This window comes from Acidovorax sp. 106 (assembly GCF_003663825.1).
Taxonomy (GTDB): domain Bacteria; phylum Pseudomonadota; class Gammaproteobacteria; order Burkholderiales; family Burkholderiaceae_C; genus Acidovorax.
In genome coordinates this window covers 4211830-4268921 of the sequence record NZ_RCCC01000001.1, presented here as the reverse complement: position 1 = coordinate 4268921, position 57092 = coordinate 4211830, and the positions used below count along the sequence as shown (strand labels likewise).

The 57092-nt window shown below is 62.3% G+C and carries 47 protein-coding genes, 2 tRNA genes and 4 pseudogenes (2 of these 53 only partly in view); 19 read left to right on the top strand and 34 right to left on the bottom strand.

Annotation, left to right across the window (positions count from 1 at the left end; genetic code table 11):
• Window positions 1-849: the 5' portion of a sigma-54 dependent transcriptional regulator gene (locus C8C98_RS18750; protein ID WP_121455504.1), read on the bottom strand. The gene continues 636 nt to the left of window position 1, outside the view; only the first 849 of its 1485 coding nucleotides appear in the window; its start codon is at window positions 847-849; its stop codon lies off the left edge, out of view.
• Window positions 846-2717 carry a sensor histidine kinase gene (locus tag C8C98_RS18745; protein WP_121455503.1) on the bottom strand — a complete coding sequence of 624 codons (1872 nt, stop codon included), beginning with the start codon at window positions 2715-2717 and terminating at the stop codon, window positions 846-848. The genes C8C98_RS18750 and C8C98_RS18745 overlap by 4 nt, the downstream gene beginning before the upstream one ends.
• A gap of 196 nt (window positions 2718-2913) precedes the next feature.
• Here C8C98_RS18745 and C8C98_RS18740 point away from each other — a divergent pair, with 196 nt between their 5' ends.
• From C8C98_RS18740 to C8C98_RS18730, 3 genes are all read left to right on the top strand, one after another.
• Complete coding sequence (locus tag C8C98_RS18740) at window positions 2914-3603, top strand: DUF4166 domain-containing protein (RefSeq protein ID WP_121455502.1); 690 nt, start codon at window positions 2914-2916, stop codon at window positions 3601-3603.
• 46 nt (window positions 3604-3649) lie between these two features.
• Window positions 3650-5143 (top strand): TIGR01777 family oxidoreductase, encoded by a 1494-nt coding sequence (locus C8C98_RS18735; protein WP_233574601.1) that lies wholly within the window; start codon window positions 3650-3652, stop codon window positions 5141-5143.
• Between the two features lie 287 nt (window positions 5144-5430).
• Entirely contained in the window at window positions 5431-6195 is a 765-nt protein-coding gene (locus C8C98_RS18730; protein ID WP_121455501.1) for a CBS domain-containing protein, read from the top strand.
• A gap of 236 nt (window positions 6196-6431) precedes the next feature.
• On the opposite strand, the gene C8C98_RS22125 is transcribed toward C8C98_RS18730, so the two are convergent.
• The 4 genes and pseudogenes from C8C98_RS22125 to C8C98_RS18710 all read right to left on the bottom strand — a co-directional run.
• Complete coding sequence (locus tag C8C98_RS22125; protein WP_233574600.1) at window positions 6432-7259, bottom strand: HNH endonuclease; 828 nt, start codon at window positions 7257-7259, stop codon at window positions 6432-6434.
• A gap of 98 nt (window positions 7260-7357) precedes the next feature.
• Window positions 7358-7795 carry a transcriptional regulator gene (locus C8C98_RS18720; RefSeq protein WP_147436411.1) on the bottom strand — a complete coding sequence of 146 codons (438 nt, stop codon included), beginning with the start codon at window positions 7793-7795 and terminating at the stop codon, window positions 7358-7360.
• A complete protein-coding gene (locus C8C98_RS18715) occupies window positions 7795-9882 on the bottom strand; it encodes a GNAT family N-acetyltransferase (protein ID WP_158600184.1) in 2088 nt (695 codons plus the stop codon). Before C8C98_RS18715 ends, C8C98_RS18720 begins: the two co-directional genes overlap by 1 nt.
• A 403-nt stretch (window positions 9883-10285) precedes the next feature.
• Window positions 10286-10594 (bottom strand): annotated as a pseudogene (locus C8C98_RS18710) (substrate-binding domain-containing protein); the annotation flags it as partial.
• A 19-nt stretch (window positions 10595-10613) separates the two neighbouring features.
• Here C8C98_RS18710 and C8C98_RS22120 point away from each other — a divergent pair.
• Entirely contained in the window at window positions 10614-10832 is a 219-nt protein-coding gene (locus tag C8C98_RS22120; protein ID WP_233574599.1) for a hypothetical protein, read from the top strand.
• Window positions 10833-10963: 131 nt separating this feature from the next.
• Here the strand turns inward: C8C98_RS22120 and C8C98_RS18705 are convergent, their stop codons facing one another.
• Window positions 10964-12112: an ATP-binding protein gene (locus C8C98_RS18705; protein WP_121455498.1), complete on the bottom strand. Its 1149-nt coding sequence runs from the start codon at window positions 12110-12112 to the stop codon at window positions 10964-10966.
• Between the two features lie 151 nt (window positions 12113-12263).
• Window positions 12264-13685 carry an aspartate kinase gene (locus C8C98_RS18700; RefSeq protein ID WP_121455497.1) on the bottom strand — a complete coding sequence of 474 codons (1422 nt, stop codon included), beginning with the start codon at window positions 13683-13685 and terminating at the stop codon, window positions 12264-12266.
• A gap of 513 nt (window positions 13686-14198) precedes the next feature.
• On the opposite strand from C8C98_RS18700, the gene C8C98_RS18695 reads away from it, so the two are divergent.
• Window positions 14199-16178, top strand: a complete 1980-nt coding sequence (locus C8C98_RS18695; protein WP_199726670.1) for a PhoX family phosphatase — start codon at window positions 14199-14201, stop codon at window positions 16176-16178.
• 262 nt (window positions 16179-16440) lie between these two features.
• Here the strand turns inward: C8C98_RS18695 and C8C98_RS18690 are convergent, their stop codons facing one another.
• A complete protein-coding gene (locus C8C98_RS18690; RefSeq protein ID WP_121455496.1) occupies window positions 16441-16722 on the bottom strand; it encodes a helix-turn-helix domain-containing protein in 282 nt (93 codons plus the stop codon).
• A gap of 586 nt (window positions 16723-17308) precedes the next feature.
• Between C8C98_RS18690 and C8C98_RS18685 the strand changes: the two genes are divergently transcribed.
• Complete coding sequence (locus C8C98_RS18685; RefSeq protein WP_158600183.1) at window positions 17309-18673, top strand: SWIM zinc finger family protein; 1365 nt, start codon at window positions 17309-17311, stop codon at window positions 18671-18673.
• The gene (locus C8C98_RS18680; RefSeq protein ID WP_121455494.1) at window positions 18666-21266 is read left to right on the top strand and encodes a DUF6493 family protein; all 2601 of its coding nucleotides are present in this window, start codon (window positions 18666-18668) and stop codon (window positions 21264-21266) included. Before C8C98_RS18685 ends, C8C98_RS18680 begins: the two co-directional genes overlap by 8 nt.
• Before the next feature lie 61 nt (window positions 21267-21327).
• Here the strand turns inward: C8C98_RS18680 and C8C98_RS18675 are convergent.
• A pseudogene (locus C8C98_RS18675) lies at window positions 21328-21561 on the bottom strand (N-6 DNA methylase); the annotation flags it as partial.
• Window positions 21562-21679: 118 nt separating this feature from the next.
• Here C8C98_RS18675 and C8C98_RS21650 point away from each other — a divergent pair.
• The gene (locus C8C98_RS21650) at window positions 21680-22318 is read left to right on the top strand and encodes a hypothetical protein (RefSeq protein ID WP_147436409.1); all 639 of its coding nucleotides are present in this window, start codon (window positions 21680-21682) and stop codon (window positions 22316-22318) included.
• A 228-nt stretch (window positions 22319-22546) separates the two neighbouring features.
• On the opposite strand, the pseudogene C8C98_RS22115 reads toward C8C98_RS21650, so the two are convergent.
• From C8C98_RS22115 to aceE, 5 genes and pseudogenes are all read right to left on the bottom strand, one after another.
• Window positions 22547-22669, bottom strand: a pseudogene (locus C8C98_RS22115) (ABC transporter ATP-binding protein); the annotation flags it as partial.
• Window positions 22670-22788: 119 nt separating this feature from the next.
• Window positions 22789-23547, bottom strand: a pseudogene (locus tag C8C98_RS22110) (transposase); the annotation flags it as partial.
• Between the two features lie 71 nt (window positions 23548-23618).
• Window positions 23619-25484 (bottom strand): dihydrolipoyl dehydrogenase, encoded by a 1866-nt coding sequence (lpdA, locus tag C8C98_RS18660; RefSeq protein ID WP_121455491.1) that lies wholly within the window; start codon window positions 25482-25484, stop codon window positions 23619-23621.
• 16 nt (window positions 25485-25500) lie between these two features.
• A complete protein-coding gene (aceF, locus tag C8C98_RS18655; protein ID WP_121455490.1) occupies window positions 25501-27177 on the bottom strand; it encodes a dihydrolipoyllysine-residue acetyltransferase in 1677 nt (558 codons plus the stop codon).
• An 18-nt stretch (window positions 27178-27195) separates the two neighbouring features.
• Window positions 27196-29904, bottom strand: coding sequence for a pyruvate dehydrogenase (acetyl-transferring), homodimeric type (gene aceE / locus C8C98_RS18650; RefSeq protein ID WP_121455489.1), 2709 nt, complete (start codon window positions 29902-29904; stop codon window positions 27196-27198).
• Window positions 29905-30067: 163 nt separating this feature from the next.
• Between aceE and C8C98_RS18645 the strand changes: the two genes are divergently transcribed.
• From C8C98_RS18645 to C8C98_RS18625, 5 genes are all read left to right on the top strand, one after another.
• Window positions 30068-32626, top strand: a complete 2559-nt coding sequence (locus C8C98_RS18645; RefSeq protein ID WP_121456381.1) for a PAS domain S-box protein — start codon at window positions 30068-30070, stop codon at window positions 32624-32626.
• Window positions 32623-33249, top strand: coding sequence for a response regulator transcription factor (locus C8C98_RS18640; RefSeq protein WP_099655425.1), 627 nt, complete (start codon window positions 32623-32625; stop codon window positions 33247-33249). Before C8C98_RS18645 ends, C8C98_RS18640 begins: the two co-directional genes overlap by 4 nt.
• Before the next feature lie 71 nt (window positions 33250-33320).
• Complete coding sequence (folD, locus tag C8C98_RS18635; RefSeq protein WP_121455488.1) at window positions 33321-34172, top strand: bifunctional methylenetetrahydrofolate dehydrogenase/methenyltetrahydrofolate cyclohydrolase FolD; 852 nt, start codon at window positions 33321-33323, stop codon at window positions 34170-34172.
• A gap of 71 nt (window positions 34173-34243) precedes the next feature.
• Window positions 34244-36316: a M3 family metallopeptidase gene (locus C8C98_RS18630; protein WP_121455487.1), complete on the top strand. Its 2073-nt coding sequence runs from the start codon at window positions 34244-34246 to the stop codon at window positions 36314-36316.
• 38 nt (window positions 36317-36354) lie between these two features.
• The gene (locus C8C98_RS18625) at window positions 36355-37008 is read left to right on the top strand and encodes a glutaredoxin family protein (RefSeq protein ID WP_121455486.1); all 654 of its coding nucleotides are present in this window, start codon (window positions 36355-36357) and stop codon (window positions 37006-37008) included.
• Window positions 37009-37072: 64 nt separating this feature from the next.
• Here C8C98_RS18625 and rpiA read toward each other — a convergent pair whose 3' ends face one another.
• Window positions 37073-37762 (bottom strand): ribose-5-phosphate isomerase RpiA, encoded by a 690-nt coding sequence (gene rpiA / locus C8C98_RS18620; RefSeq protein ID WP_121455485.1) that lies wholly within the window; start codon window positions 37760-37762, stop codon window positions 37073-37075.
• A gap of 37 nt (window positions 37763-37799) precedes the next feature.
• Here rpiA and C8C98_RS18615 point away from each other — a divergent pair, with 37 nt between their 5' ends.
• Entirely contained in the window at window positions 37800-38891 is a 1092-nt protein-coding gene (locus C8C98_RS18615; protein ID WP_121455484.1) for a quinone-dependent dihydroorotate dehydrogenase, read from the top strand.
• A 74-nt stretch (window positions 38892-38965) separates the two neighbouring features.
• Here C8C98_RS18615 and C8C98_RS18610 read toward each other — a convergent pair whose 3' ends face one another.
• The 16 genes from C8C98_RS18610 to uvrB all read right to left on the bottom strand — a co-directional run bounded on the left by C8C98_RS18610 (window position 38966) and on the right by uvrB (window position 51418).
• Window positions 38966-39298, bottom strand: a complete 333-nt coding sequence (locus tag C8C98_RS18610; protein ID WP_121455483.1) for a hypothetical protein — start codon at window positions 39296-39298, stop codon at window positions 38966-38968.
• Window positions 39295-39690 (bottom strand): phage holin family protein, encoded by a 396-nt coding sequence (locus C8C98_RS18605; protein ID WP_121455482.1) that lies wholly within the window; start codon window positions 39688-39690, stop codon window positions 39295-39297. Before C8C98_RS18605 ends, C8C98_RS18610 begins: the two co-directional genes overlap by 4 nt.
• Window positions 39691-39729: 39 nt before the next feature.
• Window positions 39730-40032 (bottom strand): DUF883 family protein, encoded by a 303-nt coding sequence (locus C8C98_RS18600; protein ID WP_099655417.1) that lies wholly within the window; start codon window positions 40030-40032, stop codon window positions 39730-39732.
• A 143-nt stretch (window positions 40033-40175) separates the two neighbouring features.
• Complete coding sequence (locus C8C98_RS18595; protein WP_121456380.1) at window positions 40176-41294, bottom strand: NAD(P)/FAD-dependent oxidoreductase; 1119 nt, start codon at window positions 41292-41294, stop codon at window positions 40176-40178.
• 35 nt (window positions 41295-41329) lie between these two features.
• The gene (locus C8C98_RS18590) at window positions 41330-42373 is read right to left on the bottom strand and encodes a histone deacetylase family protein (protein ID WP_121455481.1); all 1044 of its coding nucleotides are present in this window, start codon (window positions 42371-42373) and stop codon (window positions 41330-41332) included.
• A 192-nt stretch (window positions 42374-42565) separates the two neighbouring features.
• Window positions 42566-42640, bottom strand: a tRNA-Val gene (locus C8C98_RS18585).
• Between the two features lie 41 nt (window positions 42641-42681).
• Window positions 42682-42756: transfer RNA gene (locus tag C8C98_RS18580), tRNA-Val, on the bottom strand.
• 31 nt (window positions 42757-42787) lie between these two features.
• Window positions 42788-43504 (bottom strand): DNA polymerase III subunit epsilon, encoded by a 717-nt coding sequence (gene dnaQ / locus C8C98_RS18575; protein WP_121455480.1) that lies wholly within the window; start codon window positions 43502-43504, stop codon window positions 42788-42790.
• Entirely contained in the window at window positions 43504-43842 is a 339-nt protein-coding gene (fdx, locus tag C8C98_RS18570) for an ISC system 2Fe-2S type ferredoxin (protein WP_099655414.1), read from the bottom strand. Before fdx ends, dnaQ begins: the two co-directional genes overlap by 1 nt.
• Window positions 43843-43887: 45 nt before the next feature.
• Entirely contained in the window at window positions 43888-45768 is a 1881-nt protein-coding gene (gene hscA / locus C8C98_RS18565) for a Fe-S protein assembly chaperone HscA (RefSeq protein ID WP_121455479.1), read from the bottom strand.
• A 68-nt stretch (window positions 45769-45836) separates the two neighbouring features.
• The gene (gene hscB / locus C8C98_RS18560; protein WP_121455478.1) at window positions 45837-46355 is read right to left on the bottom strand and encodes a Fe-S protein assembly co-chaperone HscB; all 519 of its coding nucleotides are present in this window, start codon (window positions 46353-46355) and stop codon (window positions 45837-45839) included.
• Window positions 46356-46458: 103 nt separating this feature from the next.
• A complete protein-coding gene (gene iscA / locus C8C98_RS18555; protein ID WP_121455477.1) occupies window positions 46459-46782 on the bottom strand; it encodes an iron-sulfur cluster assembly protein IscA in 324 nt (107 codons plus the stop codon).
• Between the two features lie 4 nt (window positions 46783-46786).
• Window positions 46787-47182, bottom strand: coding sequence for a Fe-S cluster assembly scaffold IscU (gene iscU / locus C8C98_RS18550; RefSeq protein ID WP_099655410.1), 396 nt, complete (start codon window positions 47180-47182; stop codon window positions 46787-46789).
• Window positions 47183-47212: 30 nt separating this feature from the next.
• Complete coding sequence (locus C8C98_RS18545; protein WP_121455476.1) at window positions 47213-48433, bottom strand: IscS subfamily cysteine desulfurase; 1221 nt, start codon at window positions 48431-48433, stop codon at window positions 47213-47215.
• A gap of 112 nt (window positions 48434-48545) precedes the next feature.
• Window positions 48546-49082 (bottom strand): Fe-S cluster assembly transcriptional regulator IscR, encoded by a 537-nt coding sequence (gene iscR / locus C8C98_RS18540; protein ID WP_099655408.1) that lies wholly within the window; start codon window positions 49080-49082, stop codon window positions 48546-48548.
• A 245-nt stretch (window positions 49083-49327) separates the two neighbouring features.
• Window positions 49328-51418 (bottom strand): excinuclease ABC subunit UvrB, encoded by a 2091-nt coding sequence (uvrB, locus tag C8C98_RS18535; RefSeq protein WP_121455475.1) that lies wholly within the window; start codon window positions 51416-51418, stop codon window positions 49328-49330.
• Between the two features lie 105 nt (window positions 51419-51523).
• Here uvrB and C8C98_RS18530 point away from each other — a divergent pair, with 105 nt between their 5' ends.
• Together C8C98_RS18530 and C8C98_RS18525 are read left to right on the top strand one after the other, a co-directional pair.
• Window positions 51524-52732 (top strand): amino acid aminotransferase, encoded by a 1209-nt coding sequence (locus C8C98_RS18530; RefSeq protein ID WP_121455474.1) that lies wholly within the window; start codon window positions 51524-51526, stop codon window positions 52730-52732.
• Window positions 52716-53345, top strand: coding sequence for a nucleotidyltransferase family protein (locus tag C8C98_RS18525; RefSeq protein ID WP_233574598.1), 630 nt, complete (start codon window positions 52716-52718; stop codon window positions 53343-53345). Before C8C98_RS18530 ends, C8C98_RS18525 begins: the two co-directional genes overlap by 17 nt.
• A 73-nt stretch (window positions 53346-53418) precedes the next feature.
• Here C8C98_RS18525 and ygiD read toward each other — a convergent pair whose 3' ends face one another.
• The gene (ygiD, locus tag C8C98_RS18520) at window positions 53419-54279 is read right to left on the bottom strand and encodes a 4,5-DOPA dioxygenase extradiol (protein WP_233574597.1); all 861 of its coding nucleotides are present in this window, start codon (window positions 54277-54279) and stop codon (window positions 53419-53421) included.
• Window positions 54280-54469: 190 nt separating this feature from the next.
• Between ygiD and C8C98_RS18515 the strand changes: the two genes are divergently transcribed.
• The 3 genes from C8C98_RS18515 to C8C98_RS18505 all read left to right on the top strand — a co-directional run bounded on the left by C8C98_RS18515 (window position 54470) and on the right by C8C98_RS18505 (window position 56939).
• A complete protein-coding gene (locus C8C98_RS18515; RefSeq protein WP_121455471.1) occupies window positions 54470-55360 on the top strand; it encodes a CoA transferase in 891 nt (296 codons plus the stop codon).
• A gap of 44 nt (window positions 55361-55404) precedes the next feature.
• Complete coding sequence (locus tag C8C98_RS18510; RefSeq protein WP_121455470.1) at window positions 55405-56148, top strand: cold shock and DUF1294 domain-containing protein; 744 nt, start codon at window positions 55405-55407, stop codon at window positions 56146-56148.
• A gap of 344 nt (window positions 56149-56492) precedes the next feature.
• Window positions 56493-56939 (top strand): hypothetical protein, encoded by a 447-nt coding sequence (locus C8C98_RS18505; protein WP_121455469.1) that lies wholly within the window; start codon window positions 56493-56495, stop codon window positions 56937-56939.
• Between the two features lie 138 nt (window positions 56940-57077).
• Here the strand turns inward: C8C98_RS18505 and C8C98_RS18500 are convergent, their stop codons facing one another.
• Window positions 57078-57092, bottom strand: the end of a protein-coding gene (locus C8C98_RS18500) for a YgiQ family radical SAM protein (RefSeq protein WP_121455468.1). 2397 nt of this gene lie beyond the right edge of the window; only the last 15 of its 2412 coding nucleotides appear in the window; its start codon lies off the right edge, out of view — the gene reads right to left on this strand; the stop codon is at window positions 57078-57080.

Genomic DNA, 57092 nt, shown 5'->3' with positions numbered 1-57092 from the left:
CATCTCGCCCACCTCGTCCAGAAACAGCGTGCCGCCGTGTGCGGCCTCTACCAAGCCCGGCTGGTCGCGGTAAGCGCCGGTGAAGCTGCCCTTCATGTGCCCAAAAAGTTCGCTCTCCAGCAGCTCTGCCGACAACGCGCCGCAGTGGATGGCGACAAAGGGCTCGCTCTTGCGGGCGCTGCAGGCGTGCAAGGCACGGGCCACCAGTTCTTTGCCCGTGCCCGTGGGGCCCAGCACCAGCACGCTGACCTGTGTGGGGGCCACGCGGCGCACCAGGGCGCGCAGTTGCACCGTGGCGGCCGCCTGCCCCACCAGCCCCAAGTCGTCCTGTGACTGCCCCGCACGCAGGGCTGCCAGTTCCGCGTCCAGCCGGGCCTTGCGCAGCCCGCGCGCCACAACAAAGCGCAGCATGTCCGGGTCAATGGGCTTGGTCAAAAAATCCCAGGCGCCCAGCTCGGTGGCGCGCAGGGCCAGCGCGTGGTCGCCGTGGCCCGTCAGCACCACCACGGGCACGGGCGCAAAGCGCGGGATCAGCTCCAGGCCGATCTCCGGGTCCATGTGGGGCGGCATGGCCAGGTCTAGCAGCACCAGCTCGGGCGGCTGTTGGGCGAAAGCGGCCTGGGCCTGCGCGCCATCGCCCGCCAGCGTGACGGTGTGGCCCAGGTTGCGCAAAAACGCACCGCCCAGGCGTTGAAATGCAGCCTCGTCATCGACCAGCAGCACATGGCCGCTGATGTCGCCGCTGGCCTGGCCGCTTTCCGGCTCGGGCGTCAGTGCGGCATCTTGCCGCGCATCGGCAGGAGTGTCCGACGCATTGAATGGCAGGTTGTCAGGGGTGTGGGCTGTCATGGTGGGGGCGTCAAAGGAAAGTGCAGCGTAAAGCAGGTGCTCCACGGTGGCCGCTCGGTCAGCGCCACCGAGCCGCCGTGCGCGGCCATGATGCGGGCCACGATGGCCAGGCCCAGCCCGGTGCCGCCGGGGCTGCGCGATGCAAAGGGCTCGAACAGGCGGCTGCGGATTTCGTCGGGCACCCCGGGGCCGGCGTCGCAGATGTGCAGCAGCACGGCGTTGTCGGTGGTTTCTGCGTCAATGTGCACGGGGCTGTGCGCAGTGGCTGCTGCGATATCTGCAGCACCATAGGGTTCCGCGGCGCCGGATGCCAGCGCAGTGCGCGCGTTCTCCAGCAAGTTGGTCAGTGCCTGGTCTATGCGGCGGGGGTCGGCGTGCAGTGGCAGCGGCTGGGCCAGGCCTGCGCCCAGGGTCACAGCGGGCAGGCGTTGGGCTGCGGTGCGCACATGGGCGGCCAGGTCCAGTTCGCGGGGCACCAGCTTCCAGGGTTTGGCAAAGTCCAGCAAGTCGTTGGTGAGGTGGGCAATGCGCGCCACCTGGTCTGCCACCTCGCGGCGCGTGTCGGCGGGCGCGGCGGCTACGGCCATGGAGATGATGTTGAGCGGGTTGCGGATGTCATGGGCCACGGTGGCCGCCAGCGCGCCCAGTTCGGCCAGCCGCGCCTGCAACTGGCGCTCGCGCTCGCGGGCGGCAAACTGCTGCGACTGCTCGACACGCGCTGCGGCCTCGGCCACCACGGTGCCAAACAGCTCGGCCACATGGCGTGGCCCCGGCGGTGCGGCGTCCCAGCCCTGCAGCGTGGTCTGCCAGCCTTGCGGGCCTGGGCTGCACACCAGCTGCGGGGTACCGGCCGGGGGTATGGCAGGCGTTGCGGGTGCCAATGGGCCGCCGAGATGGACTTCGACCTGCGTGCCGATGCGCTGGCCCAGCAACTGGGCGGCCTGCTGCGCCAAGGCCTGGGGCGTATCGGCCGACAGCAGCGCGCTGCGCCAGGCACCCAGGTCGGCTATGGACACCTCGCCCCCGGGGTACACCAGCCGCTCGGCCACGCGGCGCACTGGGCCGTTGAGCGCCAGCACACTGGCCGCTACCGCCAGCCCACCCAGCCAGCGCGATTCAAACGGCAGCAGTGGCGTGAGCGCCAGCACCACCGCCCCCAGCGCCAGCAGCAGCGCCCACACCAGGGCGCGGCGGGCCCAGGCGTTGGCCACAAACACGCCATAGCGCAAGATGCCGTAGACCAAAATCAACGAGTAGAGCGGCAGGCCCAGCAAGGGAAACGGATAGATCGGAAGATCCAGCACCGCAATGCCGTAGCCCGCCAGGCACAGCAGGCCCCACAGGCACGATGCGGTGACCGCAGCAATTTGCCGAAATTTCTGCCCGTCGCCCGACTGGCGTGCACGCAGCAAAGCATGCACCAGCACCGCCACACCGCCAATGCCCAGAATGACCCAGGCCATGCTGGCCACAGCGCCTACGGTGTCTGCAACCGCAATCCAGCCTATGTCACGGTGATGGATCAAGTGCCCTGGCACCAAAACCATGGAAACCACCGTAGCGCACCCGCCCAGCGCATAGGCTGCCGCAACACCCCAGCGCCCCAGGTCCACGCGGCAAAACACCGTGCAGAAATGAAAGAACAGCGCAGAGGCGAATGGCGCCGTCGCCAGCAAGCGCATGGCCACAGGCTCGGTCTCGGGGCCCAGCCAGTTGGGCAGTTCGTTGCCCACCATCCACAGCGAGATACCGGTCAAAAAAGCCGCCAAAAGCCGGGCACCCGCCACGCGGTCGGCCCAGGCCAGCAGCACCGCGGCCAGCACCAGCGTTTCGAGCACCGAAAACCCCAGGACGGCGTGGATCAGCATGCGCAGACAGGGTGGGCAAAGACGTTGCACATGGCGGAGACCTGTTCCTGGGGTTAACGGTGGGGCTGCGCGCACTGTAAACCAAGTATGCAGGTCGGCCAGCGAATTTCAATGAAATCAAGCACTTGCAGCGCACGATGAGGCTGGCCCGGGTTTCGCAATAGAGAGAGCAACCGCCACTCCTTCCGAGCCCAGCATGTTTGCCCTTTTCACCCCTGCGTCCCGCCACAGCGAAGCACCCGCCGTCGGCCCAGCCCGCGATCTGGATCTGCGCGCCTTGGTGGGTGCCGCAGCCTGGGCACGCCTGCCCGCCGCCGTGCAGCGCCGCTTTGGCCTGGCACACGCCGATGTGAGCTACCGCGGCCAGATGGACCTGCGCTGCTCGCGGATCGGCCATGTCTATGCCGCATTGACCCGCCCCTGGGGCGGCCCGCTGACCCACCTCCACACCACCGCCCTGCCCGCCACTGTGCGCGTCAGCCACAACGGGCGCGGAGGTGTGGTGTGGGAGCGGTGCTTTCACACCGGCACTGAATCCGAAAACGGCGCCCACCACGGAGCAGACCGCACTGTGCGATCGACCAAGGAGCTGGGCGCCGATGGCGGCTTGCTCGAACGCACCGATGGCGGCTTGGCCATGTCGCTGGATGTGCTCGAGGAGGACGGCTCGCTGGTGTTTCGCAGCCGCCGCTTTTGGTGGGTGCTGGGGCGCCTGCGCATCCCTGTGCCCACCCTGCTCACGCCGGGCACCTGCCGGGTGGCCCACACCGACCTGGGCGCAGGCCAGTTCCGCTTCACGCTGAGCATGGTGCACCCGCTGTGGGGCGAAACCTTCCACCAGTCCGGCGTATTCACCGACCCCGTGGCCGATGAGCGCACCGATTGACCACCTACCCATTTTTCTTCTCACTGAGGGCAAAACCATGAATGCCATGAACACCATTTTTCTGCTGCTGTCCGTCCAGGCCGTGATGGGCGCGTTTGACAACCTGTGGCACCACGAGCTGGAGGCCCGGCTGCCGCAGCGCACCTCGGCGCGCTACGAGCTGGCGCTGCATGCCGCACGCGAGGCCATCTACGGCATCGTCTTTTTCGGCCTGGCCTGGTTTGAATGGCGCGGCGCCTTTGCCGCGCTGCTCGCGGCCCTGCTGGTGATCGAGCTGGGCATTACCCTGGCCGACTTTTTGGAAGAAGACCGCACCCGGCGCCTGCCACCGTTTGAACGCCTGCTGCACACGCTGCTGACCATCAGTTACGGCCTGTTCCTGGGACTGGTAGCCCCGGTGCTGTGGGGCTGGCTGCAGCAGCCTACCGCCATGGTGCTGGCCCCGCACGGCTGGGTGTCTTGGCTGTTCACGGCCTACGCGGTGGGCGTGTGGGCCTGGAGCGTGCGCAATGCGATCGCCACCGTGCACCTGTACCGCGTGGCCGCGTCTGCTCAAACGAGCGCCCCGCTTGCCAGCAGTCTCTCACCCCAGCCAGCTACTTTGGTCACTGGCGCTACAGGCTTTGTGGGCAGCGCCCTGGTGGCCGACCTGGTGCGCGACGGCCAGCGGGTGATCGTGTTGACGCGTGACGCGCTGCAGGCCCGCGCCAGCTTTGGCCCCGGCGTGTGGGTGGTGGATACCCTGGACGCCATCCCGTCTGAAACGACCATCGACGCAGTGGTCAATCTGGCAGGCGCACGCGTGCTGGGCATGCCGTGGACCCAGGCGCGCAGACGCCAACTGCTGGCCAGCCGCGTCGACACCACCGTGGCAGTCGTTAGCCTGATGCGGCGCCTGCACAAGGCCCCACGCGTGCTGGTCAGCGCGTCGGCCGTCGGCTTCTACGGCGCATCGCCCAACGCGTCGATGGAGCCGTTGGACGAAACCGCCCCACCCCGCCCTGGCGAGTTCCAGTCTGACCTGTGCGCGGCCATCGAGCACGAGGCACGCCGCGCCGAAGCCCTGGGCGTGCGGGTGGTGCGCATGCGCTTTGGTGTGGTGCTGGGGCATGGCGGTGGCGCCTACCCCCTGCAAGCCCTGAGCGCACGGCTGGGCCTGGGCGCGGTGCTGGGCAATGGCCGCCAGCCTGCGCCGTGGATTCATCTGGCTGACGCGGTGGGGCTGGTGCGGTTTGCGATGGCGCACCAAACCCTGCAAGGCCCCGTCAATGCCGTGGCGCCTGATGCGGTGACGCAGGCCACGTTTGCGCAGGCCCTGGCTGCATCGTTTGGACGATGTGTCTGGCTGCGCATGCCGGGGCTACCGATGCGGGTCCTACTGGGGGAAATGTCCACCCTGCTGATGGATGGGCAGTCTGCCGTGCCGCGTACCGCGCTGAGCCAGGGATACCGGTTTGTGCATCCGCGGCTGAGTAGTGCGCTGGCAGGCCTTGCACTGACTGATGCGGCGGGAACAGGTTTGGCTCACGCAGAATATTAGTAAAAATAGGTCCTTGCGCTTATTGGTAAAGCGCTAATAGCTATAAATACAGTAGCAACTACGAGTCGCTATGTCCGCTGTGCAGCGTTTGCGGCCAGTGGCCGCGCGCACGCGTGCTCGCCCTGTCCAGCATCAAGCAGTCGTTCCCTACGGCTACAGGGCGATGGCCCGACGGGCCACTCTACGAGGCAATGCAATCGAGAATGGCTCAAAGATATTACCTATATCTGCGACACTGACTGATTGTCAATAAATCAAGGCCTGCGGCAGGGCCTTCAAACGCGCAGATGAATGTTCCCACGCTTCAATGGCACGAGCGCCTCTACCATCGCGATGCGCTGCGTGCCGGCCGTTACGCTGCGCTGGCAGATGCCGAGGGCTTTGATGCGATCTGTTTTGCGCTCGAGGCACTAGGCCTACGGCTTTTCGGCCGCAAGAAAAACCTGGGCCAGTACGAGCAAGCGCTTGCTGCATTGGCCAATGCGTCAGTCGTACTTTCTCGACTATCAGAGACGCAACCTGGACGTTTCAGCACCTTCTCGGCGCTTTTTGCGGTGGTTAAAAAAGCGAGGAACGACGCGATGCATACCGGTGTCTTCGCGCGGCATGCGACGGCAGCAGCCATCGAACTCTGTATCGGCCTAGAAGAGGCACTCATGAAAGAACAGCAACTCCCTCGCCAGGCCGTCAAAGACTTCATGGTTAAGTCACCCGTCGTGCTGGAAGTTTGGCAGCCGGTCGCGTACGCACGGCAGCTGATGCTCACGCACTCCTTCTCGTTTCTGCCTGTCTTCAAGGATGGGTGGAAGCTGCTTTCTGAGAACGGTCTCGCCAGGTACATGCTGGCTAGCAAGGACTGGGCGGGGGCGCTCGCGCGCACGATTGATGAAGCTGCCCAAGAGCTCGACTTGCTGGAGGCTACCGTTGTTGGCCCCACGGATGAGGTCCAAAAGCTTCTCGCGGATGACCAGGGAAAGGAAACGCGGCTTTGGCTTGTCGAAGAAAAGCAGGGCAGGCTCTGCGGCGTTCTTTCTCCTTTCGAACTGATGTAGCTGTCAAACCTTGTGGGCTCGTGGCTACAAGGACGAGCTGCGAGGCACTCAGCTAATGGTCCTGGAACGCCGGAGGGGCCAGCTTCGCAGCGTAAGGAGCCGGTCGCTAACGAAATGGGCACTCTTGAGGAGCGGCGTCGGGAGTCTGCGCACGGCAGGAATTCTGGCCTCGCGAACGCCGTCGGAAGCGCTTTGAGCGATTGGACAATCCCTCTACAGCCCCCGGTCGCCCAACGCTAGGCCAGTACCCCACCAGATGCCTCTTCCGTCTCAAGAACGTGACGGCGCAGCTTGTCCGTCAACTCCCGCCGGCGAGCCTCGCCCGCGTGGTGAAGCTCCCTATGGCAGTTCGGGCAAACTGACGCGGCGTTGTCAGGGGTATCGGTGCCGCCGTTGGCTAGGTGCACGATGTGATGGGACTCAAGGTAAGGCAACCCGTCCTTGTCTGTGAAGGGCGCTTTCTGGCGGCAGCACTCGCATAGTCCCTTCGAACGCCGAAGTGTCCAGGCCTTAACGGCTGGATCGCGGTCGAAAACCATGCCAGGAGCCGGCCGCTGCAACGGCTTCCGCGCCCCCGCTGGGCGCTTCAGCGGGCCGGTCCTTTGGACCAGGGCGGCCGAGCGCCTCAATTCCGTTCGATCCGACTGTGGCTTGGCCGCCCGGCCAGCTAGGAGCTGAAGGAACCCCTGGTACGCACTGCTCAACTTGACCTGGCTGACGGCGTTCTGTCCGAATATGCGGAGGTCTCGAAGGGCGGGAATGGTGATGGGCGCCTCCCTTAGGTCGTACTGCCAGACCACGGCGCGGTGGTACTCCTCCGACTCCTTCGGATTGACGAGGTCATCCCCGTGAACCTCCACAACGACGTCATCGACTGCGCGCCCAACCGCCGCAATGCCACGCCCATTGACGTATAGCGCCAGCAGGTCGCCTTCGCGAGGGCGCTTCAGGCCGTTGCGGTATCGCTGACCACCGCTTGTGACGGCGATGCCCCTGTCAAACCAGTGATGCTCGGCGTCAACCGCATCGTCTTTGAGGTCAGTGTTGATGACGAAGAGATTCATGTTGGAGTTTTGCCTGTGGGGATCAGACGCACACGGTGCGCCCCTCACCGCCCGTGCCTGGATGTGAATCGACCAGCTTTTCCTAGATAGCGGCAACCCTAGGCGGTCACTGCTAAAAGGCGCTGCCTGACCGGTGAATTGGTCTCAAGTCGACAGTAGAACTGCGGCGGATGGAACCCCGGCATGGCTGTCCGAAGGGCTTCAAGCGTGATGGGCTTCTTCAATTTCTTGGCGCCAGACAGCGCCATCGCCGACGCCACAGCCACCCCGTCAAAGTAGCTCATGAACTCGGACTTGCCGAGGCCTGAGACGGAGCTGTATTTACGCCAGACGGTGCTCGGCGCGGCCGAGTAGATCGTGCCCACGGTCGCAAAACCAACGACTGCACCTACAGGTTTCTTCACGTAGAACCAAATCGTCGAGCCTGGCTCAACGTGCATGGTCCTGCGCCTTAGCTCCACTTGCTTAGTACCAGCGAGGATGTTGTTTGCATGGCGCTCGTCAAGTGATATGAGCACATGCTGGTTCGGTTGCATCAAAGGCCTTTTTCTAGGATCGCCTGAACCTGCTCGGAAGACAGTCGTTGGCAAGTAATCAGTTGGTAGGCCTCGCCGCAGTTCAAAGCCTTGAGCTCATGCAGCGGTACAGGCCTGGGCAGGCGCAACACATTGTCGAACACCGTGATGGTCTTGGTCTTCGCGACCCCGATGCTGGAAAGTTGGGTGCTATCCAGCACCGAGGGCGCCAAGTCGTCGGCTTGCATGGCAGACTCATCGCGAAGGTAGGCACGTAGTACGCGACCAACCGCAATGACAGCGCCGGAACCTCCGTTCTTCACGGGCTCGTAGAAGAACATCAAATCACCGCGCGAATAGTTCTTAAGTGTCTTCTTGTCGCTCAGGTAGTGGCGCAACGGTGCAAGCTGGGCCTTTCCTTGGGGCAGGAAGGAGTCCTGCGGTGAGTCCGCCAAGAGATGCTCCTCAAATTGCTTTCTCAGGGGGACCATCACACCCTCTCTACCTGGCAAGCACATGAGCATCGGCGCCAGCAGGGACTCCAACTTGAAAAGCGGGACCAAGACTTTCTGCCCGTCCGGTCGAATCACTGAAATTTGCTGATCGACGTGCCGGAACAGTGGGGGCGTGTCTGGCAAACCTAGTTTGCTCACTGCCGCCAACGATTTGCGTCCGACATCCCAGTTACGTTCTGTCATACGCCCTTTGGCGACGATCTTCTGAAGGTCGTCCGACGTCGATGAGGACGCCACATAGCCGAAGGTTGCCGCGACTTCGCGAAGCGTGGCTTGACGCGGAGGACAGCTCAACCGCACCCGGCCGACATCCCCTGGTTTTACGATGCTCAGAACGTGTCGGAGCAAGGTTTGGGCAATCTCATATGCGTCTCTCTGGTCCTCGGCAACCGCCGCAAAAGCTCGAATCTCCTGTCCTCGAATGCTCGTCGGCATTACTAAGTAGCCAGCGACGACACCATTGCATCGCGCCACGTGGCGCAAGCACGCCGAATTATCGGCCTCAGTCGCGGCCCATTCGTTAACCTGGGTCGCAGTGTCGAGGCCAAGGTTCGTCAACAGACTCCGAACGGCCGTTGCATCGCTTGCCGATGCGGGTTGCACTTCGATGATGTCCGTACTATGGGCCTTGTGCACTACAGGACTCGCGGTGTGGTCGGGATCGACCTGAAACAGCTCAGGCGAAATTGCGTCCACTCCAAACTGCCTTCTGAGCTCAGGTGCCCGCTCAAGAATTCGTCCATCGCTGGTTATGAGCCCTGGCAGGCCGTGGTGAATAGCCGTTGCGAGGTGTTGCAGGTCAGACTGGTCATTCTCCGACAGCGAGCCCGACGCATGGCGCTGGGGAAATACGATTGCCGCAAGCATCGGCGAAAGGCGCTCCCACTCGTTGTCTGGTGGCGTCGAGAACTTCGCAAGTGTTCCTGCGAACGAGAGCATCGGATCCGTCTTTCCGTCGTGGGCGGTGCGGCGCAGCTCCGTCTCAATCTCGCTGCTAATCGCCAGTGAACATGTCCGCATCCGCTCGGCCCTGAAGACACTCATGGCTAGTTCGTACCGAGGCCGGCGAGGCCCGAGGTCGAAAAGCACATTCAAGTCCAGAAGGTAGAGCGGTTTGCCCCCACCCTCCAAGGCATCTAGGCCGAGTGGGTCAACGGCGTTGATTCCGCTGGGCGCAAAGAGCTGAGGGGTGTCGAGTTCATGGGCGCGAACCACGATCATGCGATTGCGACTAGCCCCTCCTGGTTCAACTCGTTGGGCGTAGAACCCCTGCGCTTCCCAGAACAAGTTGGCGTCTTTGAGGTCTTCAGCTACCCGGGCATGAATCGAAATGAACTGTGCCTCCGTGGACATGTTCTTCAAGGCATCGAGCAGCATCCGACCGATGTTTCGACTGCGACTTGTCTTAGGAACATAGATCTGCCGCACGTGCGCTTTGGGGAAGCGGAGATCAAACAACAGATGACCGACATACGTCTCGCCGCGACCGTCACTCTCGACCGCTACAAACAATTGTCCTTTGCGACAGAAGGCCGCATAGACGCTGCGCGAGAAAAATCCGAGCGCGTCTCGGTCGCTGTCTGCTGCCTGCACGACCTCTCCCAAGAGCGCCGTAGCAGCACTTGGCTCCGTAAGGATCCGGACCCCTCCGCTCTTTGTCATAGCTCCCCTTTTGGTGTTTTGGGGTAACTGTAACGGACACGAAAGCAAGCCTGCATTGAACGGAAGCTGGCGAGCTTGGCTCGATTTGAGCGGCAGACTGCTCTCCGACTGTGAGATTGAAATCTGGATGACCGCAACGGGTTGATTGCTGGCGGGAACGAACGACCGCTCACCCGCGCCACCTTCGGGGCCCTTGGTGCTCCGGGCTGCGTAAGAGATGAACGACGGCTCTCAGCCTTGAGCGATCAATGAGCCAGCTCAGCATAGGTATTCCCATACAGAGCACGCCTTTGCCCGCCTGCTGGCCTGCCGCCAACGCGACGCAGCACCACCCCTACGGCAAATTCTCCCGAAAAATCACCTGACTCCGCGTCGTCTCCACCCCACTCGTCGGCTCCCGCCCATCCCGCAGGTTGGCAAAAATCCGCACGCAGTTCATCACCGCGCCCTGCGGGTTCTGGGTGATCACCGCGTCCATCGTCCCGTCGATCAGCAGCGCCCGCGTATCCGGCGTGAGGCCGTGGCCGATGAACACGATCTTGCGGTCTGCCCCGGCCTCTTTCAGCGCCCGCCCAATGCCTTCGGCCCCGCCGCCGATGTTGTAGATGCCTGCCAAGTCGTCGTTCTGCATAAGGGATGCTCTTCATAACTCCCTGCGGTCTGTGGCCGCACGGATTCGGGCGGTCTACGGCGTTGCTTTTCTTGCCAATAGCGTGCTATTGGCTGCAAAAATCGCCTTGTATGCCATCCCGATCCGCGCCACCACATCCTCGCCAGAGTCATGCAAACCATCCCTGCAGCGCGCGGGCCTGGCGGTAGTTGCGTTCGGCGTCGTCCTGACTTTCGCGAACGCCCACTACCTGCACCATCGCGGGCGCTGAGGTCAGGTCTTTTGTCTTGCCCCCAGGCAATTATTTCTCTTAAGCAAAATCAGGCTCCAGCCCTTTTTCATCAAGCGCTGGCAGCTATCAAAATTGAAGTATCTTCCAGCCGCTGCAGATCAACGTTCAGATCAACGCTGCAGCAACCGCCGCCGCTCCAGCCACACCTTGCGCACAAACGGATCGGCCACGGTGTAGATGCCGTGGCCTGGGCGGGCGATCAGGTTGGCGCTGATCATCTTTTCGGCCAGCTTTTGCACCTGCGATGTGGGCACCTTGCCCCCGGTGCGGGCGGTGTAGCTGGCCATGGCTTCTTCGCCAAACAGGCCCGATACGCCGGTCTCGCTGCCTTGGGCGATGTAGTCGAAAACCGCTTGGCCCAGTTCGCCAAATTCTTCGATGGCGCGCAGCTCTACATCGGCAGCGGCCGATGCCAGCGTGGCGCAGATGATGGGGAACGCCTGGTCTGCCGGGGCCTGGGCGCTTTGCAGTTGCACCAAGGCTTTGAGCATTTCTTCAGGGCGGTGGCCCAGCGACTGAAAGCCTGCCCAAGCCACTTCGGTGCTGGGCAGCACCACGCCTGGGCTGCCTGCAATGCGCTGAAGTTGCCACTGCACAAAGTCTTGCCCCAGTGGCTCGTAGGCCGTGGTCAGCGCACCCGTAAAGGGCTGCGAGTGGCGTGTGGCCATGTCGGTGATGAGCGACTTGTGCGAGCCCGTGCCCAAAAACAAGAAGCACCCCGGCGTGCCCGGCTGGGCATTGACCGCATCGCGCGCCGCCTTGAGAGCGTGCAGCAAGCTGGTGCCGTCTTCGGTGCCCAGGGCCTGCTGCACTTCGTCCACGATCAGCACCACATCCACCTTGGCCTTGGCCACCAGCTCTGAAAACGCCTGCGCCAGCGTGGTGCCGCCCGGCGTGCCCAAATGCTCCACCTGAAAACCCAGCGTGATGCCCGCCGCGCCCAAATTCAGCCCCTTGAAGCGCTGCAGCAAGCCCGAGCCTGGGGTTTGCATTTGCAACAGCGTGGCGCGAACAGCATCGAGCACCAGCACGGCAGGGCTTTTGCTGCGGTCGGCCCACAGGTCCACGTAAATCACCAGCGCCCCCCGCGCCTCCAGCGCAGGCACTAGGTCCTGGCGCAAAAAGGTGGTCTTGCCCACGCGGCGTATGCCCGAAAGCAGCACGCCCGAGCGCACGTTCATGTGCAGGGGCGATGGCTGCAGCAACTGCTGGGCCATTTGCTCTGCGTAGGCGGTGCGGTGGAACACGTCGGGGGCCATGGTTATCTCCACTTATCTGAATATGGTTAATTATCTTATTTTGATAAAAAAAGATAAAGGCCTGCAAAACCCGCTAAGGCCGCATCTGGGTGCCCCACCCTGCCCACAAAAAAGCCCGCACGGGGCGGGCTTTTTGAAAGATGGCTTCGTGTCAGACGCGGGGCACGGGCGTGCCGGAGTTGACGCACAAGGCCATGTTCAGTGCCTTGATGGCGGTCTTGTAGTCTTCGCGCTCAATCACGAATTGCATATTCACCTGGCGCAAGGTCTGCGACACGCAGTTCACGTTGACCTGCGCGTCGGCCAGTGCCTGCGCAGCCTTGGCCAGCACGCCGGGGATGCCGATGTTGGAGCCGATGGTGCACACGATGGCGCTGGGCTTGATGGTCACGACCTGGTAAGCCTCTTGCAGCTCTGCCACCAGATCAGGAGTCACCTGGTTGTCCCACACCAGATGGGCGATGGAGTTGGCGTTGGTGGCCTTCAGGATGTAGCTCACGTCGTGCTTGCAGAACACTTCCATCAGCCCTGCATCAAAGCCCACGGTGCCCACCATGCTAGGGTCGTGGATCTCGATCAGGGTGACCTTGTCGGTGCCGGTCACGATCTCCACGCGGGCGCGTTCGCCCACGAAGTCTTTGGTGATGAGCGTGCCGGGGTGGTCGGGCTCAAAGGTGTTTTTCAGGCGGATGGGGATCCCCGCCAACTCCATCGGCTTGGCGGCCTTGGGGTGGATGGCTTCCATGCCCACGTCGGCCAGTTGGTCGGCCACGTCGTAGTTGGTGGCACCCACCACGATGGCGTTTTCCAGGCCCACCAGGTTGGGATCGGCTGACGAGAGGTGGAATTCCTTGTGGATCACGGCCTCGGCGGGGCGCACTTCCACGGCGATCTTGCTGAAGGTGACTTCGGAGTAGCCCCGGTCAAACTCGCGCATGATGCCTTCGGTGCCCTTGGTGTAGCCCGTGGCCACCACCACCTTGTCGCTCAGGTCGATGCCCTTGAAGCTGTTGGCGATGCGCTCGTCAATGGTCCAGGCTTCGTTGTCGTCAAAACCGGCCAGGTCCATCAGGATGGCATTCACGCCATTGGCCTTGAGGATCTCGACCGAGTTGAACGCGCTGTGCGACTCGCCAATCGATGCCAGAACTTCGCGCGCGGCCAACAGCACATCCTTGCGGCTCAAGTAGCCGCTGGCCAGCACATGGTGCATTGCGCCCAGGTACTCGCGCGCCTGGCCAATGCGCTGGTCGATAAAGGCATCGGCCACAGCCAGCGGCAGGCCGATGTCGGCGTAGCCAGCATTGAGCTTCTTCAAGCTGGCAGCCAGGCCCGTCAAGGCATCCTGGTAACCCTTGCCTTCCGCAAACAAGGCATAGATGCCGCGCTCGCCCGTCTTCTTGTGCTCCAGCAACTGGTTCGTCACGCCCGAGTAGGCAGACACCACGTAAATGCGGCCGTTAATGCGCTTGGGGTCGTGCAGCACGATGTGGCGCAGCACATCGCCAAAAGCGGTCATGGAAGTGCCGCCGATTTTCTCGACAGAGATCTTGGAGGAGTGGACGTCTGACATGGACAGGCTCAGGGGAGCAAAAGGGTTAGAAGGCCGGGCGGGTTGCTGGCCTACGGGGAGTGGCAGCAAGCCCGCTATTTTCCATCAGTTTTTCCGTCGGCTTTGTGCGCCCCTGCACAGCGCTTGTGCAACCCAAGGCAGATGCGCGCAATGCAGCCCAGGACCACAACCAAGACGCGCGTGGCTGCAAGGGGCCATCACGGGGCGCATGGGCAACCGGGGCAACCATACGGCATAAGGCAAAAAGCCTTCTGAAGCCCATGAAACAAGAGCGAGCAGCTACACATTTAGTAGCAAAAATGCTGGATGAAAAAAGCCTGCAAACGTCAGCCCCAGCACGCGTTCATGTGCGTTCATGTGCGTTCATGAATCGGTCACTGCCACGTCATGAGCCGATGCGAGCATCTGCGGCCCCTGAATGCCTGGGCTGCCCACAACCACTTGGGCAGCCCAGGCCCCTATTTTTCTGAACCCCCGATGCCCATGGACCACAACGCATTCCCCTCCGAATCCATCGACGCTAACCCCTCCCTGCAACGCCGCACCTTGCTGCGCCTGTTGGCCAGCACGCCCATGTTGCCTTTGGGGGGCACCCTGGCGGCCACCGTTCTTGCGGGCTGCGGCGGCGGCGATGACGCCCCTGCAGCCACGGCCACCATGACGTCGGCAGCCTTTGTTGGCATGGCAGCCCCCAATCTGACCAACCCCAACGCTATGGCCACCTGCACCGTGGGCTCACAACTCAAGCTCAGCTTCAGCGACGGCAGCAGCAAGACGCTTCAGCTGGGCTACCAGCCTTTCTTCCTGACCGGCGACAAGGTGCCCGATGGCAAGGGCGGCACGCTGGTCGCAGGCGGTATCTATGACATCAACAACCGCCCCATCATCGACAAATCAGTGCCCGGCAAAGAGCGCCAGTTCTTCTCGGACTGCCCGGACGGCAGTTCGCTGCTGACGGTACCCAATGCCAAGGTCGATGGCGTCAAGGGCAACCCGGTGTTTGCCGTGGTGCAGTTTGAGTACACCGACACCGACCTGGCCAACGCAGACAAGACCGACCAGCTGTGGGCTGAGCTACCCTCCCCCATCGCCGTGCTGACGCTGGACCAGGACCCCAAGACCGGCAAGCTCACGCTGGTGAAGTACCACAACGTGGACACCACGCCCGTGCATGGCCTGTGGGTGACCTGCGGAGCCAGCCTTTCGCCCTGGGGAACGCACCTCTCTAGCGAAGAGTACGAGCCCGACGCCTTCCGCCAAGGTTTGGGCGGTGCCACCACGACCAAACTCGACAAATTCAGCGCCAACCTGTACGGCGATGCCTCCAAAGCCAACCCGTACCACTACGGCCACATCCCCGAGGTGACGGTGAACCCTGACGGTACCGGCTCGATCAAGAAGCACTACGGCCTGGGCCGCATATCGCACGAGCTGATTCAGGTGATGCCCGACGAGCGCACCGCCCTGATGGGCGACGACGCCACCAACGGCGGCTGGTTCATGTTTGTGGCCGACAAGGCGCGCGACCTCTCTGCAGGCACGCTGTACGTCGCCAAATGGACGGAAAAGCTCACCGACACCAGCACCGCCGCGATGCAGTGGATCAAGCTGGGCCACGCCACCAGCGCCGAGATCGAGACCCTGATCAACAACGGCATCAAGCCGACGGACATCATGGACTCCGTCGTGAATACCGATCCCAATGACCCTTCTTACACCCGCATCGTCCTCAACAAAGACAACACCAAGTGCTGGGTGCGCGTGAAGCCCGGCATGGACAAGGCCGCCGCCTTCCTGGAAACGCACCGCTACGCAGCCTTGAAGGGCGGCAGCTTGGCGCTGACCAAAAGCGAAGGCGTGACGGTGAACGCGCGCGACAAGGTGGCTTATTCTGTGGTGGCCAACATCAAGGACTCGATGGTGGTGGGCGCGGCCGGCTATGTCGAAAAGCACAACGTGGCCTTCCCCAAAAAGATCAACGCGGGCGGCATCCTGGCCCATGACCTCGTGGGCGGCCAAAAGGACACCGAAGGCAACGCCATCAACAGCGACTGGGTGCCCAAGCAATCGCGCATCATGCTGCTGGGCGAGGACATTGCCGCCGACGCACTGGGCAACACTGCCCACCCCGACAAGATCGCCAGCCCCGACAACATCAAGTTCTCGGAAGGCCTGCGCACCTTGTTCATCGGCGAAGACACCACAGACCACGTCAACAACTTTCTGTGGGCCTACAACGTGGACACCAAACAGCTCAGCCGCGTGCTCTCCACCCCATCGGGGGCCGAGTCCACCGGTCTGCATGCAGTGGACAGCATCAACGGCTGGACTTACATCATGAGCAACTTCCAGCACCCAGGTGACTGGCAAGGCGTGCACAGCAAGGTCAAGGACACGCTCGATCCGCTGGTGCGCAAGAACTACAACGACCGCTTCTCAGCCGCGGTGGGCTACCTCACGGCCACGGACGCTGCTATTTCGCTGCGCACGTAAGCCAGGCGTGGCATAAGGCGTGACAGCCTTGCGCAAAGCCACCATGGAGCGTGAATGAGGTGCTGGACAAAGCGCCAGTCACCAAGCCCAGGCCCGCACAGGCCTGGGCTTTTGTTTTATTGAGTCGGCATCTTTGAACTTGAAAATCCGTTCAGGCTGAGCTTGTCGAAGCCCTGCGCCGCGCTTCGACGGCGCTCAGCGTGAACGGTTCAAGTAGATTCATGCCGGAACAATCAATGTGGCGCAGCAGACGCGCACGGTGCTACCGCGCCCGCACCACCCCCAGCTTGAGCCCGACCACGCCCAGAATGCGGTTGAGGGTTTGCACCGTGCCGGGGCTGCGGCCCTGCTCAATATCAAGCAGCGTCTTTTGCGACACCCCCGCCACACGGGCCAGTTCGGCACTGGTCAGGCGAAGGCCGGTCTGGATATGCCGCACCGCCTCGGCCAGCGTCCATTCAGGGTGCGCCAGCACGTCTTCAATGGCCTGGCGGCGCTGCTGCAGTTGCTCAGGCGGGGAAAGGGGTTTAAAGCGTTTGTCCATGGTGTGTTTCCGCTAAGAACCTGTTCAAGATCTTTTTGGGATCGCACCAGGCCCAGCCGCCGCAGCAACTCCGCCCGGCCAAAGCCCTGGGGCAGCATGTCGATCAGGAACACCGGCCAATGCGGCCAGTCCATCGCTTCCAGCCCCACGGGCCAGCGGCAGCTCAGGGCGTGGGCATCGTGCTTGCCAAAGTGCTCCACAGACCAATCGGCCTCGTACCCCGCACAGGTTTTGCACCGCCAGCCTTGGTCAGCATCGCCCCACAGGGCGACGTGGCAGCATCGTGCCAGCGGCCCTGGTGGTGGATTTGCAGGGTGCAATGAGGGTTCATTTCGGTGGATTTCTATACAAAAAATCTTCTTCCAATGATCTATCCCGTATAGAAAATTGCGCAATTGAAAGTAAAGGGGCCCGAAGCAAATTCAGGTGCCCATGCACAAACACACAGGACTGTGAGCCTATGGACGGGCCTGTTGCTCCGCCAATGCAGCACTTGCAAGTGCATACCCTGCAGCAGGTTTGAGACACATACAAGAAGGCACCAAGCAGGCACAACGCCATGGTCAGTTTGTAGACAATGCGCTGCATGACCCACTTTGCGCACACCTACCGCTATGCCGAACCCTCGGCGGTGGACCTGCATGCCGCGCCTGAGCTTCGGCTGGCAACCTCCTCGCCCAGCGCGGTAGAGCATCCTCATTTCTTTGAAGGGCGCTTGCACCAGCCGCACCTTGCCGCCCAACTGCTCAGCGCTGTGCATCTGCTGGTCGGGTCACGGTTTTTCACCCCACCCAATACAGTGGCCAAAGCTGTGGCTCTGGCAGACCCGGTTGTCACCGCAGGCGCGGGCATGTTGCGGCTGGAGGGCTTCTCGGGCTGCTGCAGCACCTATATCCGGGTGGACCTGGAGCCTGCGTCGTACGCTGGCGACATCGTAGGCAAAGGCACCACCAATGTGGATTTCAATGCCCCCATGCGAGCCGCGCTGGCCCGTGTGCGCGACGCTGACGGGCTGGCCCTCTCCGTGGGGCGCTCTGAATTTGCCATGCGCTCTGGCGGCACCCAGGTGCTGGAGAAAAAGGTGGATTTGCCCCTGCGCTGGCTGCGCAGCATGGTGGCCGTGCAGGCGTACCAGGCCGCCATGCGGCGGGTGTTGCAGGTAGATGCCGTGCCCGCGCTGCGTTTTCTGCGCAGCCTGCCCAAGGCATCCACCAGCAAAACGCCGCTGTGGGTGGTGGGCGGGCCGCAGGGGCTGCGCACCACCGCGCAGCCCAGCGCTGGGGGCGTGCGCTTTACCGACAGCAGCCGTCTTCGCATTCTGGAGGCCCTGCTACCCCAGGCGCGCGCGCTGAGCGTGTACGCAGACCTGCAAGGCCAGGCCAGTGCCTGGTGCGTGGACTTTGGCAGCATGCGCCTGACGCTGGTGCTCAGCGCCGAAGTGTGGCGCGGCTTCTCGGGCGAGGGGCAGGCGCTGCATGCGCTGGTGCAGCAAGCTGGGCCGCACCCGGTATCCACCCTGCGTGCGCAACTGCACTGGCAAGACGTGCTGCCCAGCGACACGCTGGCGCATCAGCTGGGCTGGCCGGGCACAGCGGTCGAGCGCTCATTGCAGGTGTTGGGTGCCATGGGGCTGGTGGGGTATGACCTGGAACATGCCGCCTACTTCCACCGCGAACTGCCTTTTGAACCCGATTTGCTGGAAGACCTGAACCCGCGCCTGGCCGACGCCCGCGCCTTGCTGGAGGCAGGCGCTGTGCAACTGCGCAACACCCATCCGCTAGAAGCCCTGGTGCACAGCGGCGACGTGCATTACCACGTGCGCGAGCAAGGCGACACCTTGCGCTGCACCTGCCCCTGGTTCGGCAAGCACCAGGGCGAGCGCGGGCCATGCAAACATGTGCTGGCAGCCCAATCCGCTGCATTGCAGACAGCAGGAAACCACCATGGATGACACGCTGAACAAAGACTTTTACCGTACGCCGCTGGGCTGCTGCCTGCTGGCGGGGGACATCACCGGCGTGATGGACTTGGTGGATGCCCTGTCTGCCGCAGAAAAAGCCACCACATTCGTCGGTGTGCAAGCCATGCTGTTCCAGCGCTGGCAACTGATTCGCAAACGCGCACCTGACGGCAAAGCCTGGGTCGATGCATGCGAGCCCGAGCACGCCAACCGACTGTTTCGTGCGGTGGATGTGGCCCGCTTCATGTGCAACGCTGAGCTGCCGCTGGCCGACTATTGGATGCATATCGGCATCCAGGACATTGCCGCCTTCCAGCAACGCTACAAGCCCCATCCACCCCAGGGGCAGGCCCTGCAACGCCAGATTCGCGGCGACAACGAATGGGAGCGCCGCAGGCACTTGCAACGCGCCGTGGTGGCGGGCTTGATTCCCCGGCCCGATACCGACGAATACCTGGACAGCCTGTTCTTTGGCGACTTGCGCCAGGAAAGCAACCTGGTGCTGCAACATGTCGATGCCGACCCTGGCTTGGCGAGCGTGCTGCTGCGCCTGTTTGAGCGCGAAGGCGCATCCGACACCAGCTTTGCCGCCGTAGAGAAGTACTGCCATGACCCCGCGCTGCACTGGAGCACCGCATTTTTGACGCTGTGCGAGCGCGGCGTATACACCCGCGACCAGTTGCTGGACAAAACCCTGGGTGCCCTCGCCTGCGACTGGCCGCAGTTCAAGTCTGGCTGGTTCTCGCGCTTTCACGCCAGCCTGGCCCCCAGCAGTGCCGAGATGGCCCCGCATGCCGACCGCTACCTCGCCCTGTGCCACAGCCGCATTGCGCCCACCGTCACACTTGCGGTGCAAGCCGTGGCTACGCTGTACCAAGCAGATGTGGTGAGCCCACCTGCCCTGCTGGACGCCCTGCAGCCGGTGCTCAACTCTGCCACCAAGGCCCATGTGCTGGCCGCGCTGGAACTGCTGGACCAGATCGCCAAAGCCAACCCCGCAGCCGCCCACAGCGCCAGCGCCCAGGCCGTGCCTGCGCTGGCACACAGCGCTGCCGACGTACAAAAGAAAGTGCTGGCCTGCCTCAAGCGCTGGGGGCTGGACAGCGACGGCCAGGACGCAGCCAGCGCCCATGTGCCGCTGGTAGCAGCCTCCAACCAAGCTGCCTTGAAAGCACTGCTGAGCGCGAATGGTGACGCGGCAGAAAAAGCACCCGCCAGCGCCCCCACGCACCTCCCTGCAAGTGCGCCCAAACCATTCATGCCGCCAGATACGGCAGCCGATCCGCTAGCCCCCAGCCGATCCATCCCGCCCATCACCACTCTGGCGGAGCTGATAGACACCCTCGCCTACTCCTTCGAAAACCCCGCTGACATGCAAGCCTGGGAACGCGCAGCCGATGCCCTGGTGCGCATGGCCCCTCTGCCTGCCAGCGAGCACGCAGCATTTGCAGCGTTGCACAAACGCGCCAAGCGATTCACCTGGCAAGACAAACCCCTGCCGTTTGCCCTGGCCCAACTGATGGCCTGCGCCCTGGGCCAGGCAGTGCAGCCACCGCTAGACCCAGTGTCCCCCACCGGCCTGCGGGCCAGCAATGCCGACTTTGTAGCCTGGCGCACCCGTAGCCTGCTGGCACTGGCACAGCAAGGGCGCGGCCTGCCACCCTTGTCTGCACCCACCCATCGGGGTGGCCTGGTCAGCCCACAGACTCTGCAAGAGCGGCTGGCGCTTTACGCGCAAGCGGGGGCACGGCCTCAGGCAGACGATCTGGCGCTGGCGCAAATGCGCTGCCCCCCAACCCAAGGCACAACACAAGCCGCAGCGGGGCTGAATTTGCGATGGTCGGTCAGCAGCAGAGGCGACGAATATGTGTTTCACGATCTGCATGTGCACCCAAACCCTGCCGTGGCCGACCGCCCCTCGCCACCAGTGGCAGGGAGCGATGTCTCCACCGCGCTGACGGACAGACTCCTCGCGTACCGGCAGTGCTACGAGGAACGCGATGCCGCCGTCATTCATTGCCTTGCGGGGCTGCGCCCTTGCGAGCTGGACGCCTTCTACGCCCAAGGGGCGCTCGCGCTCGGCAACAACTTGGATTGGTGGGAAGCCTGCTGGCAAAACCGCGCCTACCTGGACGTGCTGCTGCAATCCACAGACCCGCTCACACCCATGGGCCAGTTGATGATCTGCGTGGGACTTGCGGGCAAAGAGCCGGGGCAAACCGCCCTGGCTATAGACGCCACGGCCCAGTGCTTGCTGCAAGGCCGGGTCAGCGTGCAGGCACTGGCTGAAGTGCTGGCTGCCCTGTGGGCCACGCCACTGCCCAAAGGCCCACGCTTGGCCAAAAGCCTGGCCGCCGTGGCCCAAAGCCACGCCAGCCTGCCACTAGCGGTGTACCCCCTGCTGTGCGCCATGGCGGTGACCCACCCCGAAGCCCCCCGCAAAGACTGCGCGCCGCTTCTGGAATTGATGCTGGAGCTGCAACTGGCACACCACCGGCCACTGCCTAGCAACGTGCGCCAAGTGCTGGCGGGGCAACGCCCCACAGGCAAGGCGCGGGCTGCGGTGCAGGCGCTGCTGGCATAGTTGACTCAGTCAGCACAGCCGCCACCCTTTGGCAGCCTGCTGCCGCGCCCTCACCAGATGTTTACGGCAACAGCTTCAAGCACAGTTCTTTCAATACTACGTTGTGTTTGGCCTTCGCCACCGCAATCGCTTTCTCAATGTTCAGCAGCTCCCCGTGGGTAGCCTCTAGGTCAATCTCCGCCTCCCCCACCGCCGTGCTGATGTAGCGCGAGATATTCAGGTTGAAGTCGTTCTTTTCAATCTCCGCCATTTCCACCCGGCGTGAATAGCGGGCCTCTTCCTCGCGGTACTGATATGGTTAATGGTGATATGCAATCTGTTTTGCTTCTAAATTTCGTATTGCATTAAAATTGCTCGATTAGCTAATCAAGCAACATTGATACAACACTACGCAATCAGGAGTCTTGTGGGTCATGATTAATCATAAAAAAAGCGGCGTTGCCGTTCTCAAAACCGTTGTTATGTCAGCGTTGTTGCTCGTCACCCTGGCCCCGGCCGCCAACGCTGGCACAGCGACTGCATCAGGGAATTGGGTTGCTGCCATCCCAGCGCAGACTATGACTCCAGAAATTCCGACCCCTGCCGGTACGCAAAAAACAACCTTCACTGGCCCTGACTCTGGGCCGTATGGATATACGCTTTTGCCCTTCACCGTCAATCAGTCAGGCACGTACTCGGCCACGGTGACTGTCAATGGTTCGGTGCATACTTCCTGGTTCTTGTCGGGTTTGTTCACGCCGAATTCCACCGTACTTGTGACGCCACTGAGCAATTTTTTCGCAGGTATTTTTTCGACCGCGAACCCTGGCACAGGCAACTTCACATCTTTGAACCTGGTCGCCGGGCAACAATACACTTGGCTGATTGCCTATGGCTCCAACCCAGTAGGTCTTAACTATTCAGCGACTGTGACTGGCCCTGGCTGCATCGCCATGGGAACCAACACGTGCACTACTGCCGCGATTCCTACCCTTTCAACATGGGGGATCATCGCCCTCATCAGTATGATGGCAGTAGGTAGTTTTCTCACACTGCGACGCAGGCAGGTTTGAGCCTTGTTCAGGGCGGGGTCAGCCATCCTCCGTCCGCGCAAAAGTAGTCGCAAGGGCCTCGGAGTCTGAAAAGACCCGAGGCCTTTTTATTGCTCGCTGAACCCATGATCGGACAAATGAGAAAGACTGGCAGAGCCACATCAAGGCGGCCCTCGAAATGCGGCGGAGCTGAACGGCATGAGTCCATTCGATTGTCGCAAGCACATCAACTCTCGCACACCATTCGACGGATAGAACGTTTTGCTCCACCATCAGCACCGTAGTGCCCTGGTCGGCCAGCTTGCGTAACAGATTGAACAACTCGGCCCCCACCAGGGGTAACAGGCCAATCGAGGGTTCGTAGATCAGGATGGGCAACACCACCGTAGTGGGGTCGCGTCTATACCCCAAAGCTCTGCTCAGAAATGCGATTACCGGTGCGCTGGCTATGGGGCACGCAGATTCACCCACAGCAAGTCTGACTTGCTGTTTCATCCCCTCACCAATTGATGCACTGATCGACTCGTAGTCGGGTGCCGGTTGCCGGTTGCCGGTTGCGCCGCTATAGCCCAGTCCGGATCGATTTGTACCCACTCGCCAACTTTCGCATCGCGCTCATCCCACAGCGGTAGCCCGCGTGCAGGGGTGATGGGCGGCAGCGAGTCAACTCCGATGTAATGCAGTATTTGCCTGATGTCAGCGCTGTGCGTGATGAACGTATTCAGGCGCAACTGCCCCACCGCACAGCGGGCACAGCAGCGGGGACACCTCATAGATGCGGGCGATCAACACTGCCCACAGGTAGGGGGTAGGTGAGCGCTTTGGCGGCACGCACTGGATTGGCGAACTCTGACCCACGGCGGCTTGCGGCGGTGCAGCCAGCGCCGTCACAGCATCGCGTAGCGGCGAGTTCGATGCATGCGCGTCAAAGTAGCGATGCCTGTGGGTACGTGGTAGCTGCACCAGAGAGGCAATGCGGTCGATCAACTCCAGTGGCCTGGGGTCAAGTTCGTCTACCTTGGAACCTCGCTTGTCACCGGTGGGCTCGCTACGCTGCTTGGCACAGCGGCACACCAAGGCCGCACCCTCTTTGCGAACGCGCTCCATGGCAAAGGGTGGGCGGGCACAATACCGCAGCGCCGCTCCAGAGCAGCGCGATCATGCGCCTGAATGCACACACCGGCGTTCACCGAGAAGCCGCTATGCTGGTAGGCCCGCATGTCTTTGGCGTTACTCCTCTCCAGCACCCCGTCATGCCCAGTAAAAAGCCCCGGACAGTTTCCCGTCCAGGGCTTTCTGCATTGATAAACGCAGAACCAGCTTACTTCTTCGCAGGCGGCACGTCCGTGCAGCTGCCGTGCGCAATCTCCGCCGCCATGCCGATGCTCTCGCCCAGCGTGGGGTGCGGGTGGATGGTCTTGCCGATGTCCACAGCGTCAGCGCCCATCTCGATGGCCAAAGCGATCTCGCCGATCATGTCGCCCGCATGCGTGCCGACCATGCCGCCGCCCAGAATCTTGCCGTGACCATGGGCTTCGGGCGAGTCGTCGAACAGCAGCTTGGTGACGCCTTCGTCGCGGCCATTGGCGATGGCGCGGCCGGAGGCGGTCCAGGGGAACAGGCCCTTCTTGACCTTGATGCCTTGGGCCTTGGCCTGGTCTTCGGTCAGGCCCACCCATGCCACTTCGGGGTCGGTGTAGGCCACGCTGGGGATCACGCGGGCGTTGAAAGCGGCGGATGCCAGCTCCTTGTTGCCTTGCAGTTCACCAGCGATGACTTCGGCTGCCACGTGCGCTTCATGCACCGCCTTGTGCGCCAACATGGGCTGGCCCACGATGTCGCCGATGGCGAAGATGTGCGGCACGTTGGTGCGCATCTGGATGTCGACGTTGATGAAACCGCGGTCCGTCACGGCCACACCGGCCTTTTCGGCGGCGATCTTCTTGCCGTTGGGCGTGCGGCCCACGGCCTGCAGCACCAGGTCGTACACCTGGGGTTCGGGGGCGGTGCCGCCCTCTTCCGCTGGTGCGAATGTGACCTTGATACCTTCGGGGGTGGCTTCGGCGCCCACGGTTTTCGTCTTCAACATGATGTTGTCGAAGCGCTTGGCGTTCATCTTTTGCCAGATCTTGACGAGGTCGCGGTCAGCGCCCTGCATCAGGCCGTCCATCATTTCCACCACGTCCAGGCGCGCACCCAGGGTGCTGTACACCGTGCCCATTTCCAGGCCGATGATGCCGCCGCCCAGGATGAGCATGCGCTTGGGCACTTCTTTCAGTGCCAGGGCGCCGGTGGAGTCGACCACGCGTGGGTCGTTGGGCATGAAGGGCAGGCGCACGGCCTGGCTGCCGGCGGCGATGATGGCGTTCTTGAAGGCGATGACCTTCTTGGTGCCCGTCTTCTCTTGGCCGGTGCCAGTGGTCTCTTCCACTTCGAGGTGGTTGGCGCCGACGAACGCACCGTAGCCACGCACGGTGGTCACCTTGCGCATCTTGGCCATGGCGGCCAGGCCGCCGGTGAGCTTGCCGATGACCTTCTCTTTGTGGCCGCGCAGCTTGTCGATGTTGACCACCGGCGCACCAAAGTCCACGCCCAGGTCGGCCATGTGGCTGACTTCGTCCATGACGGCTGCCACGTGCAGCAGCGCCTTGGACGGAATGCAGCCCACGTTCAGGCACACGCCGCCCAGGGCAGCGTAGCGCTCGACGATGATGACCTTGAGGCCCAGGTCTGCCGCGCGGAAGGCGGCGCTGTAGCCACCGGGGCCGCCGCCGAGCACGAGCACGTCGCAGTCCAAGTCTGCCGTGCCAGCAAAGCTGGATGCTACTGAGTTGATAGCTGCCTGCGCTTGATTTACTTGCGCTGGAGCCTGTTTTGACTCAGAAGCTGCAGGCGTAGACGCCGGTGCCGCCACGGGTGCAGCGGGCGCGGGGGCTGCAGCGGCTGCGCCCTGCACTTCCAGCGTCAGCACCACAGCGCCTTCGGCGATTTTGTCGCCCAGCTTCACTTTCAGCTCTTTGACCACGCCAGCATGGCTGGACGGGATCTCCATGGAGGCTTTGTCAGACTCCACGGTGATCAGGCTCTGCTCTGCCTTGATGGTGTCGCCGGGTTTAACCAGCACTTCGATGATGGCCACTTCGGCGAAGTCGCCGATGTCGGGCACCTTGATGTCGATGATTGCCATGGGTATTGCCCTCGCGTTACATCACGATGCGGCGGAAGTCCGCCAGCAGCGAGGCAAAGTACACGTTAAAGCGCGCAGCGGCGGCACCATCGATCACGCGGTGGTCCCAGCTCAGGCTCAGCGGCAGCATCAGGCGCGGGGCAAACTGCTTGCCATCCCACTTGGGTTCGATGCTGCTCTTGCACACGCCCATGATGGCGACTTCAGGCGCGTTGATGATGGGCGTGAAGTAACGGCCACCAATGCCACCCAGCGAGCTGATGGAGAAGCAGCCGCCGGTCATGTCGGCTGGGCCGAGCTTGCCGTCGCGCGCCTTCTTGGCCAGGTCGCCCATTTCTTGGCTGATCTGCACGATGCCCTTCTTGTCGGCATCGCGGATGACGGGCACAACGAGGCCGTTGGGCGTGTCGGCCGCAAAGCCGATGTGGAAGTAGTTCTTGAGCACCAGCTGGTCGCCGTCGAGTGAGCTGTTGAACTCGGGGAACTTCTTGAGCGCGGCCACAGCGGCCTTGATCATGAAGGCGAGCATGGTGACCTTGACGCCACTCTTCTCGTTTTCCTTGTTGAACTGCACGCGGAAGGCTTCCAGGTCGGTGATGTCCGCGTCGTCGTGGTTGGTGACGTGCGGGATGACAACCCAGTTGCGGTGCAGGTTGGCGCCGCTGATCTTCTTGATGCGCGAGAGGTCCTTGCGCTCGACCGGGCCAAACTTGGCGAAGTCGACCTTGGGCCAGGGCAGCAGATCCAGACCGACGCCGGAGCCACCGCTCGCAGCGGGTGCCTTGGCGGCCTGGGCCTTGGTTTGCGCAGCGCCGCTCATCACTTGCTTGGTGAAGCTTTGGATGTCGTCTTGCGTGATGCGGCCCTTGGGGCCGGAGCCCTTGACTTCATCGAGCGGCACGCCCAGTTCGCGGGCGAACTTGCGCACCGAGGGACTGGCGTGGGGCAAGCCCAGCGTGCCTGCGCCTGGCTGATGGGCTGCTGGCGCAGCCACGGTGGCCACGGCTGCGGCAGGTGCGGCCGCTGCAATGGCTGGGGCGGCTGTGGGTGCTGCAACAGGCGCAGCCGCCGGTGCGGGGGCGGGTGCCGCCGCAGCGGGAGCAGCAGTGCTGGCCACGCCTTCGAGGATGGCCATCAGGTCACCGATGTTCACGGTGTCGCCGATCTTGACCTTGAGCTCCTTGAGCACGCCTGCGGCGGGCGAAGGGATCTCCATGGAGGCTTTGTCGGATTCGACGGTAAAGAGCGATTGCTCCAGCGCGATGGTGTCGCCCACCTTGACCAGCATTTCAATGACGGCCACGTCCTTGAAGTCGCCGATGTCGGGCACGCGCACTTCCACGGGGCCTGCAGCCACGGCTGCGGCAGGGGCTGTAACGGGCGCAGCCACGGGAGCGGGAGCCTGGGCCACAGCGGGAGCAGGTGCCGCAGCTGCTGGGGCGGCTGCCGCTGCGCCAGCGGCTTCCACCACGGCAATCACTGAGCCTTGCTTGACCTTGTCGCCCAGAACCACCTTGAGTTCCTTCACCACGCCTGCGTGGCTGGAGGGAATCTCCATGGAAGCCTTGTCGGACTCCACGGTGATGAGCGACTGCTCGGCCTTGACGGTATCGCCCACCTTCACGAGCAACTCGATCACGCCAACTTCATCGAAATCCCCGATGTCTGGGACTTGAATGTCTACCAATGCCATTGTTGTCTCCGGTAGGGGTTACGCGTACAGCGGGTTGATCTTGTCAGCGTTGATGCCGTACTTGGCAATCGCTTCGGCCACCTTGGCCAGGGGCATCACGCCGTCGTCGGCCAGCGCCTTCAGGGCGGCAACCACGATGTAGTGGCGGTTCACCTCGAAGTGCTCGCGCAGCTTGCTGCGGAAGTCGCTGCGGCCAAAGCCGTCGGTGCCCAGCACGCGGTAGGTGCGGCCCTTGGGGACGAAGGGGCGAATCTGCTCGGCGTAGGCCTTCATGTAGTCGGTGGACGCCACCATGGGGCCGCTGCGGCTGCCCAGTTGCTGCGTGACGAATGGCACGCGTGGGGTTTCCAGCGGGTGCAGCAGGTTCCAGCGGTCAGCGTCCTGGCCTTCGCGGGTCAGTTCGTTGAAGCTTGGGCAGCTCCACACGTCGGCTTGCACGCCCCAGTCGGCGGCCAGCAGGGTTTGCGCTTCCAGCGACTCGCGCAGGATGGTGCCCGAGCCCAGCAGCTGCACGCGCTTGGCGCCGTCGGCACCGGGCTTGCACAGGTACATGCCCTTGATGATCTGCTCTTCAGTGCCAGGCTGCAGGCCGGGCATGGGGTAGTTTTCGTTGAGCAGCGTCAGATAGTAGAAGACGTTTTCCTGGCGCTCGACCATGCGCTTGAGGCCGTGGTGCATGATCACGCCGACTTCGTGGGCGAAGGTCGGGTCGTAGCTCACGCAGTTGGGGATGGTGTTGGCCAGGATGTGGCTGTGACCGTCTTCGTGCTGCAGGCCTTCGCCGTTGAGCGTGGTGCGGCCCGAGGTACCGCCCAGCAAGAAGCCACGTGCCTGCATGTCGCCCGCTGCCCAGGCCAAGTCGCCAATGCGCTGGAAGCCGAACATCGAGTAGTACACGTAGAACGGGATCATGATCCGGTTGTTCGTGCTGTAGCTGGTGGCGGCAGCGATCCAGCTGGCCATGCCGCCCGCTTCGTTGATGCCTTCTTGCAGGATCTGACCGGCCTTGTCTTCGCGGTAGTACATGACCTGGTCGCGGTCCACCGGGGTGTACAGCTGGCCCTTGGGGTTGTAGATACCGATCTGGCGGAACAGACCTTCCATACCAAACGTGCGGGCTTCGTCCACCAAAATGGGCACGACGCGTGGGCCCAGGGCCTGGTCACGCAGCAGTTGCGTCAGGAAACGCACGTAGGCCTGGGTGGTGGAGATTTCACGGCCTTCGGCGGTGGGTTCGAGCACGGCCTTGAAGGTGTCCAGCGATGGCACGGTGAAGTGCTCTTCGGCCTTGGGCAAGCGCTTGGGTAGGTAGCCGCCCAGGGCCTTGCGACGCTCGTGCAGGTAGCGCATCTCGGGCGTGTCGTCGGCAGGCTTGTAGTAGGGGATGTCACCCAGCTGGCTGTCTGGAATCGGGATGGCGAAGCGGTCGCGGATGTACTTGATGTCTTCGTCCGACAGCTTCTTGGTCTGGTGCACGGTGTTCTTGCCTTCACCGGCCTTGCCCATGCCGTAGCCCTTGACGGTCTTGACCAGCAGCACGGTAGGCTGGTTCTTGTGCGAGTTGGCAGCGTGGAAGGCGGCGTACACCTTGGCGGGCTCATGGCCACCACGGCGCAACTCGAAGATCTCTTCGTCGGTCATGTGCTCGACGAGCTTGGCAGTCTCTGGGTACTTGCCAAAGAAGTTCTTGCGCACGAAGGCACCGTCGTTGGCCTTCATGGCCTGGTAGTCGCCGTCCAGGGTTTCCATCATCAGCTGCTTGAGCTTGCCGGTCTTGTCGCGGGCCAGCAAGGTGTCCCAGCCGTTGCCCCACAGCAGCTTGATGACGTTCCAGCCCGCGCCGCGGAATTCGCCTTCGAGTTCTTGCACGATCTTGCCGTTGCCGCGCACCGGGCCGTCCAAGCGCTGCAGGTTGCAGTTGATGACGAAGACCAGGTTGTCGAGGTTTTCACGCGCGGCCAGGCCGATGGCGCCCAGGGATTCGGGCTCGTCCATTTCGCCGTCGCCGCAGAACACCCAGACCTTGCGGTTTTCGGTGTTGGCGATGCCACGGGCGTGCAGGTACTTGAGGAAGCGGGCTTGGTAGATGGCCATCAATGGGCCCAGCCCCATCGACACCGTGGGGAACTGCCAGAACTCAGGCATCAGCTTGGGATGCGGGTAGCTGGACAGGCCCTTGCCGTCCACTTCCTGGCGGAAGCTATCGAGCTGCTCTTCGCTCAGGCGACCTTCCAGGTACGCGCGGGCGTAGATGCCGGGGGAGCTGTGGCCCTGGATGTACAGCAGGTCACCGCCGTGGTCTTCACTGGCGGCATGCCAGAAGTGGTTGAAGCCCGCACCAAACATGCTGGCCACCGAGGCAAAGGAGCCGATGTGACCGCCCAGGTCGCCACCGTCCGCGGGGTTCAGGCGGTTGGCCCGCACCACCATGGCCATGGCGTTCCAGCGCATGTAGGCACGCAAGCGCTTTTCAATGGCGATGTTGCCAGGGCAATGGGCCTCTTTGTCGGGCTCGATGGTGTTGACGTAGCCGGTGTTGGCAGAGAACGGCATGTCAATGCTGCTCTGGCGGGCGTGTTCCAGCAGTTGTTCAAGCAGGGAGTGAGCACGTTCTGGCCCCTCTTTTTCGATCACGGCGGACAAGGCGTCCATCCATTCGCGGGTTTCCTGCTGGTCTGCGTCGGTGCCGATACCGAGGCCGGCCTGTGGGTCGGGCTGAGCTGACATGCTTTGTCTCCTGTGAAGTGCAGCGGGCAAAAATCGGGCGTAGTTTCGCACATTTTTTCATCATTTCAAATCGTGCTTTTGCTTTTCGCATTGCGAAAAAATGCTGCAGGCGCACATAATTTCAGCTACTGAAAAGTGCACGCCCGTCCTCTACACTTCGGCCATGGATACAAGTTCAGAGCCCATCGCAGCCCCCTCTGCCATTGCCGCGCCGGCGCGCTGGTGGCGCAAATGGTGGCGCAGCCTTTCGCCCACGCGGCAAGACCGGTTTGCCGCCCTGGCGCCCTTGGCGGCGGTGATGATGTTCTTGGCGGCCATCGTGGCCGCGTTCTGGTATTTGAGGGCCGAGGAGGCGGAGCGCGAACAAGAAGCCTTGCGCCGCGACGTGGAATATGCCCAGCAGCGGGTGCGCCTGCGGCTGCTGGAGCGGCAAGAGCAGCTCATGCGCATTGCGCGCGACCTGTCCAATCAGGAGCTGGAGCGTGCGGAATTCGTGAACCGTGCCGAGGCCCTCATCAGCCAGTACCCCGAGCTTCAGGCCATTACCTGGATTGACGAGCGCCGGAAGATCCGTGCCAGCCATGCCGCGCCCACCCTGTCGAGCCCGCAACTTCGGGTGGCGGGCGAAGTGCTCAAGCCGGGGGACACAGCCGATACCTATGGCCTGGCGCGCGACCTGCAGCAGCCTGTGTATGCACAGCCCGCAGTGGCCAAGGGCGATGTGTCGCCCCTGCTGCAATTGCAGGTGCCATTGAATAACCAGGGCAAATTCGCTGGCGTGGTGCTGGGCGAGTATTCGATTGACAGCCTGCTGCGCTATGGCACACCCACCGAGGTGCTGGCGCGCTACGCTGTGACCCTGCTCGATGGCCGCAGCCAGGTGTTGGCGGGCACTCCGCTGCCCGCACGCAATCCGGCCAGCCACTTGCTGCCCTGGACGCCCAAGGCCAACGAATACGAAGTGCCCGTATCGCCCGTCGGCAACGGGCTGGTGCTGCGTGCGCAGGCCTACCGCACGTCACTTGGGGTGGTGGGCAGCGGGCTCTTCTGGTTGGTGGGCACCCTCAGCGCCATGACGGCGTGGATGCTGATTGCCACCTGGCGCCATACCCGCCGCCGCTTGCAGGCCCAGCAGGCGCTGGTGGCCGAGACCAATTTCCGCCGAGCGATGGAGAACTCCATCCTGACCGGCATGCGCGCCTTGGACATGGAAGGCCGTATCACTTATGTGAACGCGGCCCTGTGCCAGATGACGGGCTGGAGCGAGGCCGAGCTGGTGGGTCTGCTACCGCCCTACCCCTATTGGCCCAAAGAGGACCATGAAGCGCTGCACGCCAAGCTGCGCGATGAAATCAGTGGCCGCAGCGTGAGTGGTGGTTTTCAGGTGCGCGTGCAACGCAAAAACGGCAGCCTGTTTGATGCGCGCCTGTATGTGTCGCCTTTGATCGACGCACACGGGCAGCAAACCGGCTGGATGACCTCGATGACCGATATCACCGAGCCCAACCGTGTGCGCCAGCAGCTCACAGCAGCGCACGAACGCTTCACCATCGTGTTGGAGTCGCTGGACGCCTCTGTGTCCGTTGCGCCATTGGGCAGCCAAGAACTGCTGTTTGCCAATAAGCTCTACCGCCAGTGGTTTGGCTCGCAAACCATAGGACATCTGCAACTGGTAGCCCAGGCAGGCGTGTTGCCCGTGGCCAGCAGCGCCAGCAGTGGCGTGGACGATGAAGATGGCCTGATGGGCCTGCCCACCGACCCGCTGACCAGCGCCCGCTCAGAAAACGCCGAGATCTACCTGCCCGATCTGGGCAAGTGGCTGGAAGTGCGCTCGCGCTACCTGAACTGGGTGGATGGCCGACTGGCGCAGATGGTGATTGCCACCGACATCACGCCCCGGCGGCTTGCCGAGGAGCAGGCGGACCGGCAGGCAGAACGGGCGCAGTCGGTCAGCCGTCTCATCACCATGGGCGAGATGGCGTCCAGCGTGGCGCACGAGCTGAACCAGCCGCTCACCGCCATCAACAACTACTGCAGCGGCATGGTCTCGCGCATCCAGAGCGGCCAACTGACCGAAGAGGCCCTGCTGACGGCGCTGCAAAAGACAGCCCACCAGGCCCAGCGCGCTGGGCAAATCATTCAGCGCATCCGCGCCTTCGTGAAAAAGAGCGAGCCCAATCGCACGCTGGCCGATGTGCACCATATGGTGTCTGAAGCGGTGGAGCTGGCCGACATCGAACTGCGGCGGCACAACGTGCGCCTCACGCACTACATCGCAGCCCGTTTGCCCCCGGTGATGGCCGACACCATCCTCATCGAGCAAGTGCTGGTGAACCTCATGAAGAACGGCGCCGAATCGATTCAGCATGCCGAGCGCCCGGCATCGGGCCGCAGCGTGGAGTTGCGCGTGGTACCCAAGCAGGTGGATGAGCGCGAAGTGGTGGAGTTCTCGGTACAGGACACTGGCAAGGGTTTGGCGCCTGAGGTGCTGGAGCGCCTGTTTGAAGCCTTCTTCTCCACCAAGCAAGAAGGCATGGGCATGGGCCTGAACCTGTGCCGCAGCATCGTCGAGTCGCACCAGGGGCGGATGCAGGCGCAGAACATCTACAATGGATCAGAGGTCACGGGCTGCCGATTCTCCTTCTGGCTGCCGCTGGCAAAGCCTGCCGATGACACTACAAACTCTGTAGCAAACGAACAAACTCCAAGGACCATTGCATGAGCTTGATTCCGAAAAAAGGCACCGTATACGTTGTTGATGATGATGAGGCCGTCCGCGACTCTTTGCAGTGGCTGCTAGAGGGCAAGGACTATCGGGTGCGCTGCTTTGATTCGGCTGAGACCTTCCTGTCCCGTTATGACCCCCGCGAAGTGGCCTGCCTGATCGTGGACATCCGCATGGGCGGCATGACCGGCCTGGAATTGCAAGACCGCTTGATCGAACGCAAGTCTCCCCTGCCCATCGTTTTCATCACCGGCCACGGCGATGTGCCCATGGCCGTGAACACCATGAAGAAAGGCGCACTGGATTTCATTCAGAAGCCTTTCAACGAAGAAGAACTGCTGGGCCTGGTGGAGCGCATGCTCGACCATGCCCGTGAGGCCTTCGCCGGCTTTCAACAGGCCGCCAGCCGCGACGCCTTGCTCTCCAAGCTCACCAGCCGCGAGGCCCAGGTGCTTGAACGCATCGTGGCCGGCCGCTTGAACAAGCAGATCGCCGACGACCTGGGCATCAGCATCAAGACCGTGGAAGCGCACCGCGCCAACATCATGGAAAAGCTCAACGCCAACACCGTGGCCGACCTGCTGAAGATTGCCCTGGGGCAAAACGCACCCAAGGGCTGATTGCTCCTTTTTTCATAGCTGCTAGCGCTTATCTATAGAGCGTTAGCGGCTGTTTTTATTTGAAAATCAGAATGACTGCTCAACCCATCGACGGCAACGCACTCTCCCGCCAACTGCGCACCGAAGTCGCCGAACGCGCTGCGGCCCTGAAAACGCGTGGCGTCACCCCCGGCCTGGCCGTAGTGCTGGTGGGGGATAACCCCGCCAGCCAGGTGTATGTGCGCAACAAGGTCAAGGCCTGTGAAGACAGCGGCCTGCATTCGGTGCTGGAAAAGTACGACGCCGGCATGAGCGAGGCCGAGCTGCTGGCCCGCGTGGACGCACTGAACAACGACCCCAGCATCCACGGCATCCTGGTGCAGTTGCCCTTGCCCGCCCATATCGACGCCCAAAAAGTGATCGAAGCCATCTCGCCCGCCAAGGATGTGGACGGCTTTCACATTGCCAGCGCCGGGGCACTGATGACCGGCATGCCCGGTTTTTGGCCTTGCACCCCCTACGGCTGCATGAAGATGCTGGAGAGCATTGGCTACGACCTCAAGGGCAAGCATGCCGTGGTGATTGGCCGCAGCAACATCGTGGGTAAGCCCATGGCGCTGATGCTGCTGCAAAAGGATGCCACCGTCACCGTTTGCCATTCGCGCACCGCTGACTTGAAAGCACTTACCCTGCAGGCTGACGTGATCGTGGCCGCGGTGGGCAAGCGCAACGTACTCACGGCAGACATGGTCAAACCCGGCGCCGTGGTACTGGATGTGGGCATGAACCGCAACGACGAAGGCAAGCTCTGCGGCGATGTGGACTTTGAAGGCGTCAAGGCCGTGGCCAGTCACATCACCCCCGTGCCAGGCGGCGTGGGTCCCATGACCATCACCATGCTGCTGGTCAACACCCTGGAGGCCGCTGAACGCGCCGCCGGGTAAACCTTCGGTAAAAGCCGCTTTCGGCAGCTTGGCAACTTGAACCTGCGCACTGCGCCGTTATCTACATCCGCATGAGCAACGCCCTCCTCGACTTCTCCACCCTGCCCGCGTTCGATCGCATCCAACCTGCCGACGTAGCCCCTGCGGTCGACGCCCTGCTAGAGCGCGCCAATGCCGCACTTGAAACAGTGACCGCCGCAGACTTTCCAGCCCGCTGGGATGCGATTGCCAAAGTGCTGGACGTGGCCACGGAACAACTGGGCATTGCATGGGGGGCCGTCAGCCACCTCAACAGCGTGGCCGATACCGCCGAGCTGCGCGCCGCCTACAACGCAGCCCTGCCCCAGGTCACCGAGTTCTGGACCCGTCTGGGTGCCGATGAGCGCCTGTATGCAAAGTACAAGGCCATCGACCCTGCCACCCTGAATGCCGAGCAGCGCCAGGCGCACCAAAATGCGGTTCGCAACTTTGTGCTCAGCGGTGCTGAGCTGGTTGGGGAGGCCAAGGAACGGTTTGCCAAAATCCAGGAGCGCCAGGCGGAGCTGAGCCAGAAGTTCAGTGAAAACGCCCTGGATGCCACTGATGCGTTTGCCTACTACGCGACAGAGCCCGAGCTGCAAGGCGTGCCCGCGGATGTGCAGCAAGCCGCCCTGGCAGCTGCCCAGGCCGAGGGCAAAGAGGGCTACAAGCTCACCCTCAAGATGCCTTGCTACCTGCCGGTGATGCAGTTTGCCGAGCAGGCTGCGCTGCGCGAAAAGATGTACCGCGCCTACGTGACCCGGGCATCTGACCAAGCCGAGGGGGATGCGCGCAAGTTTGACAACACCGCGCTGATGGGCGAGATCCTCGCCTTGCGCAAGGAAGAAGCCCAATTGCTGGGTTACGCCAACTTTGGCGAAGTCTCCGTGGTGCCCAAGATGGCCCAATCGCCCGCCGAAGTGACGCACTTCTTGCGCGACCTGGCCCAACGTGCCCGACCCTACGCAGAGAAAGACGTGGCCGATCTGCGCGAGTTTGCCCGCACAGAACTGGGCCTGGAATCACCCCAGGCGTGGGACTGGCCCTATGTGGCCGAAAAGCTCAAAGAGGCGCGCTACGCGTTCAGCGAGCAGGAAGTCAAACAGTACTTCACCGCGCCCAAAGTGCTGGCAGGCCTTTTCAAAATCATCGAAACCCTGTTTGAAGTGGCCATTCGGCGCGACAGCGCGCCGGTCTGGCACCCTTCGGTCGATTTTTATCGCATTGAACGCACGCACCCGGAGGGTGCCCGCATGGGCACGCAACTGGTAGGCCAGTTCTATCTGGACCAGCCCGCCCGCACCGGCAAGCGTGGCGGCGCCTGGATGGACGATGTGCGCACGCGCTGGCTGCGCCCGGACACGGGCGTGGTGCAAACGCCTGTGGCCCATCTGGTGTGCAATTTCGCCGATAGCGTGGACGGCAAGCCCGCGTTGCTCACGCACGACGATGTCATCACCCTCTTCCACGAGTTCGGTCACGGCCTGCACCACATGCTCACCCAGGTGAATGAGCGTGATGTGTCCGGCATTGGCGGTGTGGAGTGGGATGCGGTGGAGTTGCCCAGCCAGTTCATGGAGAATTTCTGCTGGGAATGGGACGTGCTCAAGCACATGACCGCCCATGTGGACACGGGCGAGTCGCTGCCACGTGCGTTGTTTGACAAGATGACGGCGGCCAAGAACTTCCAGAGCGGCATGCAGACGCTGCGGCAAATCGAATTTGCCTTGTTTGACATGCTGCTGCACACCGAGCACGACCCAGCTAACGACGTGATGCCCCTGCTGACGCGGGTACGCAATGAAGTGGCTGTGCTGCAGCCCCCGGAATTCAGCCGCACTGCGCACACCTTCAGCCATATTTTTGCGGGCGGTTACGCAGCGGGTTACTACAGCTACAAATGGGCAGAAGTGCTCAGTGCCGACGCTTACGCAGCGTTCGAGGAAACCATGGGGACCGATGGCCTGCCCAGCATCGAGACCGGGCGCAAGTACCGCAAGGCCATCTTGGAAGCCGGGGGCAGCCGCCCTGCCATGGAGTCGTTCAAGGCCTTCCGTGGGCGAGAGCCGCAGCTTGATGCGTTGCTGCGACACCAGGGTATGGCCCAGGCCTCGCAGCCTCTATGATGCGCCGTTGTCCCAAGTACCCCACGAGGAAATTCACCATGCAGCTCAAAGCCCTGACCTTGCCATTGATGTTGGCGCTGCTTGCCGTCGGTGCACAGGCCCAGACGGTGTACCGTATTGTTGGCCCAGATGGCAAAGTCACGTTTTCTGACAAGGCCCCAGAGACGCCTTCCAAGAACAGCCAGGCAGTTGTCACCACGTCAGGCGGAGGTGACAGTGCAGGCGCTGGCCTGCCTTACGAGCTGGGTAAAGTGGCCGCACGGTTCCCTGTGACGATTTTCACTGGCCAGAATTGCCCCCCCTGCGACAGCGGACGGCGCTTGCTGGTGTCCCGTGGTGTTCCGTTTACCGAGCGCACTATCAACACCAACGAAGACCTGCAGGCCCTGACCAATCTGGGCAGCGACTCCAGCCTGCCTTTCGCCAAAATCGGAGGTCAAAACCTTTCGGGCTTCTCTGAGTCGGAGTGGACGCAGTACCTGGATGCGGCGGGTTATCCCAAAACATCGCAGCTCCCCACCAACTATCGGCGTCCAGCGGCAACGCCTTTGACCCAACCCGCGAAGGCCGCACCAGCCGCCTCGGCATCAGATACCGCCACCGCCGAGACTGGGCGCCGCGCACGCCCCGCTGCCCCGCCTGCAGACACCAATGCCCCTAACCCCAACAACCCGGCGGGCTTGAAGTTCTGAGCACCCGCTCGCGGTCTTTCTATCAAAAAAGGCGCATTCATTGAATGCGCCTTTTTTGTTTGGTTCAATAAACCAGTGTTTTCACACCCTGCGCTGTACCCAGCAAGCACACCGCCGCCTTCTGGTGCGCGAACACGCCCACGGTCACCACCCCGGGCCATTGGTTCACTTCTGACTCGAACTGCAGCGGCTCGGCAATCGACAGGCCCGTCACGTCCAGAATGTGCTGGCCGTTGTCGGTCACCAGTGGCTTGCCGTCTTTTTGGCGAACGGTGGCCACACCGCCCATGGCCGCAAAACGGCGAGCGATGTGCTGTGTCGCCATAGGAATCACCTCCACTGGCAGCGGGAACTTGCCCAGAACTTCGACGCGCTTGGATTCATCGGCAATGCAGACAAAACGCCGGGCCAAGGCAGCAACAATCTTCTCGCGGGTCAGTGCCGCGCCGCCACCCTTGACCATGTGGCCCTGGCCGTCGATTTCGTCGGCGCCATCGATGTAGACCGACAGGGACTCCACTTCATTGGCATCCAGCACGGGAATGCCCAGCGCCAGCAGGCGTTCGGTGCTGGCCACAGAGCTGGAAACAGCGCCTTTGATGTCGCCCTTGATGCTGGCCAGCGCATCGATGAACTTATTGACCGTGGAGCCTGTGCCCACGCCCACGATATCGCCGGGCACCACATAGTGCAAAGCGGCCTGGCCCACCAGGGCTTTGAGTTCGTCTTGGGTCAGTGAGGAAGGTGTCGTCATGAGAGAAAATCGGAGGTAATTCTTCAATTATCGTCCCATGTCCCTCATTCCCTACGCTCTCACCCGCCCCTTTCTGTTCGGCATGGACCCCGAGGCCGCCCACGACCTCACCATGAACCTTCTGGCCAAGGGGCAGCGCACCCCACTGCAGTGGGCGTGGTGCCAGAGCCGGGTGGAAGACCCCGTGGAGCTGGCTGGACTGCGGTTCCCCAACCGGGTGGGGATGGCTGCGGGCCTAGACAAAAACGCCCGCTGCATTGATGCCCTGGGCGCCATGGGGTTCGGTTTTGTCGAAGTGGGCACCGTGACGCCCAAGGGCCAGCCGGGCAACCCCAAACCGCGCATGTTTCGCTTGCCGCAGGCCAAGGCCCTGATCAATCGCCTGGGCTTCAACAACGAAGGGCTGGACGCATTTGTGCGCAATGTGCAGCAAGCGCAATTTCGCCAAGCTCGTGGTGCCACCCCCATGCTGCTGGGCTTGAACATTGGCAAGAACGCTGCGACACCCATCGAAAATGCCACCAGCGATTACCTGACGTGCCTGGATGGCGTCTATCCGCATGCGGACTATGTGACGGTGAACATCAGTTCGCCCAACACGCAAAACCTACGTGCACTGCAAAGCGATGAAGCCCTGGACAACTTGCTAGGGGCCATCGCTGAGCGCCGCGAGTGGCTGGCTGCGCAAGACGCTCCTGCGGGCAGTGCAACGGGCGCAGGCAAGCGGCGCGTTCCTATCTTCGTAAAAATTGCCCCAGACCTGGATGAAGCCCAGGTGGCTGTGATTGCAGCCACCTTGAAGCGACATGGCATGGACGGTGTCATCGCCACCAACACCACCATCAGCCGCGATGCGGTCCAAGGGCTGGCCCATGCCACTGAGACCGGTGGGCTTAGCGGCGCACCGGTATTGCAGGCCAGCAACCGGGTCATCCGGCAACTGCGGGCTGAGCTGGGCGCCCAATTTCCCATCATCGGTGTGGGTGGCATCATGAGCGCCAGCGACGCCGTGAGCAAGATGGAGGCTGGCGCCGATGTGGTGCAAATCTACACCGGGCTGATTTACGAGGGGCCAGGCTTGGTGTCCGCTGCAGCGGCAGCGGTCAAAGCGGCGGCAGTGCGCCGCTGATGCGTGTGAGCTGAAACAAAAAGGGCCGGGAGTCGACAAAACCACCGGCCCTGAGGCAACGTCGCCATGCGCCACTAACGCCGCAATCGCACAATCCAAGGCAAGGCGACGCCCATCCAGCGAACCAGGCGCCGTGGCCCCAAGGCCATCGCCGCCGCAGCAACGGCCGCCACGGCGGCAGGGTGCTGCTTGGCAAAAGCCACCCCTTGCAGAATCAGTGAGTCACCCGCGCCTGGATTACCCGCATCCAGCGTTTGCTGCTGGGCCAGAAAACGTGCGGCTCGGCGCTCCCGAATGCGTTCGCGTTGCGCAGAGATGCGCAACAGCACCTTTTGCTGCTCCAAGGTGGGGACGATGACAGGTGCAGCGGGGCGCACCGGTTGTCCATGGCTACCAGCTGGGCTCATAGCTGCTCCTTGATATCGCGCCAGTCTTGGGCCAGCTCTTGCCGCGTCAGGGTAAAACCATTGCCCGCCCGCCGCGCTGCGCGCAGCAGCCCAACCAAAGCCAATACCCACAGCACCAGCCAGACAGCGCTGACCAGCCAGCCTGCCAAGCCCCGGTGCGGCGTATCCCAAAAATGCACGACCACGGCAATGGAGAGCACCACCATGCTCACCACCGTGAGCCCGGTGACAGCCACCGCCAAAATCAGCAGTTGCAGCAGGCTGCGCTTTTGGTCCTGCCATTCCAGACGCGCCAAGTCCAGGCGATCCTCCGCGGCAATGGCCCCTTCAATGGCGGCCACGCGAACGCGCGCCAGCAGGTGGTCCAGCCCTAGCAAGGAGATCCAGTTCATGCGTGGCCTTGCTGCGCGCCAGTGGGTGATAGCACAGCCTTAGCGGCGTGCAAGCAAAAAGCCCACCAAAGCGCCCACAGCCAGGGCCGCACCGGCGACACGCCAAGGCTCGTCGTGGGCGTAGCGGTCGGCTGCCAGGGCTGCGTCCTTGGCTTGGCGGGCCGCATCTTGCGCAGCACGAATGGCCGATTCGCGGGCCGAGTGGATTCCATCGTCCAGGCGCTGGCGCAGCAGCTTGATCTCTGGCACCGCATCCAGGTCCTTGTTGGCCAGCAGGCCGCGCAGGTCAGACACCAATTTTTCCAGTTCACCTTGGGTGGAGGAAGTTTCAGAGGCACTCATACAAACCCTTTCAAAAACAAGTCAAACCAAAAAGGATGAAACCATGGGGATGGCTGCTAGTGCATCTTAGCGTTGCCATGCAGCGGCGGGCTGTAGGACACTGACGCATAGGGTTACAACGTCTGCGCTGGCTCAGTGGGGCGCTACAAATTGGCAGTGGGCTGCACCAACATTTTCGCCACATGCTCGCCAATGGCCAGAGCGCTGGTCAAGCCGGGGGATTCAATGCCAAACAGATTCACTAGCCCTGGGATGCCGTGGGTGTCTTGCCCTTGGATGCAGAAGTCGGCTGCAGGATCATGCGGGCCGTGAATTTTAGGGCGCATGCCCGCGTAGCCAGGAGCCAACGCGCCATCGGGCAAGGCAGGCCAGTACTTGCGCACCTCCGCATAAAAAGCGTCGCCACGGCGTGGATCGACCAGCAGATCTTCAGCAGAGTCCACCCATTGCACATCAGGTCCAAACTTGGCCTGCCCGCCCAAATCCAGCGTCAGGTGCACGCCCAGCCCGGCGGCCTCGGGCGCCGGGTAAATCAAATGCTTGAAAGGGGCTTTGCCTGCCAGTGTGAAGTAGCTGCCTTTGGCAAAGCGCGCCACTGGAATGTGGGCAGGGTCCAACCCTTCAAAGGCGTGTGCCAGCTGGGGCGCATGAAGCCCTGCGGCATTGATCAAATACTGTGCGTGGAGCTGGGTGCCATCAGATGCTATTAATTCAATAGCTTCTTGCGCAATGCGTGCGTGCGCCAGAGGCGAATTGAGCACTACAAGACCGCCTGCGTTTTCAAGATCGCCTTGCAGGGCCAGCATGAGCCCGTGGCTGTCAATGATGCCGGTGCTAGGGGAATGCAAGGCCGCAACGCACTCCAGTGCGGGCTCCATCGCTCGGGCTTGGTCACGGTCAAGCCAGCGCAGGTCCGTGACGCCGTTGGCCTGTGCCCGTTCGTAAATGCTTTGCAGACCTGCGCGTTGCTCCTCTGCCGTGGCTACCAGCAACTTGCCACAGCGATGGTGGCCTATGCCCCGTTCGTTGGCATAGGCGTAGAGCATGTTGCGCCCCTCGACACACAGGCGGGCCTTGAGTGAGCCTGGAGGGTAGTACAGGCCTGCATGTATGACTTCGCTGTTGCGAGAGCTGGTGCCGGTGCCAATGGCATCGGCCGCCTCCAGCACTATCACTTCCATGCCCCGCAACGCCAGCGCTCGGGCCACAGCCAAGCCCACTACACCAGCGCCCACCACAACGCATTGCACTTGATCCGTCATTCCTTGCTCCTGCGCCTGTTCCATCCACTTCTAATTTACGATCCAACGGCTTCAAAGCCGCGAATCACCTGTACCGCATTGGCCCCCAGTTCTGAAGCGGCATAACCCCCCTCAAGCACCAGCGCCGTGGGCAAGTGCAGGGCTGCCAGCCGCTGCCCCATGGTGAAAAAGTCATCAGTGGTCAAAGCGAAATGCGAGATAGGGTCGCCCACAAAGGTGTCCAGGCCGAGGGACACCACCAGGGCATCAGCGCGGTACTGCGCAATGCGCAGACTGGCGGCCTCCAGCGCGGCAAACCAGGCCGCTACCGAAGACCCTGCTGGCAACGGAAGGTTGAGGTTAAAGCCCAGGCCCTCACCTTCGCCCAGCTCATCGGCATGGCCCAGGTAAAAGGGGTACTCGGTGAGCGGGTCACCGTGGATGCTGATGAACAGCACGTCCGAGCGGCCATAAAAAATGCTCTGCGTACCGTTGCCGTGGTGATAGTCCACGTCCAGCACCACCACCCGTTTAGCCCCCTGGTCCAACAAGGTTTGGGCTGCTACCGCTGCGTTGTTCAAAAAGCAGTATCCCCCCATGAAATCAGGGCCCGCGTGGTGACCTGGGGGGCGGGTGCAGCAAAACGCCGCGGGTGCACCTTGCGCCACTCGCATGGCAGCGCTGGCGGCTGCATCCGCGCCAGCCTTGGCGGCGTCCCAGGTGCCTGCGGCCATGGGGGTGCCGTTGTCCATGGAGTACAGCCCCAGTTTGGCGATGAAGTTGGCGGGCTCCACATCGCTGCGCAGGGTACGCACAGGCCACACCGACGGGAACGGCTGGGTTTGCGCATTCTCTGGCGCCAGTTGTACCCACTGCTGCCAGGCCGTCTGCAAAAAAGCCAGGTAGCGGGCATCGTGCACTTTGTGGAGCGTGCTGGCAGAGTCTGTATCGGGCGCCAACAGGGTGTATCCGCCCTGCTGCAGCGCCAGCTCTACAAATTCGGCCCGCAAAGGCTTTTCGAAACAATCGACGCGGGTGCCCCTGAAGAACTCGTGCTGCGGGGCGTGCAAGTGGTGCAATGGGTTGTGGAAGCTGATCATGGCAAAGCAGGTGGACTCTGAGGGACTGCCCAAAAGACCGGCCTGTTCACGATGGAACAATTGCGGGCTCGGACTCATGTCGGCGGACAGTGGAGAGCCATTGTGCCCTCAGAGAATGAGGCCATGTGCGGTGAGCGAAGCACGACGCCAAAGAAAAAAGCGCCTTGCATTGCTGCAAGGCGATTTCAAATCTGGTGGGTGATACATGGATCGAACATGTGACCCCTGCCGTGTGAAGGCAGTGCTCTACCGCTGAGCTAATCACCCTAGGTGACGCCCTGAAATTTGGGCATCGTCATAACAGCAAATGGTGGGTGATACATGGATCGAACATGTGACCCCTGCCGTGTGAAGGCAGTGCTCTACCGCTGAGCTAATCACCCCTTTGCGTCAAGCCTTAGATTATGGCACAGATTAAACGGCTGCCTGCAATTTTCTCCAAATTGTTTTACCGCCGCTCGATTTATCGATCTGCACCATCACCTCTTCGTGGGTGCCCAGCTCTTGCTCATTCGCGGCCACCACCTGCAGTGCAAAGCGGCTCAAATCTATCGAAGGGATCACGACTCCGTCTGCACTCTCTTGCGGTTCGTCCGCCATCAGCAAGGCGTCTTGCCCACGGGTCAGGTTGATGTAGACATCCGCCAGCAACTCCGCATCCAGCAAAGCACCGTGCAGCGTGCGGCCTGAGTTGTCCACCTCCAAGCGGTCACACAAAGCGTCCAGAGAATTGCGCTTGCCCGGGAACATTTCCTTGGCCATCGCCAAGGTGTCGGTCACGCTTTCTACATAGGTTTTGAACGGCGCACGCCCTGTAAGCTCCAGCTCTTTATTCAAAAAGCCAACGTCAAACGCCGCGTTGTGGATGATGATCTCAGCCCCCTGAAGGTACTCCAGGATCTGGGGCGCCATGTCTGCAAACTTGGGCTTGTCTTTGAGGAACTCGTTGGTGATGCCATGGACCTTCAGGGCATCCTCATGGCTGTCGCGCCCTGGGTTGAAGTACAGATGCAGGTTGTTGCCCGTGAGCTTGCGATTGAGCAGCTCTACGCAACCCAGCTCAATGATGCGATCCCCACCTTCGGCCGAGAGGCCGGTGGTCTCCGTGTCCAGAACGATCTGACGGGTCATCAGTGGTTTTCCTTGGCGTGGTTGATCGTGTACTTTGGAATCTCAATGACCAAGTCCTTTTGGGCGAGGATGGCCTGGCACGACAGGCGCGATTGAGGCTCCAGGCCCCAGGCGCGGTCAAGCAGGTCTTCCTCCTCCTCCTCCGCCTCGTTCAAAGAAGCCAGCCCCTCGCGCACGATCACATGGCAAGTGGTGCAGGCGCAGCTCATGTCGCAAGCGTGCTCGATGTTGATGTGATGTTCCAGCAGGGCTTCACACACCGAAGTGCCTGCGGGGGCTGTGATTTCCGCGCCAGCGGGGCAGTATTCGGGGTGGGGGAGGATTTTGATGACGGGCATGGCGTCCTGGATTTTGTATCTTGGAAACTTGGAAAGGGCTTGAATTCAGAGGGACTGGACGTTTTTGCCCGCCAGCGCCTGCTGAATGCCACGGTTCATGCGCTGGGCGGCAAAGGCCTCTGTGCCCTTGGCCAGCGCCTGCGTAGCGGCTTCGATGGTGGCTGCCTCATCGGCCCCGCGCTGCTGGCGAAGGGCTTCCATCAGCGCATCAATCGCACTGCGCTCAGCGGCGCTCAGCACGTCGCCATCGGCATCCAACGCGCTTTGGGTGGCCAACAGCATCCGGTCGGCATCGACACGGGCTTCGACCACTGCGCGGGCCCGCATGTCTTGCGCAGCGGTGGCAAAGCCGTCTTGCAGCATCTGGGCAATCTGGTCGTCCGACAAGCCATAGGACGGCTTCACGTCAATGCGCGCTTCCACCCCACTGCCCTGCTCTTTGGCACTGACTGCCAACAGGCCATCTGCGTCCACCGTGAAGGTCACGCGGATACGGGCCGCGCCTGCAGCCATGGCGGGAATGCCGCGCAATTCAAAGCGGGCCAGGCTGCGGCAGTCCGCCACCAGGTCACGCTCACCTTGCACCACATGGATCGCCAGCGCCGTCTGACCATCCTTGTAGGTGGTGAAGTCCTGCGCTTTGGCCGTGGGTATGGTCTCATTGCGCGCGACGATGCGCTCCACCAAACCTCCCATGGTTTCGATGCCCAAAGACAGGGGGATCACGTCCAGCAGCAGCAGATCGCCTGCAGTGTCGTTGCCTGCCAGTTGATTGGCCTGAATGGCGGCCCCGAGCGCGACCACTTCATCGGGGTTGAGGTTGGTGAGGGGGGCACGCCCAAAAAAGTCTGCCACCGCTTGCTGCACCTGCGGCATGCGGGTCGAACCACCGACCATGACCACGCCTTGCACTTCGTCCTTGGCGAGCTGGGCGTCGCGCAGGGCGCGGCGCACTGCGGCCATAGAGCGGGCCGTCAGTGCGGATGTCGTTGCCTCGAAATCGGCACGCTTCACATCAAAAAGCACGCTACCGCCCGCCAAATCAGCGGAAAATGCTACCTTTTCTGTAGCGGTCAGCGCTTCCTTGCAGGCGCGGGCTGCCATGCGAATGGCAGCTTTGTCGGCGGGTGTTTGCACGGCCGCGCCAGTTTGTTGCAGCACCCAGTCTGCCAGGGCCGCGTCGTAATCGTCGCCGCCCAGAGCAGAATCACCCCCCGTGGCAATGACCTCAAAAACGCCTTGGGTCAGGCGCAGGATGGAGATATCAAAAGTGCCCCCGCCCAGGTCATAAACGGCATAGATCCCCTCGCTGGCATTGTCGAGCCCATAGGCAATGGCGGCCGCCGTGGGTTCATTGATGAGCCGCAGCAAATGGATGCCTGCGAGCTTGGCCGCATCCTTGGTCGCCTGGCGCTGTGCATCGTCAAAGTAGGCGGGCACGGTGATGACGGCGCCATAGAGATCGTCGTTGAAGGTGTCTTCGGCGCGGTAGCGCAGCGTAGCCAAGATTTCGGCACTGACTTCCACCGGCGATTTCACACCATCGGCCGTGGCCAGGCTCACCATGCCGCCCACAGCTTTGTCGGCGCCATCGGCAGGCTGGACGAACTCGTAGGGCAGTTGCCCGGCCTGCGCAACGTCGTGCAGCCCGCGCCCCATGAAGCGCTTGACCGACGCAATCGTGTTGCGTGCATCGCTGGCCTGTGCAGCCACGGCGTCGTAGCCAATTTGGCGCCCGCCCTGCCCCAGGTAACGCACCACCGACGGCAGCAATACGCGGCCTTGCGCATCGGGCAGGCATTCGGCAGCGCCACTGCGCACCGCAGCCACCAGCGAGTGCGTGGTCCCAAGGTCAATGCCAACCGCGATGCGGCGCTGATGGGGATCGGGTGACTGTCCAGGCTCGGAAATCTGCAATAGCGCCATGAGATTCTTGGGGTCTACGTGAAGAAACCGGACGCAATGGCCCGGTGTTCATAAAAAAGAGGCAAACGCTATTGTCCCAGTTGCTCGCGGCGGCGCTCGATGTCGTCTGCAAATCGCGCAATGAACATGAGGGCTCTCACCTGCTGCGCTGCGCTGCCAACGTCTTGCTGCTGGTCTATCAGCACCTCGCACCGCGCCAGCCCCGCCTTGCGTGCCCGCATGACTTCGTCGTCCAGGGCGTCGATGGCTGCGGCCGTCTGGGCATCCTCCAGGGCTTCACGCCACTCCATTTGCTGCATCAAGAATGCTGCGGGCATGGCCGTGTTGTCTTCTGCCTGTATGGGCGTGCCACGCAATTCGCACAAGTAGGCAGCACGGCGCAATGGTTCTTTCAGGCGTTGATAGGCCTCATTGATGCGAACCGACCATTGCATGGCCACCCGCTGTGCAGCGGCGCCTTGGGCTGCGAACTTGTCAGGGTGGGCCTGCCGCTGCAGCTCCTTCCAGCGTGCATCCAGGGCGGGCCGGTCTTGCGCAAAGCACTCGGCGATGCCAAAAAGTTCGAAATCGTTGGACTGCAGGTTCATGCCACTCCTGGGTAGGAAGATCGGTACGTATCAAGAAAAAACCGCCAGCACAAAGCGCGGTGGCGGTTTCATACGAAGGGCCCTCGCGAGAAGGCTGCCTGGCTCAGACTCGGAAGCTTTCTCCGCAGCCGCACCGGTCGCGTTCGTTGGGGTTGTTGAACTTAAAGCCTTCGTTCAGGCCTTCACGCACAAAGTCCAACTCGGTTCCATCGATGTACGCCAAGCTTTTGGGGTCGATCAAAACCTTGACGCCATGGTTCTCAAAGACGATGTCTTCTGGCTCTGTATCGTCCACGTACTCCAGCTTGTAAGCCAAACCGGAGCAGCCTGTTGTCTTGACGCCCAGACGCACACCCAAGCCCTTGCCACGGCGGGCAAGATACCGACTCACGTGTCGCGCTGCGGCTTCTGTCAGGGTGATAGCCATCGCGTCAGGCTGCGGCACCCGCGTGCTTGGCCTTGTAGTCGTTCACTGCGGCCTTGATGGCGTCTTCCGCCAGGATGGAGCAGTGGATTTTGACCGGAGGCAGCGCCAGCTCTTCGGCAATCACGCTGTTCTTGAGCGCTGCCGCTTCGTCCAACGTCTTGCCCTTGACCCACTCGGTCACCAGCGACGACGAGGCAATGGCAGAACCACAGCCATAGGTTTTGAAGCGAGCGTCTTCGATCACGCCAGTCTGGGGGTTCACCTTGATCTGCAGCTTCATCACGTCACCGCAGGCTGGCGCGCCCACCATGCCGGTGCCCACAGATTCATCACCCTTGTCGAAAGAGCCCACATTGCGGGGGTTTTCGTAATGGTCAACCACTTTGTCAGAATAAGCCATGGCAAGTCCTTTGGTCGGTTTGGGGTGCGCTCAGTGCGCGGCCCATTGAATGGTGCTCAGATCCACGCCATCCTTGAACATCTCCCACAGGGGGCTGAGTTCACGCAGCCGGGCCACGTTCTCGCGGATGGTGGAAATCGCGTAGTCAATCTCTTCTTCGGTCGTGAAGCGACCGATGGTCATGCGCAAACTGCTGTGCGCCAACTCATCACTGCGGCCCAGGGCGCGCAGTACATAGCTGGGCTCCAGGCTGGCGGATGTGCAAGCGGAGCCGGACGACACGGCCAGGCCTTTGATGCCCATGATGAGCGATTCGCCTTCGACGAAGTTGAAGCTCATGTTGAGGTTTTGCGGCACACGGCGTTCCATGCTGCCATTGATGAAAACCTGCTCGATGTCCTTCAGACCGTCCAGCAGACGCTGCTGCAAGGCACGGGCCTTGGCATTGCCTTCGACCATTTCTTCCTTGGCAATGCGGAAGGCCTCGCCCATGCCCACGATCTGGTGCGTGGGCAAGGTGCCCGAACGCATGCCGCGCTCGTGACCGCCACCATGCATCTGTGCTTCGAGGCGCACGCGGGGCTTACGACGCACGTACAAAGCGCCAATGCCTTTGGGGCCGTATGTTTTGTGGGCTGTCATGCTCATCAGGTCAACTGGCAGCGTAGCCATGTCGATCTCCACACGCCCTGTCGCCTGCGCTGCATCCACATGCAGCAGGATGCCCTTTTCGCGGCACAAAGTGCCGATCGCAGGAATATCCTGGATCACGCCGATTTCGTTGTTCACGAACAGAATGCTGATCAGGATGGTGTCTGGGCGAATGGCCGCTTTCAGCGCGTCCATGTTGACCAAGCCGTCTTCCTGAACGTCCAGGTAGGTCGCGTCAAAGCCTTGGCGTTCCAGCTCACGCATGGTGTCGAGCACAGCCTTGTGTTCGGTTTTGAGCGTGATGAGGTGCTTGCCCTTGCCCTTGTAGAACTGGGCTGCGCCTTTGAGGGCCAGATTGATCGACTCTGTGGCGCCGCTGGTCCAGACGATCTCTCGGGGGTCGGCGCCAATCAAGTCGGCCACCTGGACGCGTGCTTTTTCCACGGCTTCTTCCGCCTCCCAGCCCCAGGCGTGGCTGCGGGAAGCCGGGTTGCCGAAATGCTCACGCAACCAGGGAATCATCGCATCCACTACGCGTGGGTCTACAGGGGTGGTAGCACCGTAGTCGAGATAAATAGGAAAGTGAGGAGTCATGTGGATCGCTGGCTCAGTTGGCGTTTCTGGCTGGCAGCAAAAAACGGTTGGCGTTGAGAAAACAGTGAAAAACGTTCAAGGCGCTGCCGGCCCCAAGGCCCAGTTCAGCGCAGCCCCATCAGGACTTGGCGAAAACGTTGCCGAGTGCAAACACCGAATTGGGGGCGTTTACACGGATGGGTTTGACCACGGGCGTGGTGGAAATAGCGCGGCGCACCACCGGCTTGTCTTCAATCTGCACACCCTTGGCCAGTTGCTCATCGACCAGCTTTTGGAGGGTGACCGAGTCCAGAAACTCCACCATGCGTTGGTTCAGCGATGCCCACAGCTCGTGGGTCATGCAGCGACCGGCTTCGCCCAGGCAGTTTTCCTTACCGCCGCATTGGGTGGCATCAATGGGCTCATCCACCGAGACAATGATGTCGGCGACAGTGATTTCGCCAGCCTTGCGGGCCAGTGTGTATCCACCGCCAGGTCCACGAGTGGACTCCACCAATTCATGGCGGCGCAGCTTGCCGAACAGCTGCTCCAGGTAAGACAGGGAAATTTGTTGACGCTGGCTGATGGCTGCCAGCGTGACGGGGCCGTTGTTCTGGCGCAGGGCCAAGTCGATCATGGCGGTGACTGCAAACCGGCCTTTGGTGGTGAGACGCATGGAAAGCTCCTTGTGCTGAGGCTCGTTCGTTAAAGAAACTGCCTGCGCTGGCGAGTGGTCAGCACGGGCACCGTCTCCGCCCCTTACTCCGCACAGATTTGCCTGCCACGGAGCCCTTCATCGTTGGGCTTTGTTCTTGAGTATTTTGTAAGAGTATATCACAAATCCCTATCGAATTGGTCGGGTTAAAAAACCAACGGGTCGCAAATTCACCAGCTACGTATTGACCCTGACAAAGTGGGGCTTCAAATTGCTACAGAGTCCCCGCCATGCGCTCCAAAAGCGCGGCCCTTGAGTTGGCTCAATTGGTCGCGCACGCGGGCTGCCTGCTCAAATTCAAGATTCCGCGCATGCTCCAGCATCAGCTTTTCCAGGCGCTTGATTTCTTTGGCAATGTCTTTCTCTGACATCTCCTCCACCTGGGCGCGCTGCATGGCTTCTTGCTCCAGCCTCTCGGCATCCTTGCCCGCTTTTTCGCTGTAAACCCCGTCAATCAGGTCTCTTACTCTCTTGACAATGCTGCGCGGCGTGATGCCATGGGCTTCGTTGTGTGCAATCTGCTTGATACGCCTGCGCTCCGTCTCCCCCATGGCCTTTTTCATCGACTCGGTGATGCGGTCTGCGTACAGAATGGCCCGACCGTTGAGGTTGCGCGCCGCCCGGCCAATGGTCTGGATCAGGCTGCGCTCAGCGCGCAAAAAGCCTTCTTTGTCGGCGTCCAGAATCGCCACGAGCGAGACCTCTGGAATGTCCAGCCCCTCGCGCAGCAGATTGATCCCCACCAACACGTCAAAGGCCCCCAAACGCAGGTCGCGGATGATTTCCACCCGCTCCACGGTGTCCACATCGCTGTGCAGGTAGCGCACCTTCACCCCGTTGTCGGTAAGGTAGTCCGTCAGCTGCTCGGCCATGCGTTTGGTCAGCGTAGTGATGAGCACGCGCTCACGCTTTTCAACGCGAATGCGGATTTCCTGCAGCACATCGTCCACCTGGTGCGTGGCGGGGCGCACCTCCACAATCGGATCAACCAGCCCTGTGGGACGCACCACTTGGTCCACGATCTGGCCGGAGTGCGTCTTTTCATAGTCTGCCGGGGTGGCCGTCACAAAGATGGCCTGCCGCATGCGCTGCTCAAACTCCTCAAACTTGAGCGGCCGATTGTCCATGGCCGAAGGCAGGCGAAACCCGTACTCGACCAGAGTGGTTTTGCGCGCCCGGTCGCCGTTGTACATAGCCGAGAGCTGCCCGATCATCTGGTGGCTTTCGTCCAGGAACATCAGAGAGTTTTTGGGCATGTAGTCGGTCAGCGTGCTGGGCGGGTCGCCCGGCGCTGCGCCCGACAGGTGGCGCGTGTAGTTTTCAATGCCCTTGCAGTGCCCTACTTCGCTCAGCATCTCCAAATCAAACCGGGTGCGCTGCTCCAGGCGCTGGGCTTCCACCAGCTTGCCATCGCCCACCAGTTGCTGCAGACGCTCGGCCAGTTCGATCTTGATGGTCTCCACGGCCGCCAGCACCTTGTCGCGCGGCGTCACGTAATGGCTGCTGGGGTACACCGTAAAGCGCGGAATCTTCTGCTTGACGCGACCCGTGAGGGGGTCAAACAGCTGCAGGCTCTCGATCTCATCGTCAAACAGCTCAATGCGGATGGCCAGCTCAGAATGCTCGGCGGGAAACACATCGATGGTGTCGCCCCGCACGCGGAACTTGCCGCGCGAAAAATCTGCCTCGTTGCGCTGGTACTGCATGCGGATCAGCTGGGCGATCACATCGCGCTGGCCCAGCTTGTCACCGCTGCGCAGCGTCATCACCATGCGGTGGTAGCTTTCGGGCTCGCCAATACCGTAGATGGCAGACACCGTGGCCACGATGACCACGTCTTTGCGCTCCATCAGGCTCTTGGTGCACGACAGGCGCATCTGCTCAATGTGCTCGTTGATGGCGCTGTCTTTCTCAATGAACAGATCGCGCTGCGGCACATAGGCCTCGGGCTGGTAGTAGTCGTAGTAGCTCACGAAATACTCGACAGCGTTCTTGGGGAAGAACTCGCGAAACTCGCTGTACAGCTGTGCCGCCAGCGTTTTGTTGGGTGCAAACACGATGGCGGGACGGCCCATGCGTGCGATCACATTGGCCATGGTGAAGGTCTTGCCCGAGCCCGTCACACCCAGCAGCGTCTGAAACGCCTCCCCATCCCGCAACCCCTCTACCAGCTTGGCAATGGCCTGGGGCTGGTCGCCCGCAGGGGGGTACGGCTGAAACAGCTCAAAGGGCGAATCAGGAAAGCGAACGAATTCGCCCTCTTGCGTGGGCGGCATGGTTTCAGTCAATTCCAGCATGGGCGTAGTCAACGGTTGGTGTGGGCAGGCCGTTAAAATCGGCGGAACCCGGCACAGTACACCACGCCCGGATTCTTCGCTACTGACAACCTTTCAAGGATTTTCATGTCTCTGTTCACCGCCGTCGAAATGGCCCCCCGCGACCCCATCCTGGGTCTGAACGAACAATTCAACGCAGACACCAACCCCAACAAGGTCAACCTGGGCGTGGGCGTGTATTTCGACGACAACGGCAAGCTGCCCCTGCTGCAATGCGTGCAAGCCGCAGAAAAAACCATGATGGAAAAGCCCACGGCCCGTGGCTACCTGCCCATCGACGGTATCGCTGCCTACGACGCCGCCGTGAAAGGCCTGGTCTTCGGCGCTGAGTCCGACGTCGTCAAGAGCGGCCGCGTGGCCACCGTGCAAGCCATTGGCGGCACCGGCGGCCTGAAGATCGGCGCCGACTTCCTCAAGAAGATCAGCCCCAACGCCACCGTGCTGATCTCCGACCCCAGCTGGGAAAACCACCGCGCGCTGTTCACCAACGCCGGCTTCCCGGTGGACACCTACCCCTACTTCGACCAGAGCGCCAACGGCGGCCTGGGCGGTATCAACTTTGACGGCATGCTGGCCAAGCTGAAGGCCGCTGCCGCAGGCACCATCGTGCTGCTGCACGCCTGCTGCCACAACCCCACCGGCTACGACATCACCGCCGCCCAATGGGAGCAAGTGATTGCTGTGGTGAAGGAACGCAACCTCACCGCCTTCCTGGACATGGCCTACCAAGGCTTTGGCTACGGCATCGCTGAAGACGGCGCCGTGATCGCCAAGTTCGTCGCCGCTGGCCTGAACATCTTTGTGTCCACCAGCTTCTCCAAGAGCTTCAGCCTGTATGGCGAGCGCGTGGGCGCCCTGAGCGTGGTCGGCAGCAGCAAGGAAGAAACCGACCGCGTGCTGAGCCAGCTGAAGATCGCCATCCGCACCAACTACTCCAACCCACCCACCCACGGTGGCGCCATCGTGGCTGCAGTGCTCGGCAACCCCGAACTGCGCGCCCTGTGGGAAAAGGAACTGGGCGAAATGCGCGTGCGCATCAAGGCCATGCGCCAAAAGCTGGTGGACGGCCTGAAGGCCGCTGGCGTGACCAAGGACATGTCCTTCATCACCACCCAGATCGGCATGTTCAGCTACTCCGGCCTGTCCAAGGACCAAATGGTGCGCCTGCGCAGCGAGTTCGGCGTGTATGGCACCGACACCGGCCGCATGTGCGTTGCTGCGCTCAACAGCAAAAACATCGACTACGTCTGCCAAGCGATTGCCAAGGTCATCTGATCTGACTGAAGAAGCGGCGCTTCGGCGCCGATTCACCAGCGAAGCGCTCCAGAACCCGCACAACGCGGCCATTCTGGAGCGTTTGCCATTTCTGGACCTGCCGGATGCCTGGTTAGTGGCTGGCTGCCTCTTCCAGACCGTATGGAACTTGCACAGCGGCTTTTCGCCCACGGCGCACATCAAGGACTACGACCTGTTCTACTTTGACGCGTCGGAGGTGTCTGAGGCGGCAGAGCAGCAGGTGCAAGCCCGTGTCACCGCCCTCTTTGCAGACCTACCGATCACCGTGGAGGCCAAGAACCAGGCACGCGTGCACCTTTGGTACGAACAGTGGTTCGGCTACCCCTACGAAGCGTTGCAGTCTGCCCGCCAGGGGATTGAGCGGTTTCTGGTGCCCTGCACCTGCGTAGGCTTGCAACCTGCAGCGCGGGCCGCAGCGCCCGCCCTGTATGCGCCCTATGGCCTGCAGGAGTTGTACCGCGGCATTTTGCGGCCCAACCCACAGTGCCTGCACCTGCCGTTGTTCAAGGCCAAGGCGCAAAGCTACCAAGAGCGCTGGACTTGGCTGGACATTCAGGAGATGCTGGCTGATGAGCAGCCCAGCCACTCATAAAATTTAAGTCTTTTAGGCAACTAGCGCTTTAAATACAAGCGCTAGCAGCTATTAAAAGCAGAGCAATTTACCCTCACCCCCACAGTACCGACCGCATCGAAATCGATGCCGACTGGTAACCTGTGTTGAAAAACCGTGGCATCTCCGTGGGCTGCACGGCGCCTACGGCGTACAGAAGAGGCAGGTAGTGCTCATGCGTCGGGTGCGCTTGCTTGGCGATGGCACCCAGGCCCAGAAAGTCCTGCAGCGCGCCCAACTGGCCTTTTTTGATCTGCTCTTGCACGACGGTGTCGAACTCGGCAGCCCAGTCGTACGCCTCGTTGGCGGCACTGCCCCGGCGGCTGGCACGCAGGTTGTGCACGATGTTGCCGCTGCCCACAATCAGCACCCCACGCTCACGCAGGCTTTTGAGCTGTTGGCCCAGCGCATAGTGCTCGGCAGGCGGGCGGCTGTAGTCCATGCTCAGTTGCAGCACCGGGATGCGGGCTTGGGGAAACATGGGCTTGAGCACCGACCAAGTGCCGTGGTCCAGCCCCCATTCACTCTCATCCACACCCAGCCCAACGCCCGTAGCGGGCGACTTCAACTCTGCCGCCAGGCCACGGGCCACAGCAGGGGCACCGGGCGCAGGGTACTGCTGGTCAAACAACTCCTGCGGGAAGCCGCCAAAGTCGTGAATGGTCTTGGGGTTTGCCATGCCCGTGAGCTGCCAGCCGCCGCGCGTGAGCCAATGGGCCGACACACACAAAATGAGTTGGGGCTGCGCGGCGCGGGCCAGCAGCTCACTGCCCAGTGCCTGCCAACTGCGGCGCCAGGCGTTGTCTTCAATGGCGTTCATGGGGCTGCCGTGGCCCACAAACAGCACCGGCATGCGGGGCGATGGTTTGAGGCCTTGCAGCAGCGGCAAGCCTGCGGCGCTGGACAAAGAGGTCATGAAGGCTCCCGAGGAGGCGGCCAGCCCAGCGAGGGCGGCCAAAGAAGTTCTGCGTTGCATAGGGCAAAGGCGAAGGGAGCTACCGTAACAAATTATGTATAACCCGGTGAAGGACGCTGCGCCCCAGGCAAAGTTCCTTCTTTCAACGGGTTCTCAGTTCCTTCAATCGCCAGCCATTTCCCCATTTGCCATGCCTACACTGCCCTTGCAGCCGCTGCGCGGCACCCGCATCCTCAGCTTGGCGCTCAACCTGCCTGGCCCCGCCGCCTTGCTGCGCTGTGCACGCATGGGCGCCACCTGCACCAAGCTCGAAGCACCCGCCACCCCGCCCCAGCGCAGCGCAGACCCTATGGCGCAGTACAGCCCGCAGGCCTACAGCGACATGCACCAAGGCATCGCCGTGCTGCAAGCCCAGCTCAAGACGGACGACGGCCAGGCCACACTGCATGCCGAGCTGGCACGTACCGACGTGCTGATCACCTCCTTTCGCCCATCGGCCCTGGCCAAGCTGGGCCTGAGCTGGGCGGCCTTGCATGCGCGCTACCCCCGCCTGTCGGTGGTGCAGATCGTGGGGGCCGCAGGCACGCGTGCGGAAGAACCCGGCCACGACCTGACCTACTTGGCCGATGCCGGACTGATCTCCGGCACCGAGATGCCCCCCACGCTCTACGCCGACATGGGCGGCGCCCTCATGGCCAGCGAGGCCGTGCTGCAGGCCCTGCTGGGCCGCGCCCAGACCGGCGAAGGCCAACAGTTGGAAGTGGCGCTGGCCGACGCCGCAGCCTGGCTGGCACAGCCCCGCCACTGGGGGCTGACCACCCCAGACGGCGATGTGGGCGGCGCGCACGCGGGCTACCGCATCTACCCCTGCGCCAATGGCCGCGTGGCCGTGGCGGCGTTGGAACCCCACTTTGCCGCCCGCCTGTGCGCCGCCGCAGGCCTGCCCGCACAGGGCGACGCGGCCACCTTGCGCGCCCCAGCCACCCATGTGGCGGTGGCCGCCTTCATCGCCACCCAGACACGCGCCCAACTGGATGCGCTGGCGCAAGCGCAGGACATTCCGCTGCACACGCTGCCTTGAGCACAGATTGCGCCCCCTTCCACCCTGTTCACCGTATTTTCGGCATGCAAAAGCAAGGCACCATCACCCGCTGGGACAGCACCCGCGCGTTCGGCTTCATTCGCAGCCCCGGCGGCACGGCCGACGTGTTTTTTCACCTCAAGGACTTTCGCAGCGCCACACCCCCGCGCGAAGGGATGGCGGTGGTGTATGACGACGTGCATGTGGGCGGCAAAGGCCCGCGCGCCGTGGCGGTGCAGCCCGCAGGGGCTGCGGCCACTGCAGTGCCCAGCGCCCGTTCATCGAGTGCCTTGGGTGCGCCGGGAGAACGGCAACGCCCACGCTCCACCGCCAGCAAAGCATTGCCCCACCACGATACCGCACGCGCCCCTCGTTCGGTAGCGCGCCCATCGGCCCGAGTCCGTGCGGGCGACGGCCGACCCGCAGCGGGCGCTGGGCTGGCTTACGCACTCATGCTGCTGTGGGCGGGCATGATCGCTTGGGGCCTGTGGACGGAGCGCTTGCCCCTGTGGGTGCTGGGCGCCCTGGTGGGCCTGAATGTGTTGACCCTTTGCGTGTACGCCGCCGACAAGAATGCGGCCCAACGCGGGGGCTGGCGCACCTCTGAGAAAAACCTGCACACCCTGAGCCTGCTGGGCGGCTGGCCTGCCGCGTGGCTGGCGCAGCAAAGCATGCGCCACAAATCCAGCAAGGCAGAGTTCCGCGCCATGTACTGGCTCACCATCGTTGTGCACTGCGCCGCCCTGGGGGCCTGGGTGAGCGGCTGGCTGGGTACACGGCTGGGCTAAGAGCGGCTAACAAAACTCCCCTGGCGTCGTTGTTCCGTCTTGTCGTACCTCGCGTACTGCCTGCGACGCAACGCCTAGCCAGGGCCGCTTCGCTGAGTTTTGTGAGCCGCTCTAAGTCACCAACGCGGCGGCGTGGACTGGGCAGGCCAGCCTCTTTTCAATTTTGATAGCTGCCAGCGCTTATTTCATAAGCCCTAGAGGCAAATATTGCCAATATTTGCCCGCATGCGGTGCTGACGGCGCTGGCTGCGTTCCTCCGACAAGCGTCCAGCCTCTTGGCCTACAGCGCTCGGTGCCCTCCCACGGTCCAATCCAAGGTTCTGAAACCTTTACGGGAGACGCCCATGAAACCCCTCGTCATCGACTCCACCCTGACCCAGGTCGGCGGCATGTTCTACCCCACAGGCCATGTGTTTGCACTCTTTCCGGACGAAGGCTGTGTGCGCCAGGTGGCGGCAGAGCTGGAAGCCCTGCCCAACACCGGTGAGACCGCCTACGCCCGCCCAGAAGTCATCTTGCAAGACCTGGTGCGCACCGAGGGGGCGGCGGGCGGCACCCTGCCCACCGCAGGGCTGGAGGGCGAACACTTGCGCCGCATGGGCGCTCTGGCCCGCCAAGGGCACCACGGTCTGCTCATCACCGTGAGCGATGCCGAGGCCGATACCCAGGCCCTGGCCAACGTGCTGCAAGCCGCTGGTGCTACAGCCGCATTCCATTACCTAAGCTTTCGCATTGCCAACCTGCTGGTTGACGCCAGTGCCGATGCCACCCCGCAGGCAGCGGCTGCCTAAACCGCACGGCGCAGCCTTGCAACGCGAGGCCTCGCAAGGGGTTGCCAGGCTCAGCAGGGTTTAAACAAAAGAAGCTGCCAGCGCTTATATAAAAAGCGCTGGCAGCTTCTTTTTTGATAGCAAACGCCGTGTGTGCGATCAGCGGGGCTTACG

What these genes read in the sequence shown, in the direction of transcription:
- C8C98_RS18745 (WP_121455503.1), bottom strand. Translation starts at nt 2,717, where the DNA reads ATGCTGATCCACGCCGTCCTGGGGTTTTCGGTGCTCGAAACGCTGGTG.
- C8C98_RS18740 (WP_121455502.1), top strand. Translation starts at nt 2,914, where the DNA reads ATGTTTGCCCTTTTCACCCCTGCGTCCCGCCACAGCGAAGCACCCGCC.
- C8C98_RS18735 (WP_233574601.1), top strand. Translation starts at nt 3,650, where the DNA reads ATGAACACCATTTTTCTGCTGCTGTCCGTCCAGGCCGTGATGGGCGCG.
- C8C98_RS18730 (WP_121455501.1), top strand. Translation starts at nt 5,431, where the DNA reads ATGAATGTTCCCACGCTTCAATGGCACGAGCGCCTCTACCATCGCGAT.
- C8C98_RS22125 (WP_233574600.1), bottom strand. Translation starts at nt 7,259, where the DNA reads ATGAATCTCTTCGTCATCAACACTGACCTCAAAGACGATGCGGTTGAC.
- C8C98_RS18720 (WP_147436411.1), bottom strand. Translation starts at nt 7,795, where the DNA reads ATGCAACCGAACCAGCATGTGCTCATATCACTTGACGAGCGCCATGCA.
- C8C98_RS18705 (WP_121455498.1), bottom strand. Translation starts at nt 12,112, where the DNA reads ATGGCCCCCGACGTGTTCCACCGCACCGCCTACGCAGAGCAAATGGCC.
- C8C98_RS18700 (WP_121455497.1), bottom strand. Translation starts at nt 13,685, where the DNA reads ATGTCAGACGTCCACTCCTCCAAGATCTCTGTCGAGAAAATCGGCGGC.
- C8C98_RS18690 (WP_121455496.1), bottom strand. Translation starts at nt 16,722, where the DNA reads ATGGACAAACGCTTTAAACCCCTTTCCCCGCCTGAGCAACTGCAGCAG.
- C8C98_RS18685 (WP_158600183.1), top strand. Translation starts at nt 17,309, where the DNA reads ATGACCCACTTTGCGCACACCTACCGCTATGCCGAACCCTCGGCGGTG.
- C8C98_RS18680 (WP_121455494.1), top strand. Translation starts at nt 18,666, where the DNA reads ATGGATGACACGCTGAACAAAGACTTTTACCGTACGCCGCTGGGCTGC.
- C8C98_RS21650 (WP_147436409.1), top strand. Translation starts at nt 21,680, where the DNA reads ATGATTAATCATAAAAAAAGCGGCGTTGCCGTTCTCAAAACCGTTGTT.
- lpdA (WP_121455491.1), bottom strand. Translation starts at nt 25,484, where the DNA reads ATGGCAATCATCGACATCAAGGTGCCCGACATCGGCGACTTCGCCGAA.
- aceF (WP_121455490.1), bottom strand. Translation starts at nt 27,177, where the DNA reads ATGGCATTGGTAGACATTCAAGTCCCAGACATCGGGGATTTCGATGAA.
- aceE (WP_121455489.1), bottom strand. Translation starts at nt 29,904, where the DNA reads ATGTCAGCTCAGCCCGACCCACAGGCCGGCCTCGGTATCGGCACCGAC.
- C8C98_RS18645 (WP_121456381.1), top strand. Translation starts at nt 30,068, where the DNA reads ATGGATACAAGTTCAGAGCCCATCGCAGCCCCCTCTGCCATTGCCGCG.
- C8C98_RS18640 (WP_099655425.1), top strand. Translation starts at nt 32,623, where the DNA reads ATGAGCTTGATTCCGAAAAAAGGCACCGTATACGTTGTTGATGATGAT.
- folD (WP_121455488.1), top strand. Translation starts at nt 33,321, where the DNA reads ATGACTGCTCAACCCATCGACGGCAACGCACTCTCCCGCCAACTGCGC.
- C8C98_RS18630 (WP_121455487.1), top strand. Translation starts at nt 34,244, where the DNA reads ATGAGCAACGCCCTCCTCGACTTCTCCACCCTGCCCGCGTTCGATCGC.
- C8C98_RS18625 (WP_121455486.1), top strand. Translation starts at nt 36,355, where the DNA reads ATGCAGCTCAAAGCCCTGACCTTGCCATTGATGTTGGCGCTGCTTGCC.
- rpiA (WP_121455485.1), bottom strand. Translation starts at nt 37,762, where the DNA reads ATGACGACACCTTCCTCACTGACCCAAGACGAACTCAAAGCCCTGGTG.
- C8C98_RS18615 (WP_121455484.1), top strand. Translation starts at nt 37,800, where the DNA reads ATGTCCCTCATTCCCTACGCTCTCACCCGCCCCTTTCTGTTCGGCATG.
- C8C98_RS18610 (WP_121455483.1), bottom strand. Translation starts at nt 39,298, where the DNA reads ATGAGCCCAGCTGGTAGCCATGGACAACCGGTGCGCCCCGCTGCACCT.
- C8C98_RS18605 (WP_121455482.1), bottom strand. Translation starts at nt 39,690, where the DNA reads ATGAACTGGATCTCCTTGCTAGGGCTGGACCACCTGCTGGCGCGCGTT.
- C8C98_RS18600 (WP_099655417.1), bottom strand. Translation starts at nt 40,032, where the DNA reads ATGAGTGCCTCTGAAACTTCCTCCACCCAAGGTGAACTGGAAAAATTG.
- C8C98_RS18595 (WP_121456380.1), bottom strand. Translation starts at nt 41,294, where the DNA reads ATGACGGATCAAGTGCAATGCGTTGTGGTGGGCGCTGGTGTAGTGGGC.
- C8C98_RS18590 (WP_121455481.1), bottom strand. Translation starts at nt 42,373, where the DNA reads ATGATCAGCTTCCACAACCCATTGCACCACTTGCACGCCCCGCAGCAC.
- dnaQ (WP_121455480.1), bottom strand. Translation starts at nt 43,504, where the DNA reads ATGACCCGTCAGATCGTTCTGGACACGGAGACCACCGGCCTCTCGGCC.
- fdx (WP_099655414.1), bottom strand. Translation starts at nt 43,842, where the DNA reads ATGCCCGTCATCAAAATCCTCCCCCACCCCGAATACTGCCCCGCTGGC.
- hscA (WP_121455479.1), bottom strand. Translation starts at nt 45,768, where the DNA reads ATGGCGCTATTGCAGATTTCCGAGCCTGGACAGTCACCCGATCCCCAT.
- hscB (WP_121455478.1), bottom strand. Translation starts at nt 46,355, where the DNA reads ATGAACCTGCAGTCCAACGATTTCGAACTTTTTGGCATCGCCGAGTGC.
- iscA (WP_121455477.1), bottom strand. Translation starts at nt 46,782, where the DNA reads ATGGCTATCACCCTGACAGAAGCCGCAGCGCGACACGTGAGTCGGTAT.
- iscU (WP_099655410.1), bottom strand. Translation starts at nt 47,182, where the DNA reads ATGGCTTATTCTGACAAAGTGGTTGACCATTACGAAAACCCCCGCAAT.
- iscR (WP_099655408.1), bottom strand. Translation starts at nt 49,082, where the DNA reads ATGCGTCTCACCACCAAAGGCCGGTTTGCAGTCACCGCCATGATCGAC.
- uvrB (WP_121455475.1), bottom strand. Translation starts at nt 51,418, where the DNA reads ATGCTGGAATTGACTGAAACCATGCCGCCCACGCAAGAGGGCGAATTC.
- C8C98_RS18530 (WP_121455474.1), top strand. Translation starts at nt 51,524, where the DNA reads ATGTCTCTGTTCACCGCCGTCGAAATGGCCCCCCGCGACCCCATCCTG.
- ygiD (WP_233574597.1), bottom strand. Translation starts at nt 54,279, where the DNA reads ATGACCTCTTTGTCCAGCGCCGCAGGCTTGCCGCTGCTGCAAGGCCTC.
- C8C98_RS18515 (WP_121455471.1), top strand. Translation starts at nt 54,470, where the DNA reads ATGCCTACACTGCCCTTGCAGCCGCTGCGCGGCACCCGCATCCTCAGC.
- C8C98_RS18510 (WP_121455470.1), top strand. Translation starts at nt 55,405, where the DNA reads ATGCAAAAGCAAGGCACCATCACCCGCTGGGACAGCACCCGCGCGTTC.
- C8C98_RS18505 (WP_121455469.1), top strand. Translation starts at nt 56,493, where the DNA reads ATGAAACCCCTCGTCATCGACTCCACCCTGACCCAGGTCGGCGGCATG.